Raw genomic sequence first — 57,500 nt, forward strand, 5'->3', positions numbered from 1 at the left:
CGGATCCCAAAGTGTGCCCTCGCCCAACTCGGCCCTGGCATCGACGACGCAAGTGATGTCGACCATTTCAAACCCTTCTGCCGCGAAGTCTGCCGCCGAGCCCGGCGAAGGTCTCGCTGCCGATCGACACCGTGATCAGGATCACGGCGCCATAGACGACGAGCAGCGCGCCGCTCGACAGGTTGAGCGCCGGCAGGAGACCGGTGAGGATGGTCAGCACCATGGCGCCGGCGACCGTGCCGAGATAATGCCCGCTGCCGCCGAGGATCGAGGCGCCGCCGATGGCGACGGCCGCGATCGACGTGAACAGATAGGCGTCGCCCATGCCGAGATAGGCCTGGCCGGAATAGCCGGTCAGAAGCATGCCGGCGAAAGCGGCGGTGAGGCCGGAGATCAAATAGGTCAGGACGGTGGTGCGCGCGGTCGGCACGCCGGAGAATTCGGCGACGGTGGCGCTGGTGCCGAGTGCATAGAGATGACGCCCGAACGCCGCCTTGGAGAGGAGCAGCGTGGCGACCAGAGTCAGCGCGAGCCAGATCAGCGCGATGACTGGGAAGCCGCCGATGCGGCCGACCGACAGGAACTGAATCAGCGCCGGCGCCGATGGCGTCGGCGAGCCGCCGGTCAGCACCAGGATCAGGCCCTGCAGGATGACGTTGGTGGCCAGGGTCATGATGATTGGCGGCACGCCGAACTGGGCGACGCCGACGCCGTTGACGAGCCCGATGAGGGCGCCGCCGGCAAGCAGCAGCGGCATGACCCAGACAAGCGGCAGATCCTGCCCGCCGCAGAGCAGCGCCATGACGATCGCCGCTGAGTTCAGCACCCAGGGCACCGACAGGTCGATGCCGCCGCCGATGATGACGAAGGTCTGGCCGAGCGCGACGATGCCGACAAAGGCCGCCAGCACCACGGTCGAGCGCATATTGGAAACCGAGAGGAAGCCCGGCGAGAAGATCGCGGTGACCAGGAGCAGCACGATCATGCCGGCATAGGCAAGCACGATGAGGCGGTTGCGGGAGAGGAAGGCGCTCATTGGACGCGGCTCCTCGCGGCCTTTTCAGCGACCGAGCTTGCGAGTACCGAAAGCAGCAGGATGACGCCGGACGCGACCGGCTGCCAATAGCTCGACACGTGCAGGACGAAGACCAGATTGCCGATGAGGGTGAGCACGAAGGCGCCGATCAGCGTGCCGGCGAGATGGCCGCGACCGCCGAACAGGCTGACGCCGCCAATCACCGCCGCTGCCACGGAAGGCAGGATATAGTCCTTGCCGATGGTCGGCGAGCCGGCGCCGGTCTGTGTTATCAGGAACAGTGCAGCGCCCGCCGCGAACAGGCCGGACAGGCCGTAGGTGACGATGTTGACCCGGGTGATGGAAACGCCGGACAAGAAGGCCGATTTCTCGTTGGAGCCGGAGGCCTGGATGATGATGCCGACGCGCGTCGCGCGGAACCACCACCAGAACACGAGCAATGCCAACAGCATCCAGACCGGACTGGTCAGGCCAAGGAGCTGCCCGGAAGCGAAGCCAACCCACCAACCGGGTACGCTGCCGCCATCGGTCGGCAGGATGATCATGGCGACGCCGTTGAGGATCGACCAGGTGGCGAGCGTCACCAGGAAAGGCTGCAGCTTGAGCAGCGAGATCAAAAGGCCGTTGAGGGCGCCGATGAGGAAGCCGAGCGCCAGGATCGCCAGCGCCCAGAAAGCCGTGGTGGAAGGATCGTCGGTGAAACGCGTTGCCGCGATCACGGTGCCGAGGCTGATCATGCCGCCGATCGACAGATCGATGCCGCCGCGCACCAGAACGATTGTCTGTCCGGTCGCAGCCAGCATCAGCGTCATCCCCGCTGCCGTGTCGAGGTTGAGCTCGTCCAGGGTGAAGACACCGGACTGCAGGCTGCCATAGATGGCGACGATCAAGGCCAGCATCAGGCCGGCGACGAGGAACGGCGCGCGGTCGAGCGCGCGGCCGCGCCAATCGATGCCCGGCCTGGTGTCCTTCATTTGCGTCGGCATCTGTGCCCTTGCCACAGTTTGCTCCACGGACATCACCATGCCTCATGCCGCCCTGGTTTCAAGCATGGCGGCGCGAAGGATCTCTTCCTCCGAAATATGATCGCCCTCCAGCGTCGCGGCGATGCGGCCGTTGCGCATGACCAGCACCCGGTCGGCGACATGAACGAGCTCCGGCATGTCGCTCGAATGGAACAGGATCGCGTAGCCCCTGGCGGCGAGGTCGCGCATCAGCTGGAAGATCTCGCCCTTCGTGCCGACGTCGACGCCGCGCGTCGGATCGTAGAGCAGGAGCACGCGCGCCTGCGTCAGCAGCATCTTGCCGAAGATCACCTTCTGCTGGTTGCCGCCGGATAGCGTGCCGGCAAGCTGCTCCGGCGTGCCTGCCTTGATGCGCAGGAAATCGACCATCTCCTTGACCAGGGCCGCTTCTTTCTGCCGGCTGAGCAGGCCGCTCTCCGTGAAGCGCCTGATCACCGACAGCGTCAGGTTCTCGCGCACGCTCTTGGTCAGGAGCAAACCCTGGCCGCGCCGGTCTTCCGGCACCAACGCGATGCCGTCCTTGCCGGTCAGTGCCTGGCGCGGATTGCCGATCGCGACGGGCTTGCCCCAGAGCTCGATTGCGCCGCTCGCTTTCGTGGCGCCGAACAGCGCCTGGAACAGCTCGCGTTGGCCGTGGCCCTGGAGGCCGCCGACGCCCAGCACCTCGCCTTCGCGAAGCGAAAGGTCGACGCCTGAGAGACGGCTCCCGCTGGTGAGATTCCCAACCTTGAGCGCGACGCGATCGGTCATCGTCGGCACGCGCTCGGGATAGAGCCGGTCGAGATGCCGGCCAATCATCTGGGTGACGATCTCGTCATCGGAGACGGCAGCGGCCTCATGCGCGGCGACGGTGCCGCCATTGCGAAAGATCGTCAGCCGGTCGGCGATGGCGCGGACCTCGGCCATGCGGTGGGAGATGAAGATGACCAGCCTGCCTTCGGCAGCCAGTTGCCGGGTGAGCTTCAACAGCCATTCGGCTTCACGCGCCGGCAGCGCCGAGGTCGCCTCATCTAGGATCAGGATGCGCGGGTCCTTGGCCAGCCCCTTGGCGATCTCGACGATCTGCCGTTCAGCGAGCGTCAGCCGCCGCAATTCCTGCTCGGGACGCAGCGCCGGGAAATCATACTTCTCGAGCAGCGCCAGCGTCTTGCGGCGCATCTCCGTGCGATTGACGGTGCCTAGCAGCGTCCGGGGTTCATGGCGGAACCAGATGTTCTGCTCGACGCTGAGATCGGGGATAAGCGACAATTCCTGGAAAACGGCGGCAATGCCGCGCGCCTGCGCGGTGTCCGGATTGGCGGGTCGATAGTCCCGCCCGCCGACCAGGATCGTGCCGCCGTCATGCTGCACCGCGCCCGACAGGATCTGGATGAAGGTGCTTTTGCCCGCGCCGTTCTCGCCGAGCAGCGCATGCACCTCGCCGGCCCGGGCGCTGAATGCGGCTTCGCTCAGCGCGACGATGCCGCCATAGCGTTTTGACAGACCTTTGACGGTGACGAGATCCATGGGGGCGCTTTTCAAGAAGGTCTCCCGGCATCGCTCGATGCCGGGAGACAGGAGCGTAGAACAAGACGTTACTTGCTGCCGGCGGCTTCCGCGGCGGTGATCTCGACCCAGTCGGGCGTGATCGGCAGCGTCAGGCCGGGCGCCTGGTCGGGGAAGGCATTCTCGCCGACCGCGATCTTGATCATCTTGGTGCCCGGATAAAGCTTCGACTCGAAAGGATCAGTCGTCACGAAATCACCCTTGACCGATACTGAGCGTTCCGCCGGCTTCTTGCCGGTATCCAGGATATCCACCGCCAGTTTGATCGCTTCCGACGACAGATAGGCCGGATTCGAGCCCAAGATACACTTGGCGCCCTGCGTCTGCGCGCAGGTGACGGCCGCGACATTGTAGGAGAAGCCCACGACCGGGACGATCGGCCGGCCGGCATCCTTCAACGCCTGGATGGCGCCCGAGCCGTAGCCTTGCGTCATGATGCCGTCGATCTTCGGGTTGGCGGCAAGCAACGCCGCGACGCCGGACTGTTCCGGCCCGAGCGCGTAGTTGCCGTTGTAATAGCCGACCACCTTGATGTCGGGATATTTGGCTAGCACCTTTTCATAGCCGCCCTGCAATTGCGCCGAGATCGGCGCGCCGGCGAGGCCGCGGTCGAGGATGATGTTGCCTTTGCCGCCGAGCTGCGTGGCCATCCACTCCGCCATGACGGCCGGGATGCGGTCCCAGTCGGAAGCTACTGCATAGGCACACGGCTCGGTCACCACCTGGTCGAAGCTGATGACGACGATGCCGGCGTCGCAAGCCTTCTTGATGGTGGGGTTGAGCGCCGAATCCGAACCGGCATCGACGAGGATGGCGTCCGGCTTCTGGCGGATGATGTTGTTCAGCGAGTTGATCTGTGCCTGGACCGTGTTCTCGACATTCTCGATCTTAAGGTCGACGCGGCCTTTCAGTGGCCCCTTGTTGACCGACACGGTGGCGACGCGTTCCATCTGTTGGCGCCAATCGTTGCCTACGAAATTGTTGGAGAGATAGATGGTGTATGTCTTCTTGTCCTCGGTATGCCCGGCCTGTATGCCGACCGCCATCATGGTCGCGGCAAGCGCTGCGAGGCCGGTGTAACGGCTCAATAATTTCATGATTTTCTCCTCCCGTTTGTCGTTTCGAAACCGTGGCGCCTCACTGCGGCGCCCTGTACGCCTCAAATCAGCTTCCCGAGGCCTCCTTGGGCGTGATCTCCACCCAGCTGGGTGACACCGGCAGCGAAAGGCCCGGCGCAAGGTCAGGGAATACGGTCTTGCCGAGCTCGATCTTCACGGCCGAGGAATTCGGCGCGTATTTGGCGGCGACCATATCCGTTGTGAGGCCCGGCGAATTGAACAGCACGGTCGTGTCGGCCGGCTTCTTGCCGGTATCGAGAATGTCGACGGCGAGCTTGATCGCTTCCGCCGAGAGCGACGGCGGATTGGCGCCGAGCCAGCATTTCGCGCCCTTGGTCTCGGCGCAGGTGACGCCGGTGCCGTTGAAGGCGGCGGCGACGATCGGCACCATCGGCCGGTCGGCATTCTGCAGCGCCTTGATGGCGCCGGTGCCGTAGCCCTGCGAGAAGATGCCGTCGACTTCCGGATGCGCCGCAAGCAGGCTAGCCACGCCCTCCTGTTCGGGGCCGGCGGCGTAGTTGCCGTTGAAGTAACCGACGATCTCGATGCTGGGATATTTCTTGAGCACAGCGCCGAAATTCTTCTCGAACTGCTCGGATATCGGCGCGCCGGCAAGGCCCCGATCCATCAGCACCTTGCCCTTGCCGCCGAGCATGGTGGCCATCCATTCGGCCTGGTTGTTGGCCATGATGTCGAAGTCGGAATGCAGCTTGTAGGCGCATTCGGCCGACACGGTCTGGTCGAAGCTGACGACGATAATCCCGGCGTCGCAGGCCTTCTTGATCGTGGGGTTGAGAGCCTCGGCCGACGACGCGTCGATCAGGATGGCGTCGGGCTTCTGGCGGATGATGCTGTTCAGGGAATTGATCTGCGCCTGGACCGTGCCTTCGGCGTTTTCGATCTTCAGGTCGACGCGGCCTTTCAGCGGCCCCTTGTTGACCGCGACATTGGCGACGCGTTCCATTTGCTGGCGCCAGTCATTTCCGACGAAATTGTTGGAAAGGTAGATGGAGTAGGTTTTCTTGGCTTCGGCATGGCCGGATGTCGCTCCGGCGCAGACTGCCAATGTGGCAAGCGCCATCAAGCCGGCGCAAAGGCTCCTCGATTGCATTGTCTCCTCCCTATGTTCCTCCCCGGCCGGCGATGGACTGCGCCATCTTGATCAGACACCGGGCCTCTCGACGGGCCGTTGGCGCAGGCGGAATTCGCGCGCTCCTCACCGCCGCCGGCTCCTCAGCCTAGCTATCATGCTATTATAATTTTATAGGCCTGTCTATGCGCCCGTCGGCAGAAATCGCACTTTCGAGCGGTCTCAAGAGAGGTCGTTCGGCGCGTCGTATGTGATGCTGAAAATATCGGCGGGATGGCGGGCGACGGAGAACTCGATGCTGCGCTGGTCGGCCGACTGATAGAGCATCTCCACCGTCAGCACCGCGCTGCCCAGCGCGATGCCGAGATCGGCGGCAACCGCCTCGTCGGCGATTTCGGCACGTACGGTGACATGCGCCACGTCGAGACGCAGCCCTAGATGCTTCTGCACCGAGCGGAAGATCAGCACGTCGGAGAAGTCTTCGCGCTTCAGCCTGGCGCCGACATCGGGAGGAAAGTAGGTGGTGATCTGCGCCTTCCTCTGTTCGCCGATCGACAACACGCTGCGCAGGCAATAGCCCGCCTCCTCCTTGCCCATGCCGAAATGGCGATGCAGCACGGGAGAGGCCTCCTTGCGGTAGGATTTCACCGTCAGCTGCGCGTCCTTGGTGAAGGCCGCCATGTCGGCAAAGTTCTTGAAGTTCCAGCTTAGATTGACCGACGGGCTGCGCGCCGCGACCACCGCCGGTTTCGCCGAGCGCTTCTTGATCAATCCGTCGGCCTCGAGATCGCGCAGCGCCTGGCGCACGGTGATCAGGCTGACCCCGAAATGCTCGGCGATCGCCGCTTCCTTCGGCAATTCCCCGCCGACGGGGAAGGTGCCGTCACCGATCGGCGCCCGCAAGATGTCGGCAAGCTGGCGATAGAGCGGCCCGTTGGAGCGTCCAAGCGTGCGCCTGGGAAGACTGTCGATGGTGGGAACGGTGTTGTCCATGAGCCTCGTCACGTCTGTATCGAAGCTTTTATAATAGCTTCCGCCGCTTGAGGCTATCGCATGACGCGCAAAACTGCGCAGCGGTTTGCTGTGTTCAAACGAAAAGCCGAAGCGGGTGCTCGACCGCCGATTTGAGCGCGGCGAGCCACGCCATCGAGGTTGTCTCGTCAAGGCTTGCCGTGTCCGCCACCAGTAGGCATTCGGCGTGGTCGCCGGCTGAGCCGACCGAAACTGTCAGGCGCATCGCCCGGCCCGGCAGCAGCGTCATCATCATCGCCCGGATGTCACTCGACGGCAGCAGCCACACGGACAGGGCGGCGGGCATCTGCGCATCGTCGCGTCCGTCCGCCTGGGCCGCAAGCCGCATCGCGCGCAGCGCAGTCGCCGGCATTCCCGAAATGGCTGCGAAAACGACTTGCCTGTTGTCCAGTTCGAGCGCCACCCTTGCCTCGCCGACCTTCGCCGCGTCCGGAATCTCGACGAACGCGCTGCCCGCCGCGCGCAGCAGGATATCGTCGATGTCCAACACCTTCCCTGAGTTCCGCAGGGCGGCCAACAATTCATGCAAGGCGCCCAACGCGATCGATGTCGAGAAGGCGGCGATGCTGGAAGCGGCAACCGCCGGCGCCGCGGCCGCGGCTGGAAACTCCACCCACGCATCGGCCGCCACGAACTCGAGGACATCGGCGGCCAGGATGCGGCCGCGGGGACCGCTGCCGCGCAGAGCGTCGAGCGGAAGGTTGCGCTCGCGGGCAAGCCGGCGCGCATAGGGCGAGACAGCCAGCCGCGATGCCAAGGCAACGTTCATTTCAGATACTCGGAATTGACGCAGTTGGTCAGCCGTCCCTCGGCGAGATAGGCATGCACGACTTCGATCGATTTCAGCCTGAGATCGCGCATCGCCGCCGGGCTGTAGAAGGCCGCATGCGGCGTCACGATCAGCCGGTTGACGATCCATGCCTCGCGGCGCCGCCATGCCGCCAGAAGCGGGTGGTCGAGATCGCCGGGTTCGTTCGGCAGCACATCCAGTCCGGCGCCGGCCACAGTACCTTTGCGCAGCCCCGCTTCCAGCGCGTCGAGATCGACGATCGGACCCCGGGCTGTGTTGACAAGGACAAGGCCGGGCTTGGCAGCGGCGAAGGCATCCACGCCGAGCAGCTTGCGCGTTTCTTCGCTCAATGGCGTGTGAACGCTCACCACATCGGCCCGCCCCATCAGCTCGGCCAGCGAATGCACCCTCTCATAGCCGGTCGACAGGTCGACGCCGGACAGAAGAAGCGGATCGTAAAACACCACCTTCATGTCGAAGGCGGCGGCGCGGCGGGCCGCGGCAAGCCCGATGCGGCCCAGCCCGACGATGCCGAAGGTCGTCCCCTTGTGACGGCGCACCAGCGGCGCCTTGGAGAAATGCCAGCCCTCGGCGCCATTAGCCGAAAGTTCGGCTCCATAGGCAGAGGTGCCGCGCGTCAGCGCCAGCATAAGGCCGATGGCGTGGTCGGCCACCTCGGTGGTGCCGTAGTCAGGCACGTTGCACGCGGGAATCTTGCGCGCGCCCCAGCCGGCCGTATCGATGTTGTCGAAGCCCACGCCGGAGCGCACGGCAATCCTGGCCTTGGGAAAGGCGGTTGGCGCGGCGGCGACATTGTGGGTCGGCGAATAGTTGATGACCGCATCGACCGCCTGGCAAACCGCCGGATCGAGCGCGGCCGCCCTGTCGTTGGTCGAACGGGCGAGGATGAACTCGATATCGGGATAGTGCACGCGTTCGAGCTCGGCCTCGTCGGCGGCTTGCCAATTGGCGCACAGGATCTTCATGCTTGACCTTCGGATTCTTGGGTACAGGTGATTATTTCTTGATGCCGCCGATGCGCCCGCCCATCGGCACCACGGCGCCGACCGGCTGATCGATGGCGCTGAGCGTGCCGCTGACCGGCGCCTCGATCTCGACCACAGCTTTGTCGGTCTCGATCTCGGCGATCATCTCACCTTCCTTGACCGTGTCACCCACCATCTTCAGCCATTTGACGACCGTGCCTTCGCTGACGGTGAGATCGCCGAACGGCATCGTCACAGGCTCGTCGTCGCCGGTGATGGCGGGAGCGTCGGCTGGTGCGGGGGGCTGCGGCTTGGCTGGAACAGGTGCTGTCTTTGACGGAGCGGCTGCACTTTTCAGGCCGACCGTGTACCAATGGTCCGGCACCGGCGGCTTGCCGGCGATGACGTCGCGAACGCCTTCCGCAATGCGCGTCGTATCGACCAGCATGGCGCGTTCCAGCACCGGCGCGAACGGATGCGAGGTCGGTGCGGTATGCAGCCTCCCGGGCGGGGCGTCGAGTTCGTCGAATGCGAGCTCGTTGATGGCTTGGGCGATCTCGCCGCCAAGGCCGCACATAGCCCACGCCTCGTCGACCACGAGCAGGCGATGGGTCTTCCTGACGCTGGCCACGATCGTATCGATGTCGAGCGGCATGATGGTGCGCGGGTCGATCACTTCGGCCTCGATGCCTTCGGCCGCCAATGCCTCGGCGGCCTCCAGCGCGCGTTGCACCATCTGCCCGGCCGCGACAATGGTGATGTCGCGGCCGGCCCGCGCGATCCGCGCGACGCCGAACGGCACGTAATGCTCGCTGACCGGAACCTCGCCCTTGGAGGCGAACAACGCCTTCGGTTCGAGCATGATGACCGGATCGCCGGCTCTCAGCGCCGTCTTCATCAGGCCCTTGGCATCGGCCGGGTTCGAAGGCACGCAGACGATCAGGCCCGGCATGTGAGCGAAGACCGGGTGGTAGATGCCGCTGTGATGCGGGCCGGAACTGCGGAGCGCGCCGGCGCCGACGCGCACCACCATCGGCGCGCTCATCACGCCGCTGGTCATGTAACGCAGCTTCGCAGCCTGCAGGAAAATCTGTCCGGCTGTCTCGAAGGCGAAGTCGGCGAACATCAGGTCCGACACGGTGCGCGCGCCGGTGGCGGAGGCGCCGACAGCCGCGGCGGTGAACCCCTGTTCGGAGATCGGCGTGTCGACCATGCGATCGGGGCCGAATTCCCGCCACAGGTTCTTCGTGTGGGCGAAGCTGCCGCCGCGCTCGCCGGTGCCCTCGCCGAAATAGAGGATAGCCGGATTGGCGTGCATCTCCTCGGCAATGCCGTCGCGCACCGCCTCGAGCCAGCCTTGCGTTCGTGTCTCGCCGACGGCGCGCGGCTGCAGGGCGGCCGGCGGATTGATCGGATCGGCAAAGACATGCAGGCGCACCGTCGCCGGATCCGGCTCGGGCGAAGTGCGGGCGAAGGCGAGTGCTTCCTCGATCACTTTCTCGATCCGCGCCTCGATAGCGGCGAGCGTCTCCGCGTCGGCAATGCCGTACTCCTCGATCAGCCGCTTGCGGAACATGTCGATCGGATCGCGCTTGATCCAGGCATCGAGCTCCTCCTGCGTCCGGTAGGTGCCGATGACCGGATCGCCTTCGTGGTGACCGACGGTACGATAGGTCTTGGCCTCGATCAGCGTTGGGCCCTTGCCGGCGCGGGCGCGTTCGGTCGCCTCCTTCATGGCCAGCCAGACGGCGAAGACGTCGTTGCCGTCGACGGCGACGCCGGGCATGCCGTAGGACGCGGCCTTGGTGGCGATCTCGGGATTGAGCGTGATCGATTTGAGCGGGGTCGCGGTGGCGTAGAGATTGTTCTCGCAGATGAAGACCGCGGGCGCCCGCTGCACGGCGGCAAAGTTGAGCGCCTCATGGAAGCCGCCATGATTGGCGGCGCCGTCGCCGAAGAAAGCCACGCCTATATCGTCGCGTCCTTGCCGGCGGGCACTCATGCCGATGCCAACCGCATGGCCGATGCCGGCGGCGACGATGCCGTTGGTGCCGAACAGGCCGACCGAGCGATCGTAGAGATGCATGGTGCCTCCGCGGCCGCCGCAAATGCCGTCGGCCTTGCCGAACAGCTCGGCCATCACACGTGCGGGATTGGCACCCTTGGCCAGGGCATGGCCGTGGCCGCGATGGGTCGATGTGACCCAGTCGGTCGGCCGCAAATGCGCGCAGACCCCGACGCCGGTCGCTTCCTCACCGATATAGAGATGCAGGAACCCGGGTGTCTCGCCCTTGCGGCAGGCGATCTGGGCAATGCTTTCGAAGCGGCGCAGCAACACCATGCGTTCGAACAGGTCGAGCAGGATTTTCCTGTCGGGCAGATTTGGCGCACCCTTGAAATCCTCGCGTGCGCGCGCCCCAGAAATTACCACCAAAACCTCCCATGGATTCGTCTGGCGCCGGGCAGAAACGCGCCAGCGGCGAGCTTGTGGCTGCTCGCATCAGCTTCATAATAGATTATAATAGCATAATGTCTACAGGCTCCGAGCAGGGCTTACGAGACGCAAACGCATTCACCGTTTCACCGAGCCGGTGAAACGCTCAAACTCCTTGTTTTAACGTAGCTAGTGACGAAACGCCGTACTAGATCCTGGTCACCCGTACCGTTGCGTCGGGCCGTTGGAATAGCTCCGGTCGAAGACTGAGACCAAGCCCCGGCCCCTCGAGCGGCGCGACATGGCCGTCACTCACCGGCGGAATGTCGGCGACGATCTCGGTGTACCAGCCGGTGAAATAGGCGCGGACAGCCTCCTGGTAGTTGACATTCGGCAAAGTGGCCGAGAGCGCGCAACTGGCGGCATAGACGATCGGCCCCGTGCAGTCGTGAAGCGTGACCGGCAGTTCGCTGGCCTCGGCCATGTTGGCGATCTTGCGCGCTTCGGAAAGGCCGCCACACCAGGCAAGGTCGATCATGATCACCGAGGCCGCGCGCTTGTCGATCAGTTGCTTGAACATCTGCCGCGTGGCCAGCCGCTCGCTGGCCGCGATCGGTATCGAGGTGTGGCGCGCCAGCTCGGCCATGGCGTCCAGTTCGTTGTAGCGGATCGGCTCCTCCAGCCAGGCGACGTCGTAGGCTTTCAGCGCCTCGGCGATGCGCAGCGCCGGCGGCAGGCTCCACAGGCCATGCAGCTCGACCATGATCTCCATGTCGCGGCCGACGGCTTCGCGGATCTTCTGGAACGGCTCGAGCGCATTATCGAGGTCGGCAAGCGAGATGCGAGCGCCGTTCGATGCCTCGGCGGCGATATCGAAGGGCCATATCTTCATAGCGCCGATGCCTTCGGATTTCAGGCTCCTGGCGAGATCGCCGGCATTGTAGCGCCACGCGAGCAGGTCTTCATACGGGCCTTCGTTGGAATCGCCCGATTTGAGCGACCAGTCCTCGCCGCGCTCGAACAGCGCGTTCTTCTTGCTGGCGCGCACATGCTTGTAGCCGGCGCACGTGTTGTAGATCGGCACGGTTTTATGCGTGCGGCCACCGAGCAGCCGCCAGACCGGCTCGCCAAGCGCCTGGCCATAGATATCCCACAGCGCGATGTTGACCGCGGAATTGCCGCGCACCTCCGCGCCGGAATCGCGCGCGCCGACATAGACGCTGCCCAGTGTGCGATCGTGCAGCTCGATATCGCGCGGATCCTTGCCGATGAGGTAGGCCGCGACATTGTCGTGGATGTAGGAGGCGACCGGCCCCGGCGCCCAGAAGGTTTCGCCGGTGCCGATGAGGCCTGCATCGGTGTGGACGCGAAGCCAGAACAGGAATGGGAATTCCGCCAGTTGCAGCGTTTCGAGCGCGACGATCTTCAATTCTCCCTCCCTGCTTCGGGCTCGCGAACAGTAGCACAAGCCCGTTGACAGCTATCTATGGATACCGGTATCCATCGCGTCAAGATGACCTTGGGAGGAGGTTGGCTTGCCTGCTGAAACTCCAGAGACCACGACGCGACGGGCGCTTGTCACCGGCGCCGCCGGCGGGCTTGGCCGCGAGGTTGCGCTGCAACTGGCCAGGCGCGGCTGTGCCGTCGCCGTGACCGACATCAATGGCGAGGGCCTGACCGAGACGGCCCGGCTGATCGGCGAGGCCGGCGCGGAAGCCGAGAGCATCATCGGGGACTTCACGGTCGAAGGCGCGCCGGAAGCGGCGGTCGAAAAAGTGGTCGCGCGCTGGCGCGGCATCGACGTCCTCGTCAACAATGCCGGCTATGGCGTGATCGAGCCCTTCCTCGACGCCACCTTCAAGGCCTGGACGCGCACGCTGGCCCTCAACGTCACGGCTCTTGCAATGGCTTGCAAGGCCGCCGGCCGGGTGATGCGCGAGCAGCGCTCGGGGCGCATCGTCAACATCACATCGCCCGGCTCGCGCATGGCGCTGCCCGACTACACCGCCTATACGGCGAGCAAGGCCGGCGTCGATTCCATCACCCGCGCCGCGGCGGTCGCGCTTGCGCCTTACGGCGTGCTGGTCAACAGCTTGGCGCCGGGCATGATGGACACCGAGATGCAGCGTTCGACCGAGCTCGATCTTGCCCGCGCCAATGGCCGGGCCGATCTGCAGGCCTTCCTCGACGAACGCACGCGCCGCATTCCGCTCGGCCGTCGGGCCGAGATTTCCGAGGTGGCCGAAGCCGTCGTCTGGCTCTGCCTCGACGCGCCGGAATACATGACCGCGGAGCGGCTCAACATGTCGGGCGGGCTGGACAAGGACTAGGCATCGGATGCTGCGAAACTCCCCTCCCGGCAGCGCCGATATCGCCGCGCTGGAACGCAAGGCAAACCAGTTACGCCGCCACATGCTGACCATGGCACGCGGCCAGGGCCAGGGCTATATCGGCCAAGGCCTCGGCATCGCCGACACGCTGGCGGCGCTCTATTTCCACGAGCTGCGTTACGACCCGCACAATCTGGCGTGGCCGGATCGCGACCGATTCCTGTTGTCGACCGGGCACTACTCGATCGCGCTTTGGGCCGCCCTGGCCGAGGCCGGCATCATCCCGGTCGAGGAGCTCGTCACCTATGGCGCCGACGACAGCCGGCTGGAGATGTCGACGCTCGACACCACGCCCGGCGTCGAGCTCATCGGCGGCTCGCTCGGCCACGGCCTCGGGCAAGGCGTCGGCCAGGCGCTGGGACTTCGCCTCGATCGGTCGGACGCGCGCGTCTTCGTCGAGCTTTCCGACGGCGAGATGCAGGAAGGCTCCACTTGGGAAGCGGCGATGTCGGCCAGCCATTTCGAGCTGGACGGACTGGTGGCGCTGATCGACTGCAACGGCATCCAGGCCGACGGCCCCGTGGTGCTCGACATGGAGCCGGTGGCCGACAAATGGCGCGCCTTCGGTTGGGAGACGACGGAGATCGACGGCAACGACATGAAGGCTGTCGTCGGCGCGCTGGCCGCCGCGCGCAAGCGCAATGGCAAGCCGAAGGCGATCGTGCTGCGCACCCTGCCCGGCAAGGGCGTGCCGCGCATCGAGACCAGCGAGAAATCCCACTTCTTCCGCATCGACGTGGCACAATGGGACGGCATCATCGCCGAGTTAGACAAAAACATGGGAACCCACCAATGAGCGGCGGCGGCATTAAGGCCGGACGGACGCTGTCCATGGGCCAGGATGAGGCGGTCGGCGGCGGTCGGCAAAGCGTGGAAGCGCCGTTCGGCCGGGCCTTGGCCGGGCTTGGCCGGAGCCGCCCCGACATCGTGGGGCTGACCGCCGACCTCGGCAAATACACCGACATCCTGCCGTTCCGGGACGCCTTTCCCGAGCGCTTCTTCAATGTCGGCATGGCCGAACAGAATCTTGTTGCCGTCGCTGCCGGGCTGGCCCGCACGGGCAAGGTGCCGTTCGCCACCACCTATGGCGTGTTCGCGACGCGACGCGCCTATGATTTCGTCGCCATCGCGCTTGCCCACTCCAACCTCAATGTGAAGATCGTGGCCGGCCTGCCGGGATTGACGACAGGCTATGGCGGCACGCATCAGGCGATCGAGGATCTGGCGCTGATGCGCATGATCCCCGGCCTGACCATCATCGATCCTTGCGACGCTACCGAGATCGAGGCGGCGACAGCGGCGATCGCCGAGCACGATGGTCCGGTCTATATGCGTCTGCTGCGCGGCAGCGTTCCCGTGGTGTTCGAGCCCGGCTACAGGTTCGAGATCGGCAAGGCGCGGCGGCTTCGCGAAGGCTCCGACGTAGGGATCATCGCGACCGGCTTCATGACCGAGCGGGCGCTGGACGCGGCGGATGCCCTGCAGAAACAAGGCATTTCCACCGGCGTTCTGCATGTGCCGACGATCAAGCCGTTCGACACCAGCGCCGTAGCTGAATTTGCCGGCTCGGTGGACCATATCGTTACCGCTGAAAACCATGTCGTCGTCGGCGGGCTGGCCAGCCTTGTCGTCGAAAGCTTGTTCGAGGCCGGCATCGCGAAGAAGGTGACGCGCATCGGCCTGCCCGACCGCTATATCGAATGCGGCGCGGTGCCGACCCTGCAGGCGAGATACGGCCTCACCACCGAAGCCGTGGTCGCAACGATTAGCGGGTCGGAGCTCGCATGAAGATCACCGACATCGAGACCTTCGCCGTCGGGGCCGGCTGGAAGAACTGGCTGTTCGTCAAGGTCCATACCGACAAGGGCATATACGGCGTCGGCGAAGGCACGCTGAACGGTTTCATCAAGACCACCGAAGCGGGCGTGCATGAGCTCAAGCATCTCGCTATCGGCCAGGATCCGCGCCGCATCAACGCCTTGGCCAAGCGCATGCTGGACAGTGTTTCGCTCGACGGCGGCCATATCCATCGCACGGTGATCGCGGCCATAGAGGTCGCTTGCTGGGACATTCTGGGCAAGAGCCTGGGCGTGCCGATACACCAGCTTCTCGGGGGGCAGGTGCGCGACACGGTGCTTGGCTACGCCAATGGCTGGTACCGCACCGAGCGCACGCCGGAAGCCTTTCTCGAAGCCGCGAAGACCGTGCTGGCCAAGGGCTTCAAGGCGTTCAAGCTCGACCCGTTCGGCACCGCGCAAGGCTTCATTTCGCGCGAGGAGCTCGATCTCTCCTACGCGATCTGCCGCAAGCTGCGCGACGAGCTGCCGGGCGGCACACTGATCCTGATCGACGTGCATGCGCGCTTCACCGAGATCGCAGCGCTTCAGGCGGCACGGAAATTCGCCGATCTCGACATCTACTGGTGGGAGGAGCCGACCTCGCGCGACCGCCAGGAGACCGTGCATGAGGTGGCGCATCGCTCGCCCATTCCCGTGGCAACCGGAGAGATGTACGATACGGTAGGCCAGTTCTACACGCTGGCGGCGGGCGGTGGCGTCAACATCTTCCAACCCGAGCCGATGTCGCTCGGCGGCATCGCGCCATCGATGCAGGTCGCCAATCTGGCTTTAGCCCATGGCAGCCACATCGCGCCGCATCAAAGCGGCGGACCGGTGGCGACGGCGGTATGCCTGCAGCTGGCGGCGGCGGTGCCGAATTTCCTGATCCAGGAGCATTTCGACGCGTTCAACGACCCTTGGACCCGCGGGCTGGTGACCTGGCATCCGACTGTCAATCCGGACAACGGCCATCTGTCGCTGCCGGACGCGCCGGGACTCGGCATCGATCTCAACATCGATGCCGTCAAGGATCATCCTTACGATCCCAACGCCTATCTCAACGTTCATGCCGAAGGCTGGGAGAAGCGCCTGGGTCGCCGCGAACAGCCGGCAACGAGAACCTGATCAGGCGCTTTCGCGATCGATAATCTCGAAGCCGAGGCTGGTGACGGCGGGCACCTCGCTGTCGCCGCCCAGTCTCGCCAGCAATTGCCGTACGGCGCGCCGGCCCATGTCGTAGCGGTTGACCTTTACCGTGGTCAGCCGCGGATAGAGCTGCGCGGCGAGGTCCATGTCGCCATAGCCGGTGATGGCGATCCTGCCGGGCACCGCCCAGCCCCGTCGGTGACATTCCTGCACGGCGCCGACGGCCAGCGTATCGCTGGAGAAGAAGATGGCGTCAATGTCCTTGTGCCGCGAGGTCAGCGTGACCAGCGCCTCGGCGCCGCCCTGTGCGGTGATCGGCACCTCGACCTCCATGCCGTCATGGTTCTTGATGCCGAGCTTGGTCAGCGCCGCGTGGTAACCGGTGCGGCGCTGTCCCAGGCGGTCATTGCCGTGGATCGGCGTCGAGACAAAGCCGATCCGTCTGTAGCCCTTGGCGGCCAGATGCATGGTCATGGCGTAGGCGGTCTCGAAATTGGAGACGCCGACAACCATGTCGATCGGATCGCGGCCCTTGACTTCGGAGATCTCGACCACCGGCGCGCCGCTGCCCTTCAGCAAGGCACGCGCCGTTTCGCTTTGCACGAAGCTCTGAAGAATCATTCCGGCTGGGCGCCAGCCAAGCAGCGTGCGTATCGCTTTCTCCTCGGCTTCCTGCGTGAATTCGCCCTGCACCAAAAGCATGGAATAGCCGCCCTCATGGCATTCGTCGGACATGCCTTGCACTTGCTCGGCAATGCCCGAATTGATCAGCGGCGGCACCACCGTACCGATCATGCGGCCGTTGCCGCGCATGCTGGAAGCGAGTTGATTGGGCACGAAGCCGATCTGCTCTATGGCCTCTAGCACCCTGGCGCGCGTTTCCGCCGAGACCCTGCCGGGATTGGACAGGGAACGCGACACGGTTATGGGCGCGACACCGATACGCCTTGCGATCTCTCGAACCCCAAGGCGCTGCGACGGCGTGTTCTCGCCGGATTCGTCTTCTGACCCATCCGCCATGACCAAGCTCCATCAATGTACGATACGCGGAGGGCCAAGTTCTGCCCTGGATCGCACGACAAGTGCCATTCATAGCGGCCGCGGTGCGTGCTTTCTAGCGACGCGTCGGCTTCGCCCGACCTAGGAGCTTTCATCGGTGAAACGCAGTGGGCCCAAAGGAGCACAGGAGATCGGGTGGACGCGATTGGGCCGGTCACCAAAAGCAACGGAGCGGGGCGCCGGTGTCGCCGGCGGTCACGTGCCCAACTCGAACGCCAACGCAGCTGCACCTAGCGTCAGCGCCCTCAGAAATTGCGCCCATAGCCCGCCGCCCAGCCGCCGTCGACGCCCAGCATCTGCCCGGTGGTGTAGCTGTTCAGCGGATCGCAGAAGAACAGCACCGCGGCGACTGCTTCCTCCACGCGGCCGGCGCGACCGACCGGCGTGTGGCTGAGCATCGCCTTGTCGCCCGCAATGATGGCGTCGTCCTCTACCGCACCGAAGCCAACGGCATTGACAAGGATCTTCGGTCCAAATTCCATGGCCAGCGCGCGCATCCCGGCAAGGATGGACGCGTTCTCCATGGAAAAGCGGGGATGGCGACGCATCGGCATGCCGGCGACCGCCGAGATCAGGAAGACGATGCGGCCGCCACGCCCGGCCATCGCCACGGCGGCCTTGCGCGCGTCGGCATATAGGGAGCGCGGATCGCCGGCTTTCGTTCCCGGGCGCAGCGGACACGAGATCAGCAGGATATCGGCGGCACCCGTCGGGGCGCCTTCGACTACACGTCCGCCATTGGCGCGCAACGCGGCGAACACCGCTTCGACGATAGGATTGGTTTCACCGTCCAGTGCGATCGCGACGCCGGCGAGATCGATTTCCATGGCGGCGCTCACATCATGAATCCCGCTGTCCAGCCGCCATCCACAGCCAGCACCTGGCCGTTGATGTAGCTGGCGGCCGGAGAGGCCAGGAACAGCACGGCCTCAGCGATCTCCTCCGGCTGCGCCGGCCGGCCGAGCGGCACATGGGCGAGAAACTCCTGGGTACGCCCGGCGAACTTGCCATCGTCGCTGTAGAACAGCTTGGCCGTCAGCGCCGTGAACACCGAGCCGGGCGCGACCGCGTTCGTTAAAACCCCCTTGGCTCCCAGTTCGATCGCCATCGACCGCGTCAGATGAACCATGGCAGCCTTGGCCGCGACAAACGGGCTTTGCAGGCGCATCGCGGCAAGTCCGACGACCGAAGCGACATTGACGATGCGCCCGCCTTTGCCTGCAGCAAGCATCGGCGCCAACGCCGCGCGACTCATGATATAGAGCCCGTCGAGGTCAATGCCGGTGATACGGTCCCATTCCTCGGCAGGAAACTCGTCGATGGTGACGCGGTGCGCCAAGGTATTCACCCCGGCATTGTTGACCAGAATGTCGAGCCGTTCGTACCGCTCAGTAACCCTGGCGATCGCAGCGTCTACCGATTTTCCATCGCGGATGTCGACAGCGCAAGCCATCCCGTTGCGCAGCCCAGCCGCGACGCGCTCGGCGCCCGCCATGTCGATGTCTGCAACAACGACCGCGGCCCCGTTGTCCGAGAGCCGTTTGGCAATGGCGCTTCCAATAGCGCCCGCCGCCCCCGTGACCAGGGCGACCCGATCCGACAAATTACACCGCATTGCTCGCCGTCATCATTCTTCGAGACAAGCTATTATAATAATATCAAAGATGAAGAAAGCCCCAAAGGCGCCTGCGGTACCGTATTCCTTGAGGAGCCGGGCATCTCAGCCCCGGCATCTCAGTCCGCGGAACAACCCGCCCTGTGTAGCAAAGGCAGCGCGTATCTCTGCCGGTTGTTAAGTGCTTACGTGGCCGCTGTCTTCGGCAATCGGGTTTCGGACTAGTTGAGCACAACGGCTTGGTAGTCAGCTTCTCCGGAGCACGTCACCATAACGAGAGGGTTGTCCCGGACGCAACCAACTTGTCGAGAGCCACTGCTGCGTCGAAGGCGGCGCTTTCGCGAACTTACCAGACGCTTCGAATGCGGTAACATTGTCGGGAGGCCTCAACCACTACGCCGGTGAGGAAGATACGCGTTGTCGTTTCGGAAGGTCTTGAAGCACTGGGTTCGCCAACTGGTTGCCCGGTGCGATGTATCCGGTTTGCTCCGCGTAGCGGTGAAAGGTGCTTATCGGGGTCGGGTTCGAGACGAAGAAGGACACCAGCAATTCGGTCAGAGGCGACACGCTGAGCACAATCCGATCGCTATCGCTCCTGCGGTAATAACGACTTGCTCGTCTTTATTGAAGGTGACCGGCGTGTTCGAGACGGCGTCGATTACGAGGCCTTCGGCGCCAGGCAGGGCGCAGTGGATGGCGTCGATGGTCAATGGACCTGCCCCGTATTCGTCTGAGAGCACGATGCGCAATCTATGCTCGCCAAGGCTCAAACGCAGGCGCCGTCTCACCGTCTGGTTCCAGAGGTTGAACGGTAGAAGGGTGGACAATGGAAAATCCCCACCCTGTGTCGGCTGAGGCTCGCCGTCCAACTGCCTACCCACCGGTCGATGGAGACCGAGGTGCTCGGCCTTTGCATCGAGGCCGCCGCCGAGGCGAGGCTGGCCGATCTCGTTTCGCAACTGATCTGGCAGCCGCCGGCGCATGCCCGCCAAGCTCCATGGTCACGCGCTTCATATGCTGGCCGGCGAGCGCCGCGAGTTGCTTGCCGACCGGGACGGAGCCGGTGAAGGACACTTTCCGGATCAGCGGATGCGGGATCAGGTAGTTCGAAATCTCCGGTGGGTTGCCATAGACGAGATTGAGCACGCCGTCGGGAAGCCCGGCATCCTTGAAGGCGTCGGCGAGGCAGGCGAGCGAAGCAGGCGTCTCTTCCGGCGGCTTGACGATGATCGAGCATCCGGTCGCGAGTGCCGCACCGATCTTGCGGATCGTCTGCGACACCGGAAAATTCCACGGCGTGAACGCCGCAACCGGCCCGACCGGCTCGCGCACGACCAGCTGATGGACGCTGCTGGCTCGCGCCGGCACGATGCGTCCATAGGTGCGACGCCCCTCCTCCGCGAACCAGTCGAGAATGTCGGCCGAGGCCAGAACTTCGATCGTCGCCTCGCCCAGCGGCTTGCCTTGTTCGAGGCTGAGCAGGCCGGCGATCCTTCCGGCGCGCTCGCGCATCAGCCGGGCCGATTCGCGGATCACCTTGCCACGCTCGAAGGCCGAGACCTTGCGCCAGACCTTGAAGCCGCGTTCGGCTGCTGCGAGCGCTTGGTCGAGATCGGCGGCGCCAGCCATGGCGACCGAGCCGATGACTTTGTCGGTCGACGGGTTGCGCACCTCGAGCGTCTTGCCGCCGGTGGCCGGTCCCCACTTGCCGTCGATGAACAGCCCGACTTCGGGATGCTTTTGTCCTGTCTGATGGTGATTGTCATGGCGGCCAAGACTCAGAGCGAGAGGCTCTCCCTGGTGTCTTCGATGGCGAGGAAAAGCGCGCGGACGAGATCGTCGATCTGGCCCGGCTCGATGATGTAAGGCGGGCAGAGCCCCAGCATGTCACCCATGTTGCGCAGGATGATGCCGCGTTGCCGGCAGGCGCGTTCGACTTGCGCGCCAACCCTGGCCTCGGCCGGAAAAGCCTGTTTGGTACGCCGGTCGGCGACCAGTTCGACGCCGGCAAGCAGGCCGACGCCGCGGATCTCGCCAACCATCGGATGATCTGCGAGCGTGTTGCGCAGCGCTTCCAGCATCCGCGCGCCCAGCGTCCGGGCCCGGCCGACGACATCGATTTCGTGATAGATGCGCAATGCCTCGGCGGCGACCGCCGAGGCGACTGGATGGCCCGAATAGGTGAAGCCGTGCCCGAAGACGCCGTTCTTGTGTCCCTCATCGGCGATCGCCTGGTAGGTCGCGTCCGACACGACGACGGCTGCGATCGGCAGGTAGCCGGAGGAAAGTCCCTTGGCGACGGAGAACATGTCCGGCTTGAAGCCGAAGGTCTGGCTGCCGAACCAGTTGCCGGTCCTGCCAAAGCCGCAGACCACTTCGTCGGCCAGAAGCAGGATATCATGCTCGTCGAGCAGCTTGCGCAGCTTGGGGAAGTAATTTTGCGGCGGCACGATCACACCGCCCGCCCCCATCACCGGCTCGGCGATCATGGCGGCGATCGTGTCTGGCCCGGCCGCCAGGATCATCGCCTCCAGTTCGGCGATCAGCCGGTCGGCGAATTTGTCCTCGCTCTCGCCTTCCCGCCCTTCTCGATAGAAATGCGGCTTGCGGGCATAGAGGATGTCGTCCGTGTTCATGCCGAACGACCAGTGCATATGCGGTAGGCCGCTCAGCACAGCGCCCATCACCGTGCTGCCATGAAAGGCGCCGTTGCGGCTGATGATGCGCCGCTTCCCGGGCTTGCCGCGCGCCGCCTGATAATACCAGGCGAGCTTGATCATGGAGTCGTTGGCTTCGGAACCTGAATTGGCCAGGAATATCCTGCAGTCCGGAATCGGCGAGACCGCCGCGAGTTGCTCGATCAGGTCGATACAGGGCTCGTTCGAGCGGTGATTGAACGTATGATAGTTGGCGAGCTTGGCGAATTGGGCAGCTGCGGCGGCGGCCAATCTCTGATCGTTGAAACCGAGCGACGCTGTCCATAGGCCGGCCATGCCTTCGATATAACGGTTTCCGGCATCGTCGCGGACATAGACTCCGTCGCCGCCGGAGATGATCAGCGGACCATCCTGTTCATGCCGCCGCGCGTCCGTCTGCGAATGCAGATGTAGGCTCATGTCGATTGCCCGAGCCGAATTGTGCAGCATTTCCTGTTCCCTAGAGCCGGATAATTGTTCTTGTGGCTCAACCAAATATCTTATAACTTATAAGTTGTCGAGGGTCAGATAGATGGAAACGGAGGAGACTGAGCATGACGTCCTCAGGCGCGAGCCGATGGCCGAGCAACAGCGGCAATGACGGCATATCGGACGAACAGGCCGCCCGGCTGCGCGAGCGTGCGCGCTTCGTGCGGCTGGAGACGATCAGGCTGATTTCGATCGCCAAGGTGGGCCATTACTCGTCGGTCTTCTCCTGTGCCGAGATTTTCTCGACGCTCTACTACGACACGATGCGGCTACACCGCGGCGAGCCGGGCTGGCAGGACCGCGACCGTTTCCTGATGGGCAAGGGCCATGCGGCGGTCGGCCAGTTTCCGATCCTTGCCGATCTCGACTTCTTCGACCGGTCCTGGCTCGACGACTACACCCGCCTCGGCAGCCCGCTCGGCGATCACCCCGACATGCGCAAGGTGCCCGGCGTCGACTTCAGCTCCGGTTCGATCGGCCATGCCCTGTCCAACGGCGTCGGCATGTCGCTGGGCGGCCGCTTCCACGGAAAGGACTTCAACGTCTTCGTCCTGCTCGGCGACGGCGAAATGCAGGAGGGCCAGGTGTGGGAGGCCGCGATTAGCGCCGCTACCCATCGCTTGAGCAAGCTTGTCGCGATCATCGACCGCAACGGCTACCAGCTCGACGGCAAGGTAGACGACGTCGCGGCGGTCGAGCCACTGGACGAGAAGTGGCGCGCCTTCGGTTGGGAGGTGCATGAGGTCGACGGCCACGACGTCGTCGCGCTCGCCAACCTGCTGCGCAAGGTCAAAGCCGACACCGGCCGCGAAAAACCCTGCTGCATCATCGCCAAAACGCTCAAGGGCAAGGGCATCGACTACATGGAAACCGAACCCGGCTGGCATCTCGGCTATCTCGCGCCGGAAGACGAAGTCCGCGCCCGCGAGACGATCCTGGAAGGTGCGCAATGAGCGCGGCCCTGCATCCCGAAAGCTGGCAATACCGCGAGCTCAACAAACGCGCGCCCTCGCTGGCGACTTTATCCAACACGCTGATCGAGCTTGCCGAGGCCGGCCATCCAGTCGTCGCCGGCACCGCCGATCTTCAGCATTCGAACGGTCTCGTCGGCTTTGCGCGTCGCTTTCCCGAGCGCTTCACGCAATTCGGCATTTCCGAGCAGAACATGGTCTCGGCCGCAGCCGGTATGGCGACGACCGGAGTCATACCCTATGTCGCGACGTTCGCTTCTTTTCTGGCGCTCCTATGCTGCGAGCAGATCCGCATGGACGTCGCCTATTGCGCGCAGCCGGTCCGCCTGATCGGTCACCACACCGGCATCTCGCTCGGGTTCTACGGCACCTCGCATCACGCGACGGAAGACATCGCCATCATGCGTTCGATTGCCGACCTCACCGTCGTCTCTACGGCGGACGGCCCGCAATTCGCGGCGGCGCTGCGCGCTTCCGTCCATCATCCGCAGCCGATCTATTTCCGCATCTCGCGTGGCCACGACCCGGTCGTCTACGCCGAGGACGCCCCATTCGAATTCGGCAAGGCCGTGGTCCATGGCATCGGCGACGACCTCACCATCATCGCATGCGGCATGGCGGTTCATTCGTCCAAACAGGCGATGGAAGCCTTGAACGGCAAGGGCCATTCCGTCGGCCTGATCGACATGCACACGATAAAACCGCTCGACCGCGAAGCGGTGATGCAGGCGGCGCGCAAGTCGCGCATCATCCTCACCGTCGAGGAGCACAATATCCTCGGCGGCCTGGGTGGCGCCGTCGCCGAAGTGCTGGCCGAGGAAGGCGGCGGCGCACGACTGATCCGGCATGGCATCAAGGACGAGTACAGCCTCATCGCGCCGCCGACCCATCTTTACCGTCACTACAAGCTCGATGCGGCCGGCGTCGAAAGCGTCGCGCAATCCCTGCTTGCTTAGCAGGCCGACAATACAGGGACAGAAAAAGCGTCTATTGGATATATCTTGTAGAATCACCGCCGGCAGAAGACGTAAGACAACAATGCCGAGGAGACCTTTGCCGTGAACATTCAGCCCCTAGAGCAGGGCAATCTGTCGGCGCGCGCCTATGTCGCCCTTCGCGAGGGGTTGATCGCGGGACAGTTCCGGCCGGGTCAACGCCTGGTAATGCAGGACCTCGCCGACCAGCTCGGCACCAGCGTCACCCCTGCCCGCGAAGCCTGCCTGCGGCTGGTCAGCGAGCGCGGCCTGGAGCTGCGTTCGGGCCGCTTCGTCACCGTGCCCGCGCTGACGCTGGCGCGCTACATGGAGGTGCGCACCATAAGACTGGCGCTGGAGGGCCTTGCCGCCGGGCTCGCCGCCCAGAATGCGACGAAGGATGACATCGACAAGCTGACCGCCATCCAGAAAGTGTTCGAGAAGGCGGACCAGGCCGGCGATCCGGAGATTTCATTCCGCTACAACCGCGACTTCCACTTCACCGTCTATCGGCTGTCCGGCATGGAAATGCTGGTCGCCCATATCGAGAGCTTGTGGGTCTCGATGGGGCCGATGCTGACCGTCTTCTTCAAGGAAGGCGAGCACAAATATGTCGGGGCCGCCGAGCATCTGACGGTGATCGAGGGCTTGCGCGAGAAGAATTCGGAAAAGGCGCGCACCGCCATGGAGCGGGACCTCATCCTGGGCGGCGAGGATTTCCTGCGCTTCCTGCAGGGACACGAAGGCTTCGTCGCATCCTGACCCACCCTGTCAGGTCTGCAGCCGCGCGACCACCGCGAACGCCTTGTCCGTCGCCATCAGAGCCTGGTCGATATCGGCCTCTTGGTGGGCAGCCGACAGGAACAGCGTGTGCGCCGGATGCAGGTAGACGCCACGGGCGAGCGCTTCCAGGCAGAACGTGTCGCCGAGCTTGCGATCCACATCGTTCTCGAACAAAAGCACCGGCATCTGCACCGGCCCGCTTTGCCGCAAGGGCACGCCGTGCTTGTGCGCCTGCGCATCGAGACCGTCGCGGAAACGCTGCCCCATGGCCCGCATATGCGCCACCGCATCGACGGCGCTAAGCTTCCGGATCGTGGCGATCGCGGCGGCCATGGATACGCCGGCGGTCCAGAAGGAGCCGGTGGTGAAGATGCGCGTCGCTCCCTCGCGAAAGCGGTCGTTGCCGGTGACGGCGGCCAGCGCATGGCCGTTGGCGATCGCCTTGCTCCAGGCGGCCATGTCGGGCCGAACGTCGACCGTTTCCCAGCTGCCGCCCATATCGAGGCGGAAGCCGGCGCGCACGTCGTCCACGATCAGCGCGGCGTCAGCGCTGTCGGCGAGCGCGCGTGCCTTTCGCGCGAACGCCACGGTCGGCAATTCATGCGGCTTGCCAAGGTCGTGCTTGAAAGCCGAAACCAGTATCGCCGCCAGATCGCCCTTGCACAGCTCGGCCGCGGCCTCGAGGCTCTCGACGTTGTTGTAGTCGTAATAAACCAGATGAGCGCGGTCTTCCTCGGTAACGCCGGCGACCGATGGCGAACACCATGGAATGGCGCCGTGATAGGCGCCGCGCGCGATCAGGATCTTGCGGCGCCCAGTGCCCGCCCGGGCGATCGTCAGGCAGGCGGTCGTGGCATCGGTGCCGTTCTTCGAGAACATCGCCCAATCGGCATGCGGGACGGTCTCGACCATGAGTTCCGCCAGTTCGACAAGCCGCTCGCTCGGCCCGTTCATCGCATCGCCGAGCGCCCGCTGCCTGTCGGCCGCGGCCTCGACGTCGGCATCGCCATAGCCCAGGATCATCGGCCCCCAGCCGCAGAGGAAATCGATGTACTCGCGTCCGTCCGCGTCCCAGGTGCGACACCCTTGGGCGCGTGAAAAATACTGGGGATATCCGACCGGCAAGCGCTGTGCATTCTGATGCCCCCACATGCCGCCCGGGATGACGCGCTTTGCCCGGGCGCGCAAGGCGCCGTCTATGCTCTTCGAATGCTGGTCCATGAAAACCCCGCCGCGCGTCGCGAACCGACGCCTAAGACTGCTTTTCAGCATTCGATATATCATGTATCATCCTTGCACAATAGCTCTGGAGTAGCGGGAGGAACATGCAGCCCATCATCGGCATCGTCGCCGACGACCTCACCGGCGGCATGGAAACGGCAGCGATGCTGGTGGCTCTGGGTGTCGATTGCGGCTTCGTGACCAAGCCCGCCCAGGTCCGGCATTTCGCCGACTCGCCCGCCGTCGTCGTCGCGCAGAAGACCCGGGTCGTCCCCGCCGCCGAGGCCGTACGGAAATCGGAAGAAGCCGCACAGCGGCTGCTCGACATCGGCGCGAGGCGGCTGTTCTTCAAATATTGCGCCACCTTCGATTCCACCGATGACGGCAATATCGGCCCCGTGGCCGACAGCCTGCTAGCACTGACGAGAGCCACGCACACCGGTTTCTGCCCGAGTTCCGGCGATCTCGCGCGCAGCGTCTTCCAGGGCCATCTCTTCGTCGGCGCGCAGCTCGTCTCGGAGTCGCCGAAGCGGCACGATCCGCTGACCCCGATGACCGATCCCAATCTGGTGCGCGTGCTGCAGCGGCAGTCGAAACTCGCCGTCGGGCTGTTGCCGCACAATGTCGTGCGGGCGGAGCTTTCCCCCCGGCGCGCCTATGTCAACCAACTGGTCGCGCAAGACATCCGGCACGTCATAATGGATGCGATCTATGCCGAGGATCTCGCCGCGATCGCAGCGCTCACCGTCGACTGGCCGCTGATGACCGGCAACGCGCCGGTCATCCGTCATTATCCCGCGCTCTGGCGCGAGCGCGGCTGGCTGGACGGCGCGCCGCCGAAGCGCCCCCTGCCGGCGGTGGAAAGCCCTGGCGTGGTGCTGGCAGGCAGTTGCGCGGATCGGACACTGGAACAGCTCGAGGCCTTTGAACGAGCAAGGCCGGTGCACCGCATCGACATCGCTTCGGTCGCAAGCGTCGATGCGGCCGTCGAGAAGGCGCTCGGCTGGGCTGGCAACCATCTCAACGGCGGCCCGATCGCGATCGCCACCTCCGCCGGACCGGAGCAGGTCGGCGCCGCGCAGGCAAGACATGGGCGCGAAGGCGCGGCAAGCTTCGCCGAGGCTATTCTTGGCCGACTCTCAGTGGAACTGCGCAAGCGCGGTGTCCGGCGCTTTCTCGTCGCGGGTGGCGAGACATCCGGATCGGTGGTCGAGCAGCTCGGAATCGATCGCTTGAGGATCGGTGCCTACCAGGGTCCGGGCGTCGCGCGCGCGACGACGGAAGAAGGCGAGATCGTCGCGCTCAGCCTCAAATCCGGAAAGCTCGGGCCGCCGGACATGTTTTTACCGACGCTCGAATCCATGCGGCATCCGGAGCCCTGATGATCAACGAAGACAACCTGCCCAACGCCATTGTCGAGACGGTCGGCCGTCTGCAGGACAAGGGCTTCAATCACGGCAACAGCGGCAATGTGAGCCGGCGGGTATCAGGCGGCATGCTGATCACGCCGACGGGAGCCAACAGCAGCAATCTCAAGCCGGACCGGCTTGTCCAGATCGATCCCCACGGCGCCATCAGGGGCGGAGGCATCCCATCCAGCGAATGGCACATGCACGCCGCGATCCTCGATGCCTACCCTGCCGCCAATGCGGTGATCCATACCCATGCCGATGCCTGCGTGGCGCTGGCATGCCTGCGCAGACCGTTGCCGTCTTTCCACTACATGGTCGCGGCCTTCGGCGGCACCGACGTGCGCTGCGCCCGCTACGCCACCTTCGGCACGGCCGATCTCGGGTCATCGGCGGTCGAGGCGCTCAAGGACCGCACCGCCTGCCTGCTCGCCAACCATGGCATGATCGCCATCGGCAAAACGCTGGAAGCCGCCTTCCAGACCACGGTGAAACTGGAGACGCTGGCGCGTCAGTATCTGATGGCGTTACAGGCCGGCGAGCCCGCCCTGCTTCCCGAGGAAGAAATGGAGCGGGTCGGAAAGCGGTACGGCAATTACGGAACGGGTTTGTTGCCCGGCTAGCGAGCACGGAGACATCGTCCTTATGAACCGGATTTTTCGAATGGCTGCGGGCCGGCGATATGGACAGCCCGGGCGGCGTGTGATCTTGAGAGCCCTTGGCCCGATGCGAGAAGCGAGTCCGCTGACGAATGCAGAACCTGCCTGAGATCCAGGCGACGAGCCTGTCTTCGCAGATCTACCTGCGTCTTCGCCAGGAGCTGATGTCGGCGCGGCTCCATCCCGGCGACCGACTCAAGATCCGCGACCTCGCCCAGCAGCTCGGCACCAGCGAGACGCCGGTGCGCGAAGCCATCTTCCAGTTGGTCAAGGACGGCGCGCTGGAAATGAAGCCGGGCTACTACATCCGCGTGCGGCGGATCAGCCTCAAGGAGTATCTGGAGCTGCGCGACATCCGGCTCGTGCTCGAACCCTATGCCGCTTCAAAGGCGATGCCGCATATCGACGAGCCGTTCCTGAAAACCCTCGAGGATATCCATCACAAGCTGATCGAGGCCGAGCGCACCAAGGACTACGCGGCCGCGCTTCAGTACAATTACGACTTCCACTTCGCCGTCCATCGCAAATCGGAAATGCCGCATTTGATCGAGATGATAGAGAGACTGTGGATCCAGGCCGGCCCGTTGCTCAGCCTGCTCTACCCGCATGGCCATCCGACCTATGAAGGCCAGCACCAGCACGTCAACGTGATCGCCGCCTTGCGCGCCAGGGACGAGGTGGCGCTGCGGCGCGCCTTCGAGCAGGACCTGATCGAGGGCGGCCGCAAATTCGTCGAGCACCTCGCCGCGATCGAGAGCAAGGAAGACGCCGAAGACGAGCCCCCACAGCGGTCGCGACGCTAGGCTGACCCTCTCAAAGCTCCCCAAGAATCCAGAAACCTGCTCCAGGATGAGAGACTCCGATTAGGCCCGGAGGCTCACCCTTTTCGCCGTGTCCCTTACGTGGCGTCCGACCCAGTTTTCACCGCTCGCCGAGCAATGCTGAAACGTCCTCATGAGCGCTTGCGACCTTCATCATATATGATATATTCTATTTCCAGAGACCAAAAATAAGGGGAGAACAATGAAGCTTCGCAATGGGATTTTGGGACTGGCGCTCGGCCTTTTGATGGGCGGCGTCTCCTACTCGGCCTTCGCCGACGACGCGTCCACCTTCGTCTATGCCGATGCCGGCGAGCCGAGCACGATCGACCCGGCCAAGGCAAACGTGAACTGGGAGTTCACGGTCACCCGTAACATATACGATCGGCTGGTCGACTTCGACCTCTCCGATCCGTCCAAATTGCTGCCGGCGCTGGCGACGGAATGGAAGCAGGACGGCAAGGTCTGGACCTTCAAGCTACGCGACGGCGTCACCTTCCATGACGGGACCGCCTTCGACGCCAACGACGTCAAGGCGACTCTCGACCGCTTGCTGAAGATCGGCCAGGGGCAATCCTATCTGGTCGATGACATCGCCAGTGTCACAGTGGTCGACCCCAAGACCGTCAAGATCGAGACCAAGGCGCCGACCGTCTTCCTCGCCTCCAACCTCAGCCGCATCGAAATGCTGTCCGACGAGGACATCGCCAAGCACAAGGACGATCTCGGCCAGGCATGGTTCAACGAGAACGCCAACGGCACTGGCCCCTACGAATTCGTGTCCTGGACGCGCGGCACCCAGATCGAGTTGAAGCGCAACGACAAATGGTGGGGCAAGTTCCCGGAAAAGCCCTTCGACCGCGTGCTCGACCGTTTCGTCACCGACGGCGCCAACCGCGCCCGCGGGCTTGAAGGCGGCGAGTTCGACCTCGCCAATTTCGTGCCGCTCGACGAGGCGCTGCGCATCGGTACCAGCAGCGGCTTCCATCTGGTGGAAGGCAACAATCTGTGGGCATGGCCGGCGATCTATCTCAACATGGATCTGGCGCCGACCAACAACAAGGATTTCCGCGAGGCGCTGGTCAAGGCGTTCGACTACAACGCCATGGTTCAATCCTTCCAGGGCAAGGCCGAAGTCGGCCGCGGCCCGGTTCCCTCATGGTTCCCCGGCAGCCCGGAAAAGGAAGAGGCCGAGATCAAGACCGATCTCGACGGCGCCAAGGCAGCACTTGCCAAATCGGGCCTCGCCAACGCCAAGATGAAATGCTCGGTGCCGGCCGGTTTCCCAGAATTCCGCTTCGCCGCGACCGTGCTTCAATCTTCGGCCCAGCAGCTCGGCGTCACCGTGGAAATCGAGGAGCAGCCCTTCGTCGAGGCGATCACGGCCATCAAGTCCGACAAGAGCAACTGCTTCGTACTCGGCAACGCGAACCTCAGCCCATCCGACGCGACCAAGTTCTTTGCCGCGCATTACCTGAAGGGCGGCTTCTACAACTCCGGCAAATTCTTCGACCAGACGCTGCAGGATCTGGTGGCCAAACTGCCGACGATTTCCGACGCCGCCGAACGCGGCAAGCTGCTCAAGCAGGCGGCCGATATCGTGGTGGGCTCGCACTACGTCATCTGGACCGCGCGGCCGAAGACCGTGGTGCCCGAGCCTGACCGGATCGGCGGCTACCGCATCGACCCGGCCGAGTACATCAACGCCCGCTTCTGGGAAATGCACAGCAAGTAACAGCGGCGGGGTGCGCATGCGGACGGCACGGTTGTGATCGCCTTCCTGTTCAAGCGTCTGGTTTGGGGTCTTGTCGTCCTCATCGCCGTCGCGGTCATAACCTTCTTCCTCAGCCGTGTCGTTCCGGCCGACCCTGCCGCCTTCCTGGCCGGCCAGAACGCCTCGGAGGAGACCGTGCAGCGCATCCGCGTCGAGCATGGTCTCGACCGGCCGCTGCCGGAGCAATTCGTTTCCTACATGACCGGCCTCGCCAAGGGCGACCTCGGCGAGTCCATCCGCACGCGGCGCAACGTCAGCACCGACCTCAAGCAGTATCTGCCTGCGACGCTGGAGCTGCTAATCGTCAGCTTCGTCCTCTATCTGGCGATCAGCTTCTCGCTGGCCGTGCTCGCGGCCCGCCGCCCCGGCGGCGCGGTGGACGGCGCGATCCGCCTCATCACCATGATCGGCACCGGCATCCCCGTGTTCTGGCTCGGCATGACGCTGCAGTTCTTCTTCTTCTACAAATTGCACTGGCTGCCGCTCGGCGCGCGCTTCCCGATCCGCGAGACGGCCCCGCCTGTGATCAGCGGCTTCCTGCTCATCGATTCCTTACTGGCCGGCAGCCTCTCGGCCTTTCTCGCCAGCCTGAAGCATCTGGCGCTTCCCGCCGCGACCATCGTCGTCAACCTGCTCGCGGTCGGCACCCGGCTCTCACGCGCCGCCCTCATCCAGGAGCAGAGCCGCCTCTACGTGCGCACGGCGCGCGGCAAGGGCCTGTCGCCCAACCGGATTCTGTTCAAGCACATCTTGCGCAATGCGCTGTCGCCGATCCTGACGGCGACTACCATGCAGTTCGGCTACATGATCAGCTGGGTGATCTTGGTCGAGGTCATCTTCGACTGGCCCGGCATCGGCCTCTATGCCTACCAGTCCTTCCAGGTCTTCGACTATTCGCCGGTCATCGCGCTGGCGATCGTCTCAACGGCCGGCTTCGTGATCATTAACCTGGTGATGGACCTGCTCTATCCGGTGATCGATCCGCGCGTGCAGAGTGTCGGCTCATGAGCATTTCCACCCAGCCCGCGCGCCGCACCATCGCGAGGCCTAAAGGCGTGCTGCTGCCGCTCGCGCTGCTGATGGTGGCCATCCTCGCCGCTTTCACCCTTCTGCCCGGCCTGATCGCGCCGCACGACCCGATCGCGCTGGCCATGGCCGACCGGCTGAAGCCGCCGAGTCTCACGCATGTCTTCGGCACCGACGAGGGCGGCCGCGACGTCTTCTCGCGCATCGTCTACGGCACCCGCTATTCGCTGGGCGTGGCGATCGCCATCGTTTTCGCCTCCGCTCTGTTCGGCGTGGTCTATGGCGCGGTCTCCGGCATGGCGCGCCATAGCATCGACAATCTGATGATGCGCATCGTCGACCTGTTCTTCGGCTTTCCGGCGCTGGTGCTGGCGCTGGCCGTCGCCGCCTCGATCGGGCGCGGCCTCGACAGCGTGGCGCTGTCGCTCGCCATCATCTGGTGGCCGGGCTACGCGCGGCTGGTGCGCGGCGAGGTACTGCGACTGCGCGAGCGACCGCATGTCGAGGCCGCCCGCGCGCTCGGCGTGTCGGAGATGACCATCCTGCGCCGCCATATCATCCCCTTCGTCGTCCAGGAGGTGAATGTGCGCGTCACCACCGACATCGGCTACGCGCTGGTCGCCGTCACCGCCCTTTCCTTCCTCGGTCTCGGCGCCAATTCTCCCACACCGGAATGGGGCCTGCTGATCCGCGACTCGCGCCCCTATTTCGGCTCGGCCTGGTGGTACCTTGTCTTTCCCGGCACCATGATCATGCTGACGGCCACTGCCTTCTCGCTCATCGGCGATGCGCTCGCGTCGAGGCGGGCCGCATGATCCTGTCCGTCCACGACTTCTCAATCGGCTTCCAGCGCGAGGGCCAGAACCTCGTCGCGGTGGATCGAATTTCCTTCGACGTCGCCGAGGGCGAGACTTTCGTCATCATCGGCGAGTCCGGCTCGGGCAAGTCGCTGACCGGGATGTCGATCGCCGGCCTGCAGCCGCCCACCGCCTTCGTCTCCGGCTCGATCCGCTTCAAGGATCGCGAAATGCTGAAACGGCCCGATGCCGAACTGCGCAAGCTGCGCGGCCCGGAGATCGGCCTGATCTATCAGGACCCGTTGAGCTCGCTGAACCCGGTCTGGCCGGTCGGCGACCAGATCGCGGAAACTCTATTCGCGCACGGCCTTGCCGGCCGCGCCGAGGCAAGGAAGCGCGCCGTGGAGATGCTGGAGCGCGTCCGCATTCCCGACCCCCGCCGTGTCGCCTCCGCCTATCCGCACGAGATCAGCGGCGGCATGCGGCAGCGCGCGATGATCGCGATGGCGCTCGCCGCCGGTCCGAGCCTGCTGATCGCCGACGAGCCGACGACGGCGCTCGACGTCACCATCAAGGCACAAATGCTTGAGCTTCTCGCCGATCTCAAGCGCGAGCTGGCGCTGACGATCATTCTGATCACACACGACATGGGCGTGGTCGCCGAAGTTGCCGACCGGATCCTCGTGCTCTATGCCGGCCGCATCGCCGAGGTCGGGCCGGCCGATTCCATCATGCTGCAGCCTTCGCATCCCTACACGGCGGCGCTGATGACCAGCGCCATGATTTCGCAGACGCCGGCCAAACAGGAGCTCAACGCCATCGTCGGCGGCGCGCCCGGGCTAGGTGCCTTCCCGCCCGGCTGCCGCTTCCATCCGCGCTGCCCGCGCGCGCAGGACGACTGCAAGGCCATCGAACCGCCGCGTCGCGGTTTCGGCGCCGTGGAGCTCGCCTGCCACCATCCGATCGAGGCAGCGATGTCTCTAACCGCGGCGAGGAGCTGACAGATGGCGCTTCTCGAGCTCGATGCCGTCTCGAAGACATTCTCGCAGCGCCGAGGTGGCCGCGCCGTGCAGGCGGTGGCCGGAGTCTCGCTGGCCGTCGGCAAGGGAGAGACGTTGGGGCTGGTCGGCGAGAGCGGATGCGGAAAATCCACCCTCGCCCGGCTGGCGCTCAAGCTGGTCGATGTGACGGACGGGCGCGTGCGCTTCGACGGTGTCGACGTCACCGGTTTTGCCGGCCGGCGGATGCTCCCGATCCGCCGTCGCCTGCAGGCCGTGTTCCAGGATCCGCTGGCCTCGCTCAACGCGCGCATGACCATTGCCGAGGTGATGCGCGAACCTTTCGATACCCATGGCGTCAAGCTTGGCGCCGGGCTTGAGCCGCGCATCCGCGAGCTACTGTCCTTTGTCGGGCTGGAGAACATCGATATCCGAAAAATGCCCGGACAGTTTTCCGGCGGCCAGCTGCAGCGAATCGCCATCGCAAGGGCGCTGGCGCTCGAACCGGAAATCATCGTCGCAGACGAACCGACCTCGGCGCTCGATCCGTCGATCCAGGCGCAGATCGTCAACCTGATGCTGCAGATCCAGCGCAAGCGCGGCATCTCCTACCTGATCATCTCGCATGACCTCGACGTCATCGGCCATGTCGCCGACCGCATCGCGGTGATGTATCTGGGCACCATCATCGAGCAGGGATCGGCCGACGAGATCATGCGGCGGCCGCTGCATCCTTACACGCAGGCGCTGCTGTCGGCCGCGCCGACCCTTGCCGCGCGCCGCCAGGTCGGCTGGAAGCGCATCATGCTCACCGGCGATCCGCCCAATCCAGCCGACGTGCCATCCGGCTGCCGTTTCCACCCGCGCTGCCATCTGGCGCGCGACATCTGCCGGTCAAATGTGCCGCCGCTGCGTGCCATGCCCGGCACTGGCCAGATGGTAGCCTGCCACCTCGCGCCCGACGAGACGGCGCGAGCGGGCGCCGAGGTGGGACGCGCCAGGCGCGGGCTGACCATCGCCAACTAGAAGCACAAGTGGAAGAGGGAGGCGTTATGAAACGGTCGAAGGAAATCCACGTGACGGGCCTGGGCTTTCCTGAGGGACCGGTGGCGCTCCCTGACGGTTCGGTCGCCTTCGTTGACCTGCTGCACGCCAAGGTCCGCGCCTTCAAGGACGGTGCCGTGCGCGAGCTGGCCACGCTTCCCGGCGCGCCGAACGGCATGCGGCTCGGCCCCGACGGCGCGCTCTACATCTGCAACAATGGCGGCCTAGCGCCGGAATCGTTGGAGATGCTGCATTTCGCCACGCCGATGATCCCCGGCTGCATCCAGCGCCTGCAGCTCGACGGCCGTTGGGAGAATTTTGCCGACCAACTCCCAGGCGCAAAGCCATCGCGGCCGAACGACCTCATCTTCACGCCGGAAGGCGAGATCGTGTTCACCGATCCGCAGAACTGGGAGGTGCTGGGAGCCGACCACGCGTCCTATCACGGCGGGCAGTTGCTAGCGGCGGGACGGGACCGGAAGGTCCGCGCGCTGGCCAAGATGACCGGCTTCCCGAACGGGCTGGTGTTCCATCCCGACGGCTCGCTGATCGTCGGCATCACCATGGAGCATCGCCTGCTGCGCTTCGACTGGAAGGACGCCAGCGTCGGCGCGATGACCGAATGGGTTCGTTTGGACGACCGCTTCAATCCGGACGGCATGGTCTTCCATGAGGGCCTGCTCTACGTCACCGGCAGCACCGGCGATCGGGTCGCGATCCTCGACGCCACCGGCCGGCTGGTCGAGATGATCGATTGCGGCGAGGGCAGCGACCCGACCAATTGCTGTGTCCATGACGGCCGGCTCTGGGTGACGCTCGGCCTGCCAGGCCAGCTAGTCTCCTACGCCCTTTGACCAACCGCCCTCAAGATCATCCTTGAACGAGTAAGCCCATGTCCCGCGAAGACGATTTCGTTCCACCCGAACTTGGTCCCGTCAACATCCGCCCGCGCAAGGCCTGGGCCATGTCCGCGGACGAGCATTGGCACTCAAATCCCTGGTACGAGGCGCCGCGCGGCGACCCGGCCCTGCCCGAGGTCTACACCTACACGGACGCCATGTCCTATGACCCGGGCGACGAGGTAGTGTTTCATTCCTCGACCACCGCGCCGCATTGGACGCTGGAGATCTATCGCGACGGCTATCGGCCGGAGACCGTCCACAAGGTCGAGGACATCGCCGGTGTCTTCGCGCCGACGCCGGCGGATGCATACCGCTCCGGCTGCGGCTGGCCCGTCAGCCACCGCTGGCGCCTGCCGGCAGATCTGCGCTCGGGCTTCTACCGCATCGTCTCGACCTGCGCCCGCGCCAATGGCGGCAAGTTCGTCCAGCATCACTTCTTCGTCGTGCGGCCGACAGCGGCCACGCGCCGCGCGAAGATCCTGATGATCCTGCCAACCGGCACCTGGACCGCCTACAATGATTTTGGCGGGGCCAACCACTATTTCGGCGTCGTCGGTCCGGGCAAGGACCAGCCCTCCCCCGTGCTCTCGCTCGAGCGCCCTTGGACCCGGGGCGTTGTCTGGCTGCCGCCCGGCGCGCCGCGCATCTGCGCCGACCCGCTTCCGGAATTCGGCGATGCGCCGCGCTACCCGATGAAGGAATGGGCTTATGCCAACGGCTTCGGCCAATATTACGCCGCCGCCGGCTGGGCGCAGTTCGACCGCCATTTCGTGCTGTGGGCGGAGAAGGAAGGTTACGAGCTCGACATGATCACGCAGACCGACCTGCACTACAGGCCGGAACTGCTCGACGCCTATCCCTGCGTGACCATTGTCGGCCATGACGAATATTGGACCCGCGAGATGCGGCTGGCGATCGAAGCCTATGTCGAGCGCGGCGGCCGTCTTGCGCGTTTCGGCGCCAACTTCCTCTGGCAGATCCGCCTAGAGGACGACGGCAAGCGCCAGATCTGCCACAAGTTCAACGCCATCAACGCCGACCCGGTCGCCGGCACCGACAAGGCGCATCTGCTGTCGACCGCCTGGGAGGACAAGGATGTCGCATGGCCGGGCGCCTCGACCGTCGGCGTCAACGGATTGCACGGGCTCTACGCGTCCTGGGGCGGCTTCGCGCCGCACGGCCAAAAAGGCTTCACCGTCTACCGGCCGGAGCATTGGGTGTTTGCCCGCACGGGGCTGCACTATGCCGACATCTTCGGCGACAAGGAGCGCATCTTCGCCTACGAGGTCGACGGTCTCGACTACACATTCAGGCATGGCCTGCCCTACCCTGTCCCGGTCGAGGGTCAGCCGGAGACGATCGAGATCCTCGCCATGGCGCCGGCGGTGCTTGCCGAGGACGAGCCCGACGGCGAAGGCTTCCGCTATTACGTCCGGAGCAGCGACCACGAAGGACTGGTGAAATGCGTCACCGGCGAGGTAACGCCGGAAGGACTTGCCCGCTACAAATACGGCGCCGGCATGATGGTTCACATGACGCGCGGCAAAGGCGAGGTGCTGACCGCCGCGACATGCGAGTGGGTCATGGGCCTCAAGCGCGGCGACCGCTTCACCGAGCAGATCACCCGCAACGTGCTTGACCAGTTCACAAACGCATGACGCCGGACCGTCGCAATAAAGAATCTTTGGACGGTCAGTCGCAAAGCTCAGTTATCCTTTGTAGCCTGACGTAGATAGCCTGCGGTGGTGTCAGCTCGATCGCTACGACGCGACACGATATGCGAAGGGTACCGATGCGAAATGTGGGCAGCACTTGCAGCGCTCTCCCGCGAGCAGCCTTTCCCAAAGTTGGAGTTTGAACGGCAAGCAGCTGAGCACAGCGGACCGCGGCGATCGCGTGACCGCCCAACAGTAAGGCCGCCTAGATCAGACCGGGACGGCCAGAGATTTACGATGAAACCTCCTGCGATCGCCTTCAAGTCGCGCAATACGGAAGCTATGTGCGGCCACGGGAAGTCGGTAGGGTCACCGATATCCCGGTCGGCCCCCACGATCATTTCCAACTTGGCGATGACGCCGAGTAGCGACGGAGCCGCGACTTCGGGGATCGAATCTTGAAGGTTTAGAGCTTCGGTCATCGCAAAGACCTCGGCTTCGCAAGCTACGAGATGCTCAGAGTCTAGACCCGTAGTAGGCACTGATGGTTGCCCCGGCATCGGCTTGCCCGCTGTCAATACCTGAATTCCGGTATTGGCGATCATTCGGGCCTCCATCCGCTGCTGAATTCGACACAACAGCAATGAGGCATATCGAGCTCGTTGCCACTCGCTCCAGAGACTCAAAGCGGAATCTGTGGCTTGGGGCCCCGGTCTCTTGAGCTCGTCGCGTTGGCGGCCGATGACGAAAGGCAAAGTCGTGGTATTGTCGGAATCAACCATGATCCGAGCTCCAAACAGCTTGGGTTGTGGTCAGGCCGAGCGACGTGTTCGTGCACGTTGATAACAAAACTGAGCGCTTCGAACTGCGGCTTACGGGTGACTTGCTTGCCCGCGTTGACGAATGGCGCCGAAATCAGCCCGATCTTCCCACCAGATCGGAGGCTTTGGCCTGCTGCCGGTTTTTCGGACACCAGATTAAGCTAACATAGCTTGCTCCTCGAACTCGACAGGGCTCATATAGCCCAACGTCGAGTGCCTTCGCCGAGGGTTGTAGAAGCGCTCGATGTAATCGAACACGTCCGCCCTGGCGTCATCTCTCGTCCTGTAGACCTTGCGGGCTGTCCGCTCGGTTTTCAGCGACGAGAAGAAGCTCTCCATTGCTGCATTGTCCCAGACGTTGCCCGAACGGCTCATCGAGCAGGTGATGCCGTGGTCGGCCATCAGGCGCTGGAACTGCTCGCTGGTGTATTGGCTGCCCTGGTCGCTGTGGTGTAGCAGGCTGTCCGGCCTGCCTCTGCGCCAGATCGCCATGATCAGGGCGTCGGTGACGAGTTGCGCCGTCATCTCCGCCTTCATCGCCCAGCCGACGACGCGCCTGGAGAACAGGTCGACGACGGCGGCAACGTAAAGCCACCCTTCAGCGGTCCAGATGTAGGTGAAGTCGGCGATCCACTTCTGGTTCGGGGCCAATGCCTCGAAGGCGCGGTCAAGGAGATTGTCCGACACTGCCGCTCGCTCGCCCATGTCCTTCGGCAGTCCGCGGCGCCGAGGCCGGGCCCGCAGACCGTTCACCCGCATGAGCCTCTCGACGCGATGCAAGCCACAGGAGAGACCCTCGGCCAGCACGTCATGCCAGACGCGTCTAGCGCCATAGGTTCGGTCGCTGCTCTTGAAGCTCCGGTCGATCGCCGTCACCAACACTTCATCGTGCCGGGAGCGGGAACTGGGACTGCGATTAAGCCAGGCATGGAAGCCCGAACGGGAGACATCCAGCGCGTCGCACAGCCATGCCACCGGCCAGATGTTCCGGTGCCTCGCGATGAAAGCGAACCTCATGTCACTTCCCTCGCGAAGTAGGCTGCGGCCTTTTTTAGGATGTCGCGCTCCGCCTTCAGCTTCGCCACTTCCTTGCGCAGCCGGTCAATCTCGAGCTGCTCCGGCTTCATCTGCCCGTGGCCGGGAAACGCATGCTGCGGATCCGTCGACAGATCGCGCACCCATTTGCGCAGCACGTTCTCGTGGACATCGAGGTCGCGGGCAGCCTGGGCCACCGCAACGCCCCGATCCTTGATCAATCTCACCGCCTCAAGCTTGAACTCGCGGCTGAACTTCCTTCTTTGCATTCCCACTCTCCAGTTCCGTCAAACACCTTATCTCGGTGTCCACGAAACCGGCAGCAGGCCACTTTCCGCCGACTTGTCGAAGCTGGTCTAGGCTCTAAGACAATCGGTAAGCCAGAACCAGGCGACACATGACTCGAGAGGAATTGGCAGAGCGCTGCAGTCTGAGCGCCCGCTATATAGCTGCCGTTGAACGCGCTGATGTTTCTGCAAGCGTTACAGTTCTTGGGCGCATCGCCGACGCGCTAGGAATGGAGCCGGAAGCGCTCATTCGCAAAGCGAAAAGCAGTCATTTAGAATAGGTCCGCGCATAGCCGCTCGCGAGCGCGCAGTAAACAGCGCCGTAGCGAGCGAGCGGCGGGTTTGCGCCATATCATGGTCGATAGAGTCGGACCTGGAATGCAAAGCCACCGGCGTGGAGTTCATCGCAGAAAACGGCGGGAGCCTTGGTGTGGGCTTGGCCAAGCGGCCCTTAACGATGCCCCATCGGCCAAATCCGACACCATCGGCTGGCCGTCAACAGACCGTCCCAAGCTGCGGTAGCCAGGACGCAGTGTTTCTGATCATCGCGAAAATCGTAGTCGCTTAGCCCTAAAAGCTAGGGCCTCACTGGCGCCCTGAACTTACCTTAAATCTCTGCGCAGCCCGCACCGTGAATTTCTTAAATTCGTTGCCGTGGGGGCGATCGAGTGTCGCGGGATTCCAAGCTAGTGCATAGGGCTCGGAAAGAGCCATCCAGCAATCGCACGGCACCACAAGTTTCCGACTCGCAATTTCGTTCGCTACTAGCGAAGCCTGTCCCAGTACAAGACCGGCACCATCAATTGCGGCGTCAATTGCGGTAGTAGAAAGGGAGAACGAAATCCCGCAGTGCTGTTCCAGCGATTCCAAACCAAAACGGATCGCCCAATCCGACCATGAAGGCGGCGATTGATAAGGATTCTTCCACTCGATCCCGACCAGAGGCCATCTCAGGACGTCAGCCGGATTCTCGATTGGATGCGCCTTTAGGAATGACGGAGAACACATCGGCGCTACGCGGTCGACGAACAGGTCGGTGAAATGCGCGTATTTGAGACGAGCCGTCCCGTAGGAGATGCGAAAGTCCACCTGTTCATCATCGAATACGGGCTCGTGATCGTCCCCTAGCAGCCTTACGCTGACGCCGGGCGTCAATTTCTGCCATTCCGCCACTAGCGAGCGCACCCATCGGATGGCCAACGAGGGCGGTGCGCTCATGACGATCTCCGACTTTAGGCGCGCACGTTGAAGAACGTCGTTAGCCGCACGCAGGTGGTCGAAACCCTCACGCACGCTCCGCAGGTAAATTTGTCCCCAGGACGTCAGGACCAGACTGCGTCCCTTCCGTTCGAACAGGGCTACACCGACCTCATCCTCAAGCCGGCTGATGTGCTGGCTGACGGCTCCCGACGACAAACCGAGATCGCGCGCAGCTATTGCCACGCTGCCTGAACGGCCAACGGCTTCAAAGGCTTGTACTCCACGAAGGCTTGGCAAACGAACGCTCATGCGGCCTCACCACAGTTCGAAATTCTTTAGGAAAGCTAAATAGCAACGCACGTTTTGGCCAATTGACCGCGCCTGACATCTGCATTCCTAATTAATCGGCAAAGTGGCGCGCTGACAAACACAAAATGACCGCCTGCCCACATGCCTAGACATCACAATCTGGAACGGCATCAGCGAAAGGATTCCGATGCGAGAATTGCGCACGCTTGCGCCGGTGACGGACGCACCGAAGACGTCCTCCCCGAAGCTCTCAATCGAACACCTCAGCGTCAAATTCGGGGAAGTCGTAGCCCTGAACGACGTTTCACTGCAGGTCAATGAGGGCGAGTTCGTATCGATCCTCGGAGCGTCGGGCTGCGGCAAGAGCACGCTGTTCAATGCCGTGTCAGGCCTCCTTCGGGCCACGTCCGGCAAGATCAAGCTCGATGGGCGGGACGTCAGCAACAGACCCGGCGAAGTCGGCTACATGCTGCAGAAGGATTTGATGCTGCCTTGGCGGACCGTAAGGGGCAACATCACGCTCGCCGCGTCCTTGACGCGCGGAGCGACCAAGGAGGACCAGGCCGAAGCCGAAGAGCTTGCGACCCGGTACGGCCTTGGTGAATTTCTCAACCATTATCCGCACGCTCTTTCGGGCGGCATGCGCCAGCGCGTGGCCATGATGCGAACCATTGCGGCCGGTCGTCAGGTAATGCTGCTCGACGAGCCGTTCGGCGCGCTGGATGCCCAGACGCAATTCAGCATGCAGCAGTGGTTGCTGCAGGTCTGGAAAGACCTTGGCCGGACCATCCTCTTCGTCACGCACGATGTCGACGAGGCGATCTTTCTTGCCGACCGCATCGTTGTCATGACACCGCGCCCGGGACGTATCGGGGAGGTCGTGCACGTCGACTTGCCGAGGCCGAGATCACTCGAGGACCTCACCACCGAGGCCTTTACTGCTCTGAAACGCCAAATCATGGCGCGCCTCTATCACGACGAACAAGCCGCAGGAGCGACGAAATGAAAGAACGAATTTCTCGCGGCCTGGCGCCCCTGATCCTTTGGGTCGCGGCATTGATATTGATCGTGGTCATCTGGCAACTGGTCATTGTCGTTTCCGGCCTGCCGCCATACGTGATCCCCTCCCCAGCGCAGGCCTTCGGCACGCTGACCGAGAAATGGCCGGAACTTAAGATCCTTACCGGCCAGACACTTTACGAAACAGCCATCGGCTATGTCGTAGGCGCGCTGGTCGGCTTTGTACTCGCCCTCGTCATGGGCCAGATCGGGTTCGTCCGTCGGCTTATTATGCCGGCGCTGATCGTCTCGCAGGCGGTGCCGATCGTGGCGGTCGCAGCCCCCCTGGTTATCGTCTTCGGCTTCGGCTTGACGCCCAAGCTGATCATCGTGGCCTGGATCGTGTTCTTTCCCGTTGTGGTCAACGTCCTGGACGGTCTCGCGAGCATCGATCGCGACATGATCAATCTCGCCAGGTTGATGGGAGGAAGCCCGTTGCGTGTGTTCCTCATCGTCAAGCTCCCAGCCTGCGTGGGACCACTGTTTTCGGGCCTGAAGATCGGAGCGACCTATGCGGTCACCGGCGCCGTCATCGGCGAATGGACGGCTTCCGCGAAGCAAGGGCTTGGCACCTTTCTGCTCAGCTCGAACGCAAGGATGGATACGGCCGGTGTCTATGCCGCAATGCTGTTGCTGACCGCTATCGGTGTCGGCTCATTCCTCATCGTTCTCGGCATGGAGATCGTCGCGACGCCGTGGCGAACACGATCGACCGCCCCGAAATGGCTCCGCTGATCTCGATCGAATTTTCAGAACTAGCTCCATCAACGCTAACAGAAGGGGAACAATAATGAGATCGACACTCTTGAAGGCCGTTGCACTGGCCACCGTGGTATCTGCGGTCCAGCTATCGCCAGCTGCGGCTGAAGACCTCACGCCTGTGCGCTTCGTTTTTAACTGGTCCAGCGCCGACCACGCCATTACGCCGGTCGCAGTCGGCATCGAGAAGGGTTTCTATAAGGACGAGGGCCTCAAGGTCGACGTGATCCTGCCACCCGACTCTCAAACCACCGCACGGCTGCTGTCCGTCGGGCAAGCCGACATTGGATTTGAAGCAACCACCGACGTCGTCTTCGGGGCCGAGCAAGGCCTGCCCATCGTCTCGGTAGGTGTTTACGCGCAACACAACAACTGGGGCCTGTTCGGCCGCCCTGGCGAGCCGGTCAAGCTCGAGGAGTTGAAGGGCAAGTCGATCGGGATCTTCACCGACTCCTGGACCAAGGCCATGATGCCTTTCGTCTACAAGGCAGGTGGCATTACCGAAAATGACGTCAAACTGATCATCGCGCAGGACAGTGACACACCACTGCTCCTGGCCGGGAAGATCGATATCGCCACCAACACGTCGAACTATCTCGTGCCCACCGTCCAGACCCAGTTGCGGAAGGATCCGACCGCCCTGGTCGGCAAGGAAGCCGGCGTGCCTGACATACCCATCTGGGCCTACACGGCCAGCACCGACTACCTGTCCAAGCATGGCGACATCGCGAAGAAGTGGATGAAGGCCACCGTCAAGGCGACACAATGGGCCGCCGAACACCCCGACGACGCCGCACAGATCGTGACCAAGGCTTATCCGGACAGCGGGACACTGGAATACAATACCCTTGGCTGGAAGGCTCTCGTTCCCATCTTGAGCGGCCCCGACGGCTACCTGGTTCAGAATGATCAGCACTGGTTGCCCCTGGCGCAGGCGCTCAAGGATACAGGTCAGCTGAAGGAGGTCCTTCCTTCGGACAAATATTATACGAACGAGCTTCTCAAATAGAGAACCTCGCAGTCAAAACGAGGTGGGCTGGATAGCCCCACCCACCTCGAGTGCCGCGCCACTCCTGCCATTCCAATTCATTCTGGACCGACGTCGCGCCGGCGCGACGTCGAGCTAGTCGCCCACCTTTCAACCACTTACACGGCACTGGATGACCTTGGTGATCCGGTGAGGAGACAACATGCCCAAACACCGCATCATTATCGACTGTGATCCCGGCGTTGATGACGCTGTAGCGATCCTGCTCGCATTCGCTTCTCCGGAGATCGAGGTTCTCGGCATAACGACGGTCGCCGGCAATGTTCCATTGGAATTCACCACGCGCAACGCATTGCGTGTTTGCGAACTCGCCGGCCGGACCGACATTCCGGTCTTTGCCGGATGCCGGCATGCCATGTTCCCCACGCCTGCCCGTACATCCTCGGCGCATGGCGATGACGGCCTCGGCGACGTTGGCGTTCTGGAGCCATCGCGCGAAAAACGAGCCGAACATGCCGTCGATTTCATCATCGAAACGGTTCTAAAATACCCGGGCGAGGTTACGTTGTGCGCCATCGGGCCGCTGACAAACGTTGCTGTGGCTTTGGTTAAGGAGCCGGCAATCGCCTCAAAGCTCAAACAGATCGTCTTCATGGGCGGAGCAGCGTTCTGCCCGGGAAACACCACGCCAGCAGCCGAGTTCAACATCTGGTTTGATCCGCATGCCGGGCAGATCGTCCTCAACTCGGGCGCGTCCCTGGTGATGTTCGGTCTCGACGTTACCAACAATGTTCTTGTCACGCCGGATCGCGTCGGTGTGCTGCAGAAGGGAAAATCCGCTATTGCGCGCCAGGCGGCATACATGATGCTCAACTATGGCGGCAAGGACCCTGCGCTCCACGATCCCTGCGTCACCGCCTTCTTGCTCGATCCTTCACTGTTCGATGGCGTTCGCGCCAAGGTCGCTATCGATTGCGCGTCCTGCCTCAATCGAGGTCGCACGGTCGCTGCTGTTTCGGACCGACACCGCGCGAACGCGCCCCCGAACTGCTTCGTGGTCACAAGCGCAGAAGACGTGAAATTGTTCGCCCTCCTGAACCAGCGTCTCCTCTCCCTATAGGTCCCAATCGCTCCGGCAAGAGAGTTGGCAAGATGATCGCTGTTCTAGGGTCAATCAATCTGGATTTCGTTGTCTCCGCGGCCCAGCTTCCTTCCGCGGGCCAGACGGTGTTGGGCACGACGTTCGAGACCTTCCCGGGGGGCAAAGGCGCCAATCAGGCGCTGGCAGCAAGGCGGGCCGGATCGGACGTCCTCTTCCTCGGCAAAGTCGGCGGAGACGAACACAGCGGCGCAGCTTCCTCGAAAAAGCGGGAGTGGATCTGACGTTGTTGAGAAGATCCTCGTTGCCCACCGGTGTAGCTTCGATTTTCGTGGGCGAGAACGGCGAGAACATGATCGTCGTCATCCCCGGCGCGAACACGACTGTCGGGCAAGACACGATCGACGATGCCATAAACAAGCTTGGTCTGGGTGATTATTTGGTTGTCCAGATGGAAATCCCCGGCGAAACCGTGCTTGGTGCCCTTGTCGCGGCAAATACCGCCGGCGTGAAAACGTTGCTGAACACAGCGCCATTTACCGCCGCAGCGGCCGAGGCGGCATTGCTTGCCGACATCGTCATCATGAACGAAACCGAGTTGGAAGCGTTCGCCATGGCGATCGGTCATCCAGGAACCAATCCGGCGGCCTTCTTCGCGCAAGTTCGACGGAAGGAAGACCAGATTTTCGTGGTGACACGGGGCAAAGGCGAGCGGCGCGATGATGCGGCGGAAGGTGAGCGCTTGCGACATGCCCGTCGCATAAGCCGCGTCGATCTCCCCGCGTGAGACAACCTGGTAGGCCCCGCGAAAGACTTCAGTGTGATAAGCGCCCGAAACGATGGCGATCGCTAGGGCGCCAGCGAAGAAGGCGGCGGTAGCGTTCTCCCTTTAGCACAGAGTTGGCCCACTGCTGCCCGTAGCAGCCACACCTTACGTTGCCCCCCAGGGAACTCTGCTGAGACGCTATCCGAATAGATCCGGCCTTGTCGCATTGAGGTGCTGGACGGTGCGTAGCACTTCGCGCAGATGCGCCGTCATGCGCTGTCCAGCCTGTTTCGGATCTCCGGCTTCGATGGCTTCGAAGATTGCAGCGTGCTGGGCAAGCAACGTTTCGAGATGACCATGATCGGGAAGGCTGAGATAGCGAACCCGGTCCATCTGCAGCTTGACCACCTGGATCACCCGCCAGCTCTTTGACAGGCCGGCCTCCTCGCAGAGGCTACGGTGGAAAGCCTCGTCGAGCTCGAGAAACTGCTCGCGATCGTCGCCGGCCACAGCCTGCTTCTGCATGGCGAGATTGGCCCTGACAGCGGCAAGAAAGCCGTTCGAGCCGTGGCCGGCCAAGCGCTGCACGACGGCTACCTCCAAGGCCTCGCGGATAAACTGGGCCTCCTCGACATCGCTCAACCTGATCGGCGCGACGAAGCTGCCTCGCTGCGGCAGGATGTCGATCAGACCTTCATCGGCCAAGCGGATCAGCGCCTCGCGCACCGGGGTTCGGCTAACACCGAGTTGCTTGGCGAGGTCCTGCTCACTCAAGGCCTCTGACGGCAGCATGACCAGCGTGGTGACGGCACGGCGCAGGCGCTCATAGATCTGCGGCGAGATCGGCAAGCGGGTGTTGACCGGCTCCAGCACTCGCGACGTATCGCGTTGGCCGGCTCCCCTGCCGCGGCCGGGTGAAAGCCTCGTCTCCGGAAGCTTGCTCTGCATACCAAATCCTGCCGCCGATCCGGCGTTTGCCTTGGCTCAGGTCATGACACTGCGCGCGCCGCAACTCAAGCGCCAAAAGCCTGCTTCATCCACAATTGACATACTACCATGGTAGTGTGTATGACACTGCCGGCTGATGGGTGAGGAGCCGGCATGAAGATCACGGACATCAGGGCGACCACAGTCACCGTGCCGCTGGAGGCGGCGCTCCGCCACAGCAACGGCACGCATTGGGGCCGTTTCGTGCGCACCGTGGTTGAGGTCGAGACCGATGAAGGAATCACCGGGCTCGGCGAGATGGGCGGCGGCGGCGCCAGCGCGGAAGCGGCCTTCACCGGGCTGACATCCTACCTCGTCGGCCACGATCCGTTCGATCTCAACCGGATGCGCTACGCGATCTGCAATCCGACGGCCTCGCTCTACAACAACCGCACCCAGCTGCATGCGGCGCTCGAATTCGCCTGCCTAGACATCATCGGCAAGAAGCTCGGCGTGCCGGTCTACCAGCTGCTCGGCGGCAAGGTGCGCGACAGCGTCGGCTTCGCCTCCTACCTGTTCTTCCGTTACGCCGACCGGCGCAGCGGCAAGGGCGAGGTGCGAACGATCGAGCAGTTGCTCGACCATGCCCGCGCGCTGAAGGCCGAGCACGGCTTTCGTGCTCACAAGCTCAAGGCCGGTGTATTCCATCCGGACTACGAGCTCGAATGCTTTCAGGCGCTGGCGGCCGAATTCCCCGGCGACACGTTGCGCTACGATCCGAACGCGGCACTCTCGGTCGAGCAGGCGCTGCGCTTCGGCTTGGCCATTTCCGACCTCAACAACGACTATTTCGAGGACCCGACCTGGGGACTAGCCGGAATGCGGCGGCTGCGCGAGAAACTCTCCATCCCGCTTGCCACCAACACAATCGTGATCGACTTCGAGCAGCTCGCCACCAATGTGCGCGACCCGGCGGTCGACGTGATCCTGCTCGACACCACCTTCTGGGGCGGCATCCGCGCCTGCGTGCGCGCCGCGCAGACCTGCGACACGTTCGGCCTCGGCATCGCCGTGCATTCGTCAGGCGAGCTCGGCATCCAGCTTGCCTCGATGCTGCATCTCGGCGCCGTGTTGCCTAACCTGGTCTTCACCGCTGACGCGCACTACCACCACCTGAGCGACGACATCATCGCCGGCGGCAAGATGCCTTACCGCGACGGCGCGATCGCAGTGCCGGACAAGCCAGGGCTCGGCGTCGAACTCGACCGCGACAAGCTCGAGACCTATGCCGAGCTGTACCGTTCGCTTGGCGGCTACGCCTATGACCGTGATCCCGGCCGCCCCGGCTGGTATCCGCTTTTGCCCAACACCGATTTCGCCGACCACAAGAACGCAACCGTGCCCGATCTCGGTCTCGGCTGACGATTTTGCCTCGTATGGGTCGGCGGGAGGACGCTATGACTATCAACCGGAGGAGAACGATAATGAAAAGGACCACACGCGCAGCCCTGTTCGCCGCAGCCATGCTCGGTTGCACCAGCCTTGCAGCGATCGGCGCCCGCGCCGATGACGGCATCGCCAAGGGCGACACGTCGGGCAAGAAGATCGCCTTCAGCAATTCCTATGCCGGCAATTCCTTCCGCCAGGTGATGATCAAGAGTTTTGAGGAGATGGGCGCCAAAGCCGCCGCCGACAAACTCGTCGCCTCGACCGCCGTCGTCAGCTCCAACAATTCGGTGACCGAGCAGGCAGCGCAGATCGAGAACATGATCCTGCAGGGCTATGACGCCATCATCGTGCTGGCCGGCTCCGATACCGCGCTCAACGGCGCCATCAAGGACGCCTGCAACGCCGGCATCACCGTCGTCGCCTTCGCAAGCGGCGTTACCGAACCTTGCGCCTATGTCGTCGACTACAATCTCGATTCCTACGCCAAGGCCGAGCTTGACTTCATCGCCAGCAAGCTCGGCGACAAGCCGGCTAACATCCTTGAAATCCGCGGCATGGCCGGCGACGGTTTCGACAAGCGTTTGCATGAAGGCGTGGTGAAGGCGCTGAAGGATCATCCGAGCTACAAGAGTGTCGGCGAGGTCTACGGCCAATGGACGGCGACCGTGGCGCAGAAGGAAGTTGCAGGCATCCTGCCGTCGCTGCCGCAGGTCGACGCGGTGCTGACGCAGGGCGGCGACGGCTACGGCGCGGCGCAGGCCTTCAAGGCCGCCAGCCGGCCGCTGCCGATCATCATCATGGGCAACCGCCAGGATGAGCTGGCGCTGTGGAAGCAGGAACACGATGCCAGCGGCTACCAGACCTTCTCGCTGGGCGCGACGCCAAGCGTCTCGCAGGTCGCCTTCTGGGTGGCGCAGCAGATCCTGGCCGGCAAGAAGGTGCCCAAATTCGTCGAGGTGCCGCTGTTGCAAATCAACCAGCCCGATCTCGATGCATGGCTGAAGACGGTGCCGGAAGGCGGCGTCGTCAATGCCGAATACCCGCAGGAACTGGTCGCCAAGATCATCGACGCCAACATCAAGAAGGAGCCGCTGCCGGGCGTACCGGCGCCGAAGTGACCGGAGCATGACCATCACGCCGCCCGAAGCCGACAGCGCCAACGATACCGCCCTCATCGAGGTGCGGGATGTGCGCAAGCACTACGGCGCCGTCAACGCGCTGGGTGGCGTGGATTTTCACCTCAGGGCCGGCGAGGTCGTCGGCCTCGTCGGCCACAATGGCGCCGGCAAATCGACGCTAATGAACGTGCTCGCCGGGACGGTCGAGCGCAGCAGCGGCGGCTTTCGCCTCGCCGGCACCGACATCGGCGCCTGGAGCGCGGCGGCGGCCCGACAGGCCGGGCTGCGCTGCGTCTTCCAGGAATTGTCGCTCTGCGCCAATCTGACGGCGGCCGAGAACGCCCGCATCGTGCACAGACCGCTGCGTGGACCAGGCTGGCGCCGCAAGGCGCGCGCCGTCATCGGCCCGGTGCTGGACGAGGTCTTTCCCGGCCACGGCATCGACCTCGACCGCAAGATCGCCGAGCTTTCGATCGGCGAGCGGCAGATGGTCGAGATCGCGCGCGCCTTCGCCGAGACCGATATCAGGCTGCGGCTGGTGATCCTCGACGAACCGACCTCGGCGCTAGGCCATGAGGCGGCGGAGCAGTTGCTCGCCTATATCCGCCGCGCGGCACAGCGCGGCATCGCGCTGATCCTGATCACCCATCGGCTCAACGAAATACTCGCGGTCTCGGACCGCGCGGTCGTGATGGTCGACGGCAAGGTGGTGGCCGACCGGCCGGCCAGCGGCCTTTCGCGCGCGGCTCTGGTCGAATTGATGGGCAGCATCGAGCGGCCGCGCGAACGCGGCGAAGCCAAGATGGCAGTGGCGGGATCGCCGGTGATCCGGCATCAAGGTCGCGACGCTGCCGACCTAGCGATCGAGGTCGGCAAGGGCGAGATCGTCGGCTTTGCCGGGCTCGACGGCCATGGCCAGCGCCAGCGGCTGCGGGAAATGTTCTTCGCCGCGCGCCGGGACCGGACAGCACCCGCCGGCGCCTATGTCGCCGGCGACCGCGGCTCGGAAGGCGTGTTCTCGCTATGGTCGATCGCCGACAATCTAACGATCCGCAGCCTCAACGCCCTGAAGCGCGGCGGCATGATTTCCTCCGACGCGGCGCGCAAGCTCGCCGAAACCTGGTCGGCGAAGCTCAAGGTCAAGGCGCCGTCGATTGACACGCCGATCCTGTCGCTTTCCGGCGGCAACCAGCAGAAAGTGCTGTTCGCGCGGGCCTTGGCGTCGGACGCAAAGGTGGTCTTTCTCGACGACCCGATGCGCGGTGTCGATGTTGGCACCAAGCAGGAGGTCTACCGGCTAATCCGCGCCGAGGCCGAGAACGGCCGTTCCTTCGTCTGGTACACGACCGAGCTGGAAGAGCTCACCAATTGCGAGCGCATCTATGTCTTCCGCGAGGGCCGCGCGGCCACAAGGCTGGAGGGCGACGCCATCGACACCGGCCGCATCCTGCGGGCCTCATTCGGGGGCGAGCATGGCTGAGGCCGCGACACGCCGCCCCGGCGCCGTGCCCCAGGCACGCGCAAGCATGCTGCTCAACGCGTTGCAGGTCGGCCTGCCGGCGATCGCGCTTTTGGCGATGCTTGCCGTCATCTTCTGGATCCGCCCAGCGGCGATGAGCTATTTCGGCTTCAACCTTCTGTTTAAGCTGTCGGTGCCGCTGGTGCTGGCAGCGCTGGCGCAGATGATGGTGATCGTGCTGGGCGACATCGATCTGTCGAACGGCGCCTTTGTCGGCCTCGTCACCTGCATCACCGCGCTCTACCTTAACGATTGGCCGGCGCTGACGGTGCTTGCCTATCTGGCGGCGATCACCGCCTATGCCGGTTTCGGCCTGCTCATTCATCTGAGGCAACTGCCGTCGATCATCGTCACGCTCGGCATGTCGTTCATCTGGCTGGGCATCGCCGTGATCCTTTTGCCGGCGCCTGGCGGCCTGGCGCCAGCCTGGCTCTCGGGCTTCATGAGCTGGCAGCCGCCGCTGATGCCGCTGCCGCTGTGGCTGGCGTTGATCGCGGCGGCGATCGGGCATCTCGTCATCACGCGCTCGTCCTACGGCGCGGTGCTACGCGGCGCCGGGGGCAATCCGCGCGCGGTTGAGCGCGCCGGCTGGTCGATCACCTTCATCCGCGTCGCCGTCTATGCTGCGGCCGGCCTGCTTGCCTGCCTCGCCGGGCTGACGCTGACGGGGCTGACCACATCGGGCGACGCCAATGTCGCGCCGGCCTACACGCTGCTCGGCGTCGGCGCGGTGATCCTCGGCGGCGGGGCCTTCACCGGCGGCGTCGTCTCTCCGGTCGGCACGGTGATCGGCGCATTGACGCTGTCGCTCGCCGGCTCGCTTCTTGCCTTCCTGCAGGTGCCTCCGACCTGGCAGATCGGCGCGCAAGGGGTGATCCTGTTCCTGGTGCTGGCCGGACGCGTGCTGCTTGCGGAGCGCGCCCGATGACTGGCCGCCTCAGCCTTGCGCCCTGGACCTACGGCTTCATCGTTGCTTTCGCCATGTGGGTGGCGACGACCGCCTATTCGGGTTTCGGCAGCGCCGGTGCGACGCTTGCCGGGGCGCTCGCCTTCGGCGCCTTCAGCGTCGTCGTCGGCACGGGACAGATGCTGGTCGTTGCCTCCGGCCCCGGCAATATCGACCTGTCGGTGCCGTCGGTGCTGACCCTGGCCGCCTATGTGTCGATGACGGTGATGCAGGGCGCCGACGGCATGCTGTTGCTAGGCCTCACCGCGGCGCTGGCCGTCGGCGCCGCGGCGGGCGCCGCCAATTACGCTGCCATCGCGGCGCTGCGGCTGCCGCCGATCATCGCCACGCTCGCCTGGAGTTTCGTCTTCCAGTCGCTGGCCTTCAATCTCGGCGGCCAGGCGACGCTGAAGCCGCCGGCCGCCCTTTCCCGTTTCACGGCGATGAACATAGCCGGCGTACAGGTGATGCCGGTGGCGGTCATGGCGCTGACTTTGCTAGCGATGCTGATGCTGAAGCGCAGCGTCTGGGGCAGGCAATTGCTCGCCACCGGCCAGAGCGAAGCGGCGGCGCGGCTTGCCGGTATCGAGGCCTCCCGCGTGCGGCTCATCGCCTATGTGCTGTGCGGCATGGCGGCGGCGTTTGCCGGCTTTCTGCTCGCCGGCTTCAGCGGCGGCGCTGCGCTCAACATGGGCGACGCCTATCTGCTGGAATCGATCGCCGTCGTCGTGCTCGGCGGCACCAGCGTGGCCGGTGGACAGGCCAATGCTTTGGGCATATGGGGAGCGGCATTGTTCTTCAATCTGATGTCCACCATGCTCAACACGTTCGGCATCCAGGCAGGCGTGCGCTTCCTTCTGACTGGCGCGCTGATCATACTGATCGTGGCGCTGGTGCCGAGGCCGCGCGCAAGATGAGCGACACGCTTTCCAAGCTGTTCGACACCAAGGCGGTAACCTTCGTCGATCTCACGCATCCTATGAAAGGCGGCATGCCGGTGTGGCCGACGCATCCGCATTATTGCCAGGAAATGGTCGAGAGTTGGGACCGCGGCGATCCCGCCTGCAACCACGCGCTGACGATGAGCGAGCATACAGGCACGCATTTCGATGCGCCGATCCACTTCATCCGCGGCGGCGCGACGATCGCCGACATCCCGGTCGAGCGCTTCTTCGGCCGCATGGCCAGGATCGACGCGCGCGACTGCGGGCCAAGGCAAGCAGTGGACCCGGAACGCATCCTCGCCTTCGAGGTCGAGCATGGCGCCATTCAGCCCGGCGACGCGGTGTTCTTCCATTTCGGCTGGGACCGATTCTGGGATGATCCGGCCGACCATGCTTCCTTCCTCGCCGACTGGCCCGGCCTGTCGCGGAAGGCCTGCGAATTGCTGATCGATCGCGGCGCGCGCATCGTCGGCACCGACTGCCTGTCGGTCGACTGCTTCGGCACCGAGGATTTTCCCGCGCATAACGCGCTGCTTTCGACCGGCATCCTGATCGGCGAGAATCTCGCCCGGCTCGGCGCACTGCCGCCCTTCTCGTTCCTGATCACCCTGCCGCTGCCAATCGAGAACGGCACGGGATCGCCACTCAGAGCGGTGGCGCTGGTCGAAAGATCGTAGATCAGGAAAACTGCAGTTGCACCTTCAGCGTGCGCTGCGGTTCCTTCTCGATCAGCTCGAAAGCGGCATGCGCGTCCTGCGCCAGAAAGACCTGTGTGATCATGCCTTGCGGGTCGAGGTGCTTTTCGGCCAGCCATTCGACGACGCGCGGCAAGAGCCGCCGGTTCAGCCGCGAGCCGACGACCGTCAGTTCCTTGCGCACAACCTCCTGCTGGCTGAGATTGGACGGCGCATCGGAGAAGCCGAGCAGGCCGATGCGCCCGGCCGGGCTCGCCACGCGGCAGGCCTCGTCGAGAAGTGCGGGAATGCCGGCGCCGTCGATGACCAAAGTCGGGCCAAGACCGTCATTTTCGCCGCGCACCGCGGCCGGCACCTTCTGGCGCGCCGAGTGGATGACCCGATCGGCACCGAAGCGGGTCGCCCGCTGCAGACGCGCCTCGTCGATATCGGCGACGATGCAGCGCGCGCCGTAGAGCTTTGCGACCTGCAGCACGGTGACGCCGACGGTGCCGGCGCCATAGATCAGCACGGTATCCTCCGGACCGCATCCCGTGCGGTCGAGCACGTTGGCGGCGATGGAGAACGGTTCGGCCAACGCCGCCAGCCCGAACGGCATGTCGGCCGGCACCGGCACGGCGTTTCGCGCCGGCACCGCGACATGGTCGCGAAAGCCGCCGTCGCGATGGACACCCATCACCTCGAGATTGGCGCAGACATTGGAGCGGCCGATCCGGCAGGGATAGCAATGGCCGCAGGACACGACGGGATCGACCACCACATGGTCGCCAATGGCGAGACCGCTGACGCCCTCGCCTAGCGCCGTCACTGTGCCTGCGAACTCATGCCCGATGATGCGCGGATATACGGCAAACGGGTTCGAACCATGCAGAATGTGGATGTCGGAGCCGCAGATGCCGGCTTGAGCGACTCGAATGACGACATCTCCCGCACGAGGCTCGGGCTTTGATCCCTGGCGGACCTGCAAGTCCCATGGTGCATGGACAATGAGTTCGATCACGTGGCGTCTCTGACTTGTATACTAGTCGACAATTGCTCATCGCCGACTAAGCGTCAAGCGTTCGGCGCTGAGCGCGCTACATGAGCCCCTCGGTTCATTGAAAAGGCAGACTGAACGTCCATCCAAGGATCAAGGTACTCTGATCGGGAGTGCCGCGCGTCGGGGCCGGCGGGGAACGCAGGCGTGCTTTCCAGACGCAAGAACCGCCCTGGCTGGACCGGGGCGGTTCATGATTTACGTTTGAACTGGTTGCGGGGACAGGATTTGAACCTGTGACCTTCAGGTTATGAGCCTGACGAGCTACCGGGCTGCTCCACCCCGCGTCGAGATTGAGGTAAGTTTTTTCTTACCGTATTGGTTAGGCATCCAAATGAAAGGGGCGCTTATGCGGCCCGGCATTCCGTTTGGCGGGCCTTATCGTAGAGAGAGGATTTTTGGTGAACGTGCGTTTTGCAGACCTGGCAGCGACCTACTCTCCCGCGTCTTGAGACGAAGTACCATCAGCGCTGGAGCGTTTCACGGCCGAGTTCGGAATGGGATCGGGTGCAGCCGCTCCGCCATAACCACCAGGTCGGCAAAACGCACGTTCAAATCGAGAAGCTGTTCCAAGCGCGATCCATGGGATCGTCGCAGCGCGATCCATGGGATCGTCGTTTTTGTGCCTTTTTCTGGCCTGGCGCCCTTCGAAGCGAAGCTTCGCAAGGTCGACCGACCGTCGGCGCTGATGCGCCGCACCCACGTAGCGCCGCCCGAAGGGCGGAACAAGCGTGAGTGAGAACAAGATGGATATAAGTAATGAGAACGATCAAGCCTATCGAACTATTAGTACCGGTAAGCTTCAAGCGTTGCCGCTCTTCCACACCCGGCCTATCAACGTGGTCGTCTTCCACGGTTCTCAGGGAATACTCGTTTCAAGGTGGGTTTCCCGCTTAGATGCCTTCAGCGGTTATCCCGTCCGGATATAGCTACCCTGCGATGCGGCTGGCGCCACAACAGGTCCACCAGAGATCCGTCCATCCCGGTCCTCTCGTACTAGGGACAGATCCTTTCAATATTCCTACACCCACGGCAGATAGGGACCGAACTGTCTCACGACGTTCTGAACCCAACTCACGTACCGCTTTAAATGGCGAACAGCCATACCCTTGGGACCTGCTCCAGCCCCAGGATGCGATGAGTCGACATCGAGGTGCCAAACAACCCCGTCGATATGGACTCTTGGGGGTCATCAGCCTGTTATCCCCGGCGTACCTTTTATCCGTTGAGCGATGGCCCTTCCACGCGGGACCACCGGATCACTATGACCGACTTTCGTCTCTGCTCGACTTGTCAGTCTCGCAGTCAGGCAGGCTTATGCCATTGCACTCAGCGAACGATTTCCGACCGTTCTGAGCCCACCATCGCGCGCCTCCGTTACTCTTTAGGAGGCGACCGCCCCAGTCAAACTACCCACCATACATTGTCCCGGACCCGGATAACGGGCCGCGGTTAGACATCCATAGTAATAAGGGTGGTATTTCAAGGGTGGCTCCACCTGAGCTGGCGCCCAGGCTTCAAAGCCTACCACCTATCCTACACATGCCACTACGAATGCCAATGTAAAGCTATAGTAAAGGTGCACGGGGTCTTTCCGTCTAACCGCAGGAACCCCGCATCTTCACGGGGAATTCAATTTCACTGAGTCTATGCTGGAGACAGCGGGGAAGTCGTTACGCCATTCGTGCAGGTCGGAACTTACCCGACAAGGAATTTCGCTACCTTAGGACCGTTATAGTTACGGCCGCCGTTTACTGGGGCTTCGATTCAGAGCTTGCACCCCTCCTCTTAACCTTCCAGCACCGGGCAGGCGTCAGACCCTATACGTCGCCTTGCGGCTTCGCAGAGCCCTGTGTTTTTGATAAACAGTCGCTACCCCCTGGTCTGTGCCACCCTCCCCTGCTTGCGCAGAAAAGGGTCACGCTTCTTCCGAAGTTACGCGTGCAATTTGCCGAGTTCCTTCAGCATAGTTCTCTCAAGCGCCTTGGTATACTCTACCTGACCACCAGTGTCGGTTTCGGGTACGGTCTATAAGGAGGAGCTATTTCCTGGAACCACTCCGCTGCCCGTTCAATCCGATAAGATTGGACAACTTGTGTGATCCGTCACTACCTCCAGGCCCACGAATATTAACGTGGTTCCCATCGACTACGCGTTTCCGCCTCGTCTTAGGGGCCGGCTAACCCTGCTCAGATTAACTTTAAGCAGGAACCCTTGGTCTTTCGGCGGGGGAGTCTCTCACTCCCCTTACGTTACTCATGTCAGCATTCGCACTTCTGATACCTCCACCGCCCCTCACGGGTACGGCTTCATCAGCTTACAGAACGCTCCGCTACCGCTCGTGATTGCTCACGAACCCTAAGCTTCGGTGTATGGCTTTAGCCCCGTTACATTTTCGGCGCAAAGACCCTTATTTAGACCAGTGAGCTGTTACGCTTTCTTTAAATGATGGCTGCTTCTAAGCCAACATCCTGGTTGTTTTGGGATCCTCACATCCTTTCCCACTTAGCCATAACTTGGGGACCTTAGCTGTAGGTCAGGGTTGTTTCCCTTTTCACGACGGACGTTAGCACCCGCCGTGTGTCTGCCGACTAGTACTCCTGGGTATTCAGAGTTTGCTTAGGTTTGGTAATCCGGTGAGGACCCCTAGCCCATGCAGTGCTTTACCCCCCAGGGTATTCGGTCGACGCTCTACCTAAATAGATTTCGCGGAGAACCAGCTATTTCCGAGTTTGATTGGCCTTTCACCCCTAGCCACAAGTCATCCCGAACTATTGCAACAGTTATGGGTTCGGTCCTCCAGTAAGTGTTACCTTACCTTCAACCTGCTCATGGCTAGATCACTCGGTTTCGGGTCTAATGCGACGAACTGAACGCCCTGTTCAGACTCGCTTTCGCTGCGCCTACACCTACCGGTTTAAGCTTGCTCGTCACACTAAGTCGCTGACCCATTATACAAAAGGTACGTGGTCACCCTTGCGGGCTCCCACTGTTTGTAGGCAATCGGTTTCAGGTACTCTTTCACTCCCCTTGTCGGGGTGCTTTTCACCTTTCCCTCACGGTACTAGTTCGCTATCGGTCATGCACGAGTACTTAGGCTTGGAAGGTGGTCCTCCCAATTTCAGACAGGATTTCACGTGTCCCGCCTTACTCGAGGACGATTGATCGCATTACGCGTACGGGGCTGTCACCCGCTATGGCCCTACTTTCCAGAAGGTTC

At 63.5% G+C, this 57,500-nt stretch carries 49 protein-coding genes, 1 tRNA gene, 2 rRNA genes and 2 pseudogenes (2 of these 54 running past the window's edge); 30 read left to right on the top strand and 24 right to left on the bottom strand.

The window, feature by feature from the left end; genetic code table 11:
* From ACR64R_RS18450 to ACR64R_RS18500, 11 genes are all read right to left on the bottom strand, one after another.
* On the bottom strand, positions 1-66 hold the 5' end (the start) of the coding sequence (locus ACR64R_RS18450) for an SMP-30/gluconolactonase/LRE family protein (RefSeq protein ID WP_487357746.1). 816 nt of this gene lie to the left of the window's left edge; the window shows 66 of its 882 coding nt (coding positions 1-66); it begins with the start codon at positions 64-66; its stop codon lies off the left edge, out of view.
* Between the two features lies 1 nt (position 67).
* Positions 68-1,036, bottom strand: a complete 969-nt coding sequence (locus tag ACR64R_RS18455; protein WP_487357747.1) for an ABC transporter permease — start codon at positions 1,034-1,036, stop codon at positions 68-70.
* Positions 1,033-2,037 (bottom strand): ABC transporter permease, encoded by a 1,005-nt coding sequence (locus ACR64R_RS18460; protein WP_487357748.1) that lies wholly within the window; start codon positions 2,035-2,037, stop codon positions 1,033-1,035. Before ACR64R_RS18460 ends, ACR64R_RS18455 begins: the two co-directional genes overlap by 4 nt.
* A 27-nt stretch (positions 2,038-2,064) precedes the next feature.
* Entirely contained in the window at positions 2,065-3,582 is a 1,518-nt protein-coding gene (locus ACR64R_RS18465) for a sugar ABC transporter ATP-binding protein (protein ID WP_487357749.1), read from the bottom strand.
* Between the two features lie 53 nt (positions 3,583-3,635).
* Positions 3,636-4,703: a sugar ABC transporter substrate-binding protein gene (locus ACR64R_RS18470; RefSeq protein ID WP_487357750.1), complete on the bottom strand. Its 1,068-nt coding sequence runs from the start codon at positions 4,701-4,703 to the stop codon at positions 3,636-3,638.
* A gap of 67 nt (positions 4,704-4,770) precedes the next feature.
* Positions 4,771-5,835, bottom strand: coding sequence for a substrate-binding domain-containing protein (locus ACR64R_RS18475; protein ID WP_487357751.1), 1,065 nt, complete (start codon positions 5,833-5,835; stop codon positions 4,771-4,773).
* Positions 5,836-6,036: 201 nt separating this feature from the next.
* Complete coding sequence (locus tag ACR64R_RS18480; RefSeq protein WP_487357752.1) at positions 6,037-6,807, bottom strand: GntR family transcriptional regulator; 771 nt, start codon at positions 6,805-6,807, stop codon at positions 6,037-6,039.
* Between the two features lie 94 nt (positions 6,808-6,901).
* Positions 6,902-7,615 (bottom strand): E3 binding domain-containing protein, encoded by a 714-nt coding sequence (locus ACR64R_RS18485; RefSeq protein WP_487357753.1) that lies wholly within the window; start codon positions 7,613-7,615, stop codon positions 6,902-6,904.
* A complete protein-coding gene (locus tag ACR64R_RS18490; RefSeq protein ID WP_487357754.1) occupies positions 7,612-8,622 on the bottom strand; it encodes a C-terminal binding protein in 1,011 nt (336 codons plus the stop codon). Before ACR64R_RS18490 ends, ACR64R_RS18485 begins: the two co-directional genes overlap by 4 nt.
* Positions 8,623-8,653: 31 nt before the next feature.
* Positions 8,654-11,053 (bottom strand): thiamine pyrophosphate-dependent enzyme, encoded by a 2,400-nt coding sequence (locus tag ACR64R_RS18495; protein WP_487357755.1) that lies wholly within the window; start codon positions 11,051-11,053, stop codon positions 8,654-8,656.
* 211 nt (positions 11,054-11,264) lie between these two features.
* Positions 11,265-12,485 carry a mandelate racemase/muconate lactonizing enzyme family protein gene (locus tag ACR64R_RS18500; protein ID WP_487357756.1) on the bottom strand — a complete coding sequence of 407 codons (1,221 nt, stop codon included), beginning with the start codon at positions 12,483-12,485 and terminating at the stop codon, positions 11,265-11,267.
* Positions 12,486-12,591: 106 nt separating this feature from the next.
* Here ACR64R_RS18500 and ACR64R_RS18505 point away from each other — a divergent pair, with 106 nt between their 5' ends.
* The 4 genes from ACR64R_RS18505 to ACR64R_RS18520 are packed head-to-tail and all read left to right on the top strand — an operon-like array spanning position 12,592 to position 16,409.
* Positions 12,592-13,386, top strand: coding sequence for an SDR family NAD(P)-dependent oxidoreductase (locus ACR64R_RS18505; protein WP_487357757.1), 795 nt, complete (start codon positions 12,592-12,594; stop codon positions 13,384-13,386).
* Between the two features lie 7 nt (positions 13,387-13,393).
* Entirely contained in the window at positions 13,394-14,242 is an 849-nt protein-coding gene (locus tag ACR64R_RS18510) for a transketolase (RefSeq protein ID WP_487357758.1), read from the top strand.
* The gene (locus ACR64R_RS18515; protein ID WP_487357759.1) at positions 14,239-15,234 is read left to right on the top strand and encodes a transketolase family protein; all 996 of its coding nucleotides are present in this window, start codon (positions 14,239-14,241) and stop codon (positions 15,232-15,234) included. The genes ACR64R_RS18510 and ACR64R_RS18515 overlap by 4 nt, the downstream gene beginning before the upstream one ends.
* Positions 15,231-16,409, top strand: coding sequence for a mandelate racemase/muconate lactonizing enzyme family protein (locus tag ACR64R_RS18520; RefSeq protein WP_487357760.1), 1,179 nt, complete (start codon positions 15,231-15,233; stop codon positions 16,407-16,409). Before ACR64R_RS18515 ends, ACR64R_RS18520 begins: the two co-directional genes overlap by 4 nt.
* Here ACR64R_RS18520 and ACR64R_RS18525 read toward each other — a convergent pair whose 3' ends face one another.
* The 5 genes and pseudogenes from ACR64R_RS18525 to ACR64R_RS18545 all read right to left on the bottom strand — a co-directional run bounded on the left by ACR64R_RS18525 (position 16,410) and on the right by ACR64R_RS18545 (position 22,250).
* A complete protein-coding gene (locus tag ACR64R_RS18525) occupies positions 16,410-17,450 on the bottom strand; it encodes a substrate-binding domain-containing protein (protein ID WP_487357761.1) in 1,041 nt (346 codons plus the stop codon).
* 284 nt (positions 17,451-17,734) lie between these two features.
* On the bottom strand, positions 17,735-18,316 hold the full coding sequence (locus ACR64R_RS18530; protein ID WP_487357762.1) for an SDR family oxidoreductase: 582 nt from the start codon (positions 18,314-18,316) through the stop codon (positions 17,735-17,737).
* Between the two features lie 8 nt (positions 18,317-18,324).
* The gene (locus ACR64R_RS18535; RefSeq protein WP_487357763.1) at positions 18,325-19,092 is read right to left on the bottom strand and encodes an SDR family NAD(P)-dependent oxidoreductase; all 768 of its coding nucleotides are present in this window, start codon (positions 19,090-19,092) and stop codon (positions 18,325-18,327) included.
* Positions 19,093-20,046: 954 nt separating this feature from the next.
* Positions 20,047-20,886 (bottom strand): annotated as a pseudogene (locus tag ACR64R_RS18540) (aldehyde dehydrogenase family protein); the annotation flags it as partial.
* A complete protein-coding gene (locus tag ACR64R_RS18545) occupies positions 20,883-22,250 on the bottom strand; it encodes an aminotransferase (protein WP_487357764.1) in 1,368 nt (455 codons plus the stop codon). The gene ACR64R_RS18545 and the pseudogene ACR64R_RS18540, both read right to left, overlap by 4 nt.
* 104 nt (positions 22,251-22,354) lie before the next feature.
* Here ACR64R_RS18545 and ACR64R_RS18550 point away from each other — a divergent pair, with 104 nt between their 5' ends.
* The 3 genes from ACR64R_RS18550 (at position 22,355) to ACR64R_RS18560 (ending at position 24,996) form a co-directional block, all read left to right on the top strand.
* Positions 22,355-23,242, top strand: coding sequence for a transketolase (locus tag ACR64R_RS18550; RefSeq protein ID WP_487357765.1), 888 nt, complete (start codon positions 22,355-22,357; stop codon positions 23,240-23,242).
* Positions 23,239-24,216: a transketolase family protein gene (locus ACR64R_RS18555; RefSeq protein WP_487357766.1), complete on the top strand. Its 978-nt coding sequence runs from the start codon at positions 23,239-23,241 to the stop codon at positions 24,214-24,216. Before ACR64R_RS18550 ends, ACR64R_RS18555 begins: the two co-directional genes overlap by 4 nt.
* Before the next feature lie 102 nt (positions 24,217-24,318).
* Positions 24,319-24,996: a GntR family transcriptional regulator gene (locus ACR64R_RS18560; RefSeq protein ID WP_487357767.1), complete on the top strand. Its 678-nt coding sequence runs from the start codon at positions 24,319-24,321 to the stop codon at positions 24,994-24,996.
* Positions 24,997-25,005: 9 nt separating this feature from the next.
* Here the strand turns inward: ACR64R_RS18560 and ACR64R_RS18565 are convergent, their stop codons facing one another.
* Positions 25,006-26,238, bottom strand: a complete 1,233-nt coding sequence (locus ACR64R_RS18565) for an aminotransferase class III-fold pyridoxal phosphate-dependent enzyme (RefSeq protein ID WP_487357768.1) — start codon at positions 26,236-26,238, stop codon at positions 25,006-25,008.
* A gap of 104 nt (positions 26,239-26,342) precedes the next feature.
* Between ACR64R_RS18565 and otnK the strand changes: the two genes are divergently transcribed.
* The 10 genes from otnK (at position 26,343) to ACR64R_RS18615 (ending at position 37,326) form a co-directional block, all read left to right on the top strand.
* Entirely contained in the window at positions 26,343-27,620 is a 1,278-nt protein-coding gene (gene otnK, locus ACR64R_RS18570; protein ID WP_487357769.1) for a 3-oxo-tetronate kinase, read from the top strand.
* Positions 27,620-28,270 (top strand): class II aldolase/adducin family protein, encoded by a 651-nt coding sequence (locus ACR64R_RS18575; RefSeq protein WP_487357770.1) that lies wholly within the window; start codon positions 27,620-27,622, stop codon positions 28,268-28,270. The genes otnK and ACR64R_RS18575 overlap by 1 nt, the downstream gene beginning before the upstream one ends.
* 128 nt (positions 28,271-28,398) lie before the next feature.
* Entirely contained in the window at positions 28,399-29,109 is a 711-nt protein-coding gene (locus ACR64R_RS18580) for a GntR family transcriptional regulator (RefSeq protein WP_487357771.1), read from the top strand.
* Positions 29,110-29,374: 265 nt separating this feature from the next.
* On the top strand, positions 29,375-30,862 hold the full coding sequence (locus tag ACR64R_RS18585) for an ABC transporter substrate-binding protein (protein ID WP_487362483.1): 1,488 nt from the start codon (positions 29,375-29,377) through the stop codon (positions 30,860-30,862).
* Between the two features lie 33 nt (positions 30,863-30,895).
* On the top strand, positions 30,896-31,909 hold the full coding sequence (locus ACR64R_RS18590; RefSeq protein ID WP_487357772.1) for an ABC transporter permease: 1,014 nt from the start codon (positions 30,896-30,898) through the stop codon (positions 31,907-31,909).
* Positions 31,910-31,980: 71 nt separating this feature from the next.
* Positions 31,981-32,742 (top strand): ABC transporter permease, encoded by a 762-nt coding sequence (locus tag ACR64R_RS18595; RefSeq protein ID WP_487362484.1) that lies wholly within the window; start codon positions 31,981-31,983, stop codon positions 32,740-32,742.
* Positions 32,742-33,725 carry an ABC transporter ATP-binding protein gene (locus ACR64R_RS18600; RefSeq protein ID WP_487362485.1) on the top strand — a complete coding sequence of 328 codons (984 nt, stop codon included), beginning with the start codon at positions 32,742-32,744 and terminating at the stop codon, positions 33,723-33,725. Before ACR64R_RS18595 ends, ACR64R_RS18600 begins: the two co-directional genes overlap by 1 nt.
* 3 nt (positions 33,726-33,728) lie before the next feature.
* Complete coding sequence (locus ACR64R_RS18605; protein ID WP_487357773.1) at positions 33,729-34,748, top strand: ABC transporter ATP-binding protein; 1,020 nt, start codon at positions 33,729-33,731, stop codon at positions 34,746-34,748.
* Between the two features lie 26 nt (positions 34,749-34,774).
* Positions 34,775-35,620, top strand: coding sequence for an SMP-30/gluconolactonase/LRE family protein (locus ACR64R_RS18610; RefSeq protein WP_487357774.1), 846 nt, complete (start codon positions 34,775-34,777; stop codon positions 35,618-35,620).
* Positions 35,621-35,658: 38 nt separating this feature from the next.
* Positions 35,659-37,326, top strand: coding sequence for a N,N-dimethylformamidase beta subunit family domain-containing protein (locus ACR64R_RS18615; RefSeq protein ID WP_487357775.1), 1,668 nt, complete (start codon positions 35,659-35,661; stop codon positions 37,324-37,326).
* A gap of 974 nt (positions 37,327-38,300) precedes the next feature.
* Here ACR64R_RS18615 and ACR64R_RS18620 read toward each other — a convergent pair.
* A protein-coding gene (locus ACR64R_RS18620) for an IS3 family transposase (RefSeq protein ID WP_487357776.1) occupies positions 38,301-39,448 on the bottom strand; the annotation gives its coding sequence in 2 pieces (ribosomal slippage) (positions 38,301-39,199 and positions 39,199-39,448; 1,149 coding nt in all).
* 113 nt (positions 39,449-39,561) lie between these two features.
* On the opposite strand from ACR64R_RS18620, the pseudogene ACR64R_RS18625 reads away from it, so the two are divergent.
* Positions 39,562-39,747: pseudogene (locus ACR64R_RS18625) on the top strand (helix-turn-helix domain-containing protein); the annotation flags it as partial.
* A gap of 304 nt (positions 39,748-40,051) precedes the next feature.
* On the opposite strand, the gene ACR64R_RS18630 reads toward ACR64R_RS18625, so the two are convergent.
* Entirely contained in the window at positions 40,052-40,975 is a 924-nt protein-coding gene (locus tag ACR64R_RS18630) for a LysR family transcriptional regulator (RefSeq protein WP_487357777.1), read from the bottom strand.
* Between the two features lie 196 nt (positions 40,976-41,171).
* Between ACR64R_RS18630 and ACR64R_RS18635 the strand changes: the two genes are divergently transcribed.
* From ACR64R_RS18635 to ACR64R_RS18660, 6 genes are all read left to right on the top strand, one after another.
* Positions 41,172-41,981, top strand: coding sequence for an ABC transporter ATP-binding protein (locus tag ACR64R_RS18635; RefSeq protein ID WP_487357778.1), 810 nt, complete (start codon positions 41,172-41,174; stop codon positions 41,979-41,981).
* On the top strand, positions 41,978-42,769 hold the full coding sequence (locus ACR64R_RS18640; protein WP_487357779.1) for an ABC transporter permease: 792 nt from the start codon (positions 41,978-41,980) through the stop codon (positions 42,767-42,769). Before ACR64R_RS18635 ends, ACR64R_RS18640 begins: the two co-directional genes overlap by 4 nt.
* A gap of 55 nt (positions 42,770-42,824) precedes the next feature.
* Positions 42,825-43,802, top strand: a complete 978-nt coding sequence (locus tag ACR64R_RS18645) for an ABC transporter substrate-binding protein (RefSeq protein WP_487357780.1) — start codon at positions 42,825-42,827, stop codon at positions 43,800-43,802.
* 181 nt (positions 43,803-43,983) lie between these two features.
* Positions 43,984-44,901 carry a nucleoside hydrolase gene (locus ACR64R_RS18650; RefSeq protein WP_487357781.1) on the top strand — a complete coding sequence of 306 codons (918 nt, stop codon included), beginning with the start codon at positions 43,984-43,986 and terminating at the stop codon, positions 44,899-44,901.
* A gap of 32 nt (positions 44,902-44,933) precedes the next feature.
* Positions 44,934-45,164, top strand: a complete 231-nt coding sequence (locus ACR64R_RS18655; RefSeq protein WP_487357782.1) for a PfkB family carbohydrate kinase — start codon at positions 44,934-44,936, stop codon at positions 45,162-45,164.
* A 20-nt stretch (positions 45,165-45,184) separates the two neighbouring features.
* Positions 45,185-45,667, top strand: coding sequence for a PfkB family carbohydrate kinase (locus ACR64R_RS18660; RefSeq protein ID WP_487357783.1), 483 nt, complete (start codon positions 45,185-45,187; stop codon positions 45,665-45,667).
* Between the two features lie 177 nt (positions 45,668-45,844).
* Here ACR64R_RS18660 and ACR64R_RS18665 read toward each other — a convergent pair whose 3' ends face one another.
* Positions 45,845-46,594, bottom strand: coding sequence for a GntR family transcriptional regulator (locus ACR64R_RS18665; protein WP_487357784.1), 750 nt, complete (start codon positions 46,592-46,594; stop codon positions 45,845-45,847).
* Between the two features lie 153 nt (positions 46,595-46,747).
* Between ACR64R_RS18665 and ACR64R_RS18670 the strand changes: the two genes are divergently transcribed.
* The 6 genes from ACR64R_RS18670 to ACR64R_RS18695 all read left to right on the top strand — a co-directional run bounded on the left by ACR64R_RS18670 (position 46,748) and on the right by ACR64R_RS18695 (position 53,226).
* Positions 46,748-47,995, top strand: coding sequence for an enolase C-terminal domain-like protein (locus ACR64R_RS18670; RefSeq protein WP_487357785.1), 1,248 nt, complete (start codon positions 46,748-46,750; stop codon positions 47,993-47,995).
* Positions 47,996-48,057: 62 nt separating this feature from the next.
* On the top strand, positions 48,058-49,140 hold the full coding sequence (locus ACR64R_RS18675) for a substrate-binding domain-containing protein (protein ID WP_487357786.1): 1,083 nt from the start codon (positions 48,058-48,060) through the stop codon (positions 49,138-49,140).
* 7 nt (positions 49,141-49,147) lie between these two features.
* Positions 49,148-50,620 carry a sugar ABC transporter ATP-binding protein gene (locus ACR64R_RS18680; RefSeq protein ID WP_487357787.1) on the top strand — a complete coding sequence of 491 codons (1,473 nt, stop codon included), beginning with the start codon at positions 49,148-49,150 and terminating at the stop codon, positions 50,618-50,620.
* A 46-nt stretch (positions 50,621-50,666) separates the two neighbouring features.
* Positions 50,667-51,587 carry an ABC transporter permease gene (locus ACR64R_RS18685; RefSeq protein WP_487362486.1) on the top strand — a complete coding sequence of 307 codons (921 nt, stop codon included), beginning with the start codon at positions 50,667-50,669 and terminating at the stop codon, positions 51,585-51,587.
* Positions 51,584-52,522: an ABC transporter permease gene (locus ACR64R_RS18690; protein WP_487357788.1), complete on the top strand. Its 939-nt coding sequence runs from the start codon at positions 51,584-51,586 to the stop codon at positions 52,520-52,522. The genes ACR64R_RS18685 and ACR64R_RS18690 overlap by 4 nt, the downstream gene beginning before the upstream one ends.
* The gene (locus ACR64R_RS18695) at positions 52,519-53,226 is read left to right on the top strand and encodes a cyclase family protein (protein ID WP_487357789.1); all 708 of its coding nucleotides are present in this window, start codon (positions 52,519-52,521) and stop codon (positions 53,224-53,226) included. The genes ACR64R_RS18690 and ACR64R_RS18695 overlap by 4 nt, the downstream gene beginning before the upstream one ends.
* 1 nt (position 53,227) lies before the next feature.
* Here the strand turns inward: ACR64R_RS18695 and ACR64R_RS18700 are convergent, their stop codons facing one another.
* From ACR64R_RS18700 to ACR64R_RS18715, 4 genes are all read right to left on the bottom strand, one after another.
* A complete protein-coding gene (locus tag ACR64R_RS18700) occupies positions 53,228-54,244 on the bottom strand; it encodes a Zn-dependent oxidoreductase (RefSeq protein WP_487357790.1) in 1,017 nt (338 codons plus the stop codon).
* 246 nt (positions 54,245-54,490) lie between these two features.
* Positions 54,491-54,567: transfer RNA gene (locus tag ACR64R_RS18705), tRNA-Met, on the bottom strand.
* A 133-nt stretch (positions 54,568-54,700) separates the two neighbouring features.
* Positions 54,701-54,815, bottom strand: a 5S ribosomal RNA gene (gene rrf / locus ACR64R_RS18710).
* 230 nt (positions 54,816-55,045) lie between these two features.
* Positions 55,046-57,500 (bottom strand): 23S ribosomal RNA (locus ACR64R_RS18715); it runs 345 nt beyond the window's last position.

Source organism: Mesorhizobium sp. MC2-1-1, from assembly GCF_057597255.1.

What these genes read in the sequence shown, in the direction of transcription:
- ACR64R_RS18585 (WP_487362483.1), top strand. Translation starts at nt 29,375, where the DNA reads ATGGGCGGCGTCTCCTACTCGGCCTTCGCCGACGACGCGTCCACCTTC.
- ACR64R_RS18580 (WP_487357771.1), top strand. Translation starts at nt 28,399, where the DNA reads ATGCAGAACCTGCCTGAGATCCAGGCGACGAGCCTGTCTTCGCAGATC.
- ACR64R_RS18575 (WP_487357770.1), top strand. Translation starts at nt 27,620, where the DNA reads ATGATCAACGAAGACAACCTGCCCAACGCCATTGTCGAGACGGTCGGC.
- ACR64R_RS18470 (WP_487357750.1), bottom strand. Translation starts at nt 4,703, where the DNA reads ATGAAATTATTGAGCCGTTACACCGGCCTCGCAGCGCTTGCCGCGACC.
- ACR64R_RS18480 (WP_487357752.1), bottom strand. Translation starts at nt 6,807, where the DNA reads ATGGACAACACCGTTCCCACCATCGACAGTCTTCCCAGGCGCACGCTT.
- ACR64R_RS18645 (WP_487357780.1), top strand. Translation starts at nt 42,825, where the DNA reads ATGAGATCGACACTCTTGAAGGCCGTTGCACTGGCCACCGTGGTATCT.
- ACR64R_RS18455 (WP_487357747.1), bottom strand. Translation starts at nt 1,036, where the DNA reads ATGAGCGCCTTCCTCTCCCGCAACCGCCTCATCGTGCTTGCCTATGCC.
- ACR64R_RS18530 (WP_487357762.1), bottom strand. Translation starts at nt 18,316, where the DNA reads ATGGAAATCGATCTCGCCGGCGTCGCGATCGCACTGGACGGTGAAACC.
- ACR64R_RS18650 (WP_487357781.1), top strand. Translation starts at nt 43,984, where the DNA reads ATGCCCAAACACCGCATCATTATCGACTGTGATCCCGGCGTTGATGAC.
- ACR64R_RS18685 (WP_487362486.1), top strand. Translation starts at nt 50,667, where the DNA reads ATGCTGCTCAACGCGTTGCAGGTCGGCCTGCCGGCGATCGCGCTTTTG.
- ACR64R_RS18475 (WP_487357751.1), bottom strand. Translation starts at nt 5,835, where the DNA reads ATGCAATCGAGGAGCCTTTGCGCCGGCTTGATGGCGCTTGCCACATTG.
- ACR64R_RS18680 (WP_487357787.1), top strand. Translation starts at nt 49,148, where the DNA reads ATGACCATCACGCCGCCCGAAGCCGACAGCGCCAACGATACCGCCCTC.
- otnK (WP_487357769.1), top strand. Translation starts at nt 26,343, where the DNA reads ATGCAGCCCATCATCGGCATCGTCGCCGACGACCTCACCGGCGGCATG.
- ACR64R_RS18490 (WP_487357754.1), bottom strand. Translation starts at nt 8,622, where the DNA reads ATGAAGATCCTGTGCGCCAATTGGCAAGCCGCCGACGAGGCCGAGCTC.
- ACR64R_RS18515 (WP_487357759.1), top strand. Translation starts at nt 14,239, where the DNA reads ATGAGCGGCGGCGGCATTAAGGCCGGACGGACGCTGTCCATGGGCCAG.
- ACR64R_RS18555 (WP_487357766.1), top strand. Translation starts at nt 23,239, where the DNA reads ATGAGCGCGGCCCTGCATCCCGAAAGCTGGCAATACCGCGAGCTCAAC.
- ACR64R_RS18670 (WP_487357785.1), top strand. Translation starts at nt 46,748, where the DNA reads ATGAAGATCACGGACATCAGGGCGACCACAGTCACCGTGCCGCTGGAG.
- ACR64R_RS18675 (WP_487357786.1), top strand. Translation starts at nt 48,058, where the DNA reads ATGAAAAGGACCACACGCGCAGCCCTGTTCGCCGCAGCCATGCTCGGT.
- ACR64R_RS18610 (WP_487357774.1), top strand. Translation starts at nt 34,775, where the DNA reads ATGAAACGGTCGAAGGAAATCCACGTGACGGGCCTGGGCTTTCCTGAG.
- ACR64R_RS18525 (WP_487357761.1), bottom strand. Translation starts at nt 17,450, where the DNA reads ATGGCGGATGGGTCAGAAGACGAATCCGGCGAGAACACGCCGTCGCAG.
- ACR64R_RS18595 (WP_487362484.1), top strand. Translation starts at nt 31,981, where the DNA reads ATGGTGGCCATCCTCGCCGCTTTCACCCTTCTGCCCGGCCTGATCGCG.
- ACR64R_RS18655 (WP_487357782.1), top strand. Translation starts at nt 44,934, where the DNA reads ATGATCGCTGTTCTAGGGTCAATCAATCTGGATTTCGTTGTCTCCGCG.
- ACR64R_RS18605 (WP_487357773.1), top strand. Translation starts at nt 33,729, where the DNA reads ATGGCGCTTCTCGAGCTCGATGCCGTCTCGAAGACATTCTCGCAGCGC.
- ACR64R_RS18550 (WP_487357765.1), top strand. Translation starts at nt 22,355, where the DNA reads ATGACGTCCTCAGGCGCGAGCCGATGGCCGAGCAACAGCGGCAATGAC.
- ACR64R_RS18695 (WP_487357789.1), top strand. Translation starts at nt 52,519, where the DNA reads ATGAGCGACACGCTTTCCAAGCTGTTCGACACCAAGGCGGTAACCTTC.
- ACR64R_RS18690 (WP_487357788.1), top strand. Translation starts at nt 51,584, where the DNA reads ATGACTGGCCGCCTCAGCCTTGCGCCCTGGACCTACGGCTTCATCGTT.
- ACR64R_RS18665 (WP_487357784.1), bottom strand. Translation starts at nt 46,594, where the DNA reads ATGCAGAGCAAGCTTCCGGAGACGAGGCTTTCACCCGGCCGCGGCAGG.
- ACR64R_RS18485 (WP_487357753.1), bottom strand. Translation starts at nt 7,615, where the DNA reads ATGAACGTTGCCTTGGCATCGCGGCTGGCTGTCTCGCCCTATGCGCGC.
- ACR64R_RS18640 (WP_487357779.1), top strand. Translation starts at nt 41,978, where the DNA reads ATGAAAGAACGAATTTCTCGCGGCCTGGCGCCCCTGATCCTTTGGGTC.
- ACR64R_RS18510 (WP_487357758.1), top strand. Translation starts at nt 13,394, where the DNA reads ATGCTGCGAAACTCCCCTCCCGGCAGCGCCGATATCGCCGCGCTGGAA.
- ACR64R_RS18545 (WP_487357764.1), bottom strand. Translation starts at nt 22,250, where the DNA reads ATGCTGCACAATTCGGCTCGGGCAATCGACATGAGCCTACATCTGCAT.
- ACR64R_RS18630 (WP_487357777.1), bottom strand. Translation starts at nt 40,975, where the DNA reads ATGAGCGTTCGTTTGCCAAGCCTTCGTGGAGTACAAGCCTTTGAAGCC.
- ACR64R_RS18565 (WP_487357768.1), bottom strand. Translation starts at nt 26,238, where the DNA reads ATGGACCAGCATTCGAAGAGCATAGACGGCGCCTTGCGCGCCCGGGCA.
- ACR64R_RS18615 (WP_487357775.1), top strand. Translation starts at nt 35,659, where the DNA reads ATGTCCCGCGAAGACGATTTCGTTCCACCCGAACTTGGTCCCGTCAAC.
- ACR64R_RS18520 (WP_487357760.1), top strand. Translation starts at nt 15,231, where the DNA reads ATGAAGATCACCGACATCGAGACCTTCGCCGTCGGGGCCGGCTGGAAG.